Origin of the sequence: Lyngbya confervoides BDU141951, from assembly GCF_000817775.3 — a bacterium.
GTDB lineage: Bacteria > Cyanobacteriota > Cyanobacteriia > Thermosynechococcales > Thermosynechococcaceae > Lyngbya > Lyngbya confervoides.
This window is the reverse complement of record NZ_JTHE03000029.1, coordinates 1-57,671: the sequence shown is the minus strand read 5'-3', so window position 1 is coordinate 57,671 and position 57,671 is coordinate 1. Positions and strand designations below refer to the sequence as shown.

Sequence of the window (57,671 nt, the reverse complement as noted above, 5' to 3'; positions counted from 1 at the left end):
GATCCTGGAGAATGCTGTAGCGAGGCCCGCATTGGGTGCAGTTAATAAAGGGATATCGGTAGCGGCGATTGCGGGGGTCGAATAGTTCCTGTAGACAAGCTGGGCAGGTGGCTAAATCCGGCAGCAGTTCGGCGGAGGGGCGAGGGGAGAATTGTTGCGAGGGGTGAATCTCGAAATGATGGTAGCCCTGGGGAGCAAGGGTTTGGCGCTGCACCTGGGTCAGCGTGGCCTGAGGCGGATGTTCCCCCTCCAGGCGCTGCAGAAAATGCGCCAGGGCGGCCCTGGGACCTTCCACGTCAATCTCGACCCCGCGATCGCTGTTGCAGATCCAGCCGCCGAGTCCTAGCTCCTGAGCCAGGCGATAGACAAAAGGGCGAAAGCCGACGCCTTGGACCTGGCCTTGGACAATGAGATGGAGGCGCTGGAGGCGCGGGGACTGGGCGGCAATCATCGGGGGGTTACCTCCAAAGCGGTCCATTGCTGGAGAAACATCACCCAAGCATCCATGCCCAAGCCAGTTCTCGCCGAGAGTTCAAAGAATGTTGCCTGGGGAGCCATGCGCTGAATATTAGCGATCGCGATCTGGCGGTTAAACCCAACGGCGTCGGCAATGTCGCATTTGGTCAGCACAACAACATCAGCGGATTGAAATGCCGTCGGATATTTCAGCGGCTTATCTTCCCCCTCGGTGACCGAGAGCAGCACGATTCGGAGGGTTTCACCTAAATCGTAGGCGGCGGGGCAAACTAGATTGCCCACGTTTTCAATCACCAGTAATCCTAAAGACGCTAGATCGAGATGGGAGAGGGCATGGCGAACCATGCTGGCGTCCAGATGACAGGCGGTCCCTGTCGTAATCTGTAGCGCCTGCGCTCCCGAGGCCCGCAAGCGCTGGGCGTCGTTGTCGGTGGCCAAATCCCCAACGATCACCCCGATGTCTTCAGGTTGATTCCAGGCCTGAGCCGTTTTTTCAATCAGCGTCGTTTTCCCGGAGCCGGGGGACGACAGCAGATTCAAGACCACCAGGTTAAGGGAACGAAAGCGATCGCGGTTTTGCTGCGCTAGGCGATCATTTTTGGCGAGAAGCTGCGCTTGCACGTCCAGGCGGTGGGGGATGACTTGCTTTGATTTGTGCAGCAGCACGGTATCGACTTGACTGCATCCGCAATCGGTACACATTAGGACACCTCCACAGCGGCTAACTCTAGTTCTTTGCCCTGGACAACGGTGGTTGACCATTGCCGACAGTGGGGACATTCGTACCCCAGATCTAGGGGCTCAAAGTCCTGTTGACAGGTGGAGCAGTAGCAACGGGTTGGACAGGCTTCAATTTCAAGCTGGGCATCAGCGGCAATGGTGTTTTGGGTGATCACCTCAAAGGCAAAGCGCAGCGCCTCTGGATCAACGCTGGATAAGCTACCGATGCGCAACCGCAGGGTGTGAATTCGGCTGGCCTGATCTCGATGGGCGTAGTCCAAGGCGATCGCCAGGGCATTTTCCATCAGGCTAATTTCATGCATGGCGAACCTCCTGTGCTGCTCCAACCGCTAAGGGACTGGGCGGGCCGAATCGGGACTCCAGGGTTTGGATGGCCCATTGCATACCCGCCTGGGCGATCGCTGATTGGGTTTCTCCATAGTCAAACTGCACCGCTGGAATTAACAGGTGATAGCCCAGGGGCTCAGCCCCGTACAGCGTTTTGGTGAGATGCATAAGACTCTCGGGTGTCCAGCCATGATCGGTTGTGGGAGTCGTTGGCGTTGCCGCTAGCTGTTGGAGCTGTGGCTTGGATCCACCCACCCAGGCATCGATAAAGTAGACCTGATCAGCCTGGGCCATATCGGCAGCTAGCTCTGGCAGGAGCTGATGCAGACTGAGCGATCGCACCTGGGGCCAATTCCGCACCGCGATCTGTTCCGCGACCCAAAAGCCAACGCCATCGTCACTGCGGAGGGTATTGCCATAACCGATGACTAGGGTTTGCATCTTATTTACCAGTCCTCACTCACTAGGGTTTTCATCTCCCTTGAATCACTCCCTGCCGTATAGGCTTGATCGCTACGATTCGGCTTGTCCGGGTAGCGTAGCCTCAGGAGTCCATGCTCAACCATAGGCGAGAGGAAACGCGATCTTAACCCATCCGCATTTCTCTCCAGAAGTTGACCCCATTGATTTCGGGTCAACCATCGACCTTGGCAAAGACGGAGGATAATTTTCTCCATCTCCTTAGGTTGAATTCGCTTACGCATCCGAGCGGGAGCAGCAAGCTGGTGCAACGTTGGATCGTGCAGAGGTCCATCACGTTTGTTGCTATGTACGGAGTCATCGGCGCTATGTACGGAGTCACGAGAATCAGGAAGACGATAAGAGGTCCATCGTCCTTGTCCAAGTTGTTGTAAGGCTCCTATCGCCACTAAATGTTGCAGTATTTTAGTGACGTCAGCGGAGTGTGCCCCAGTCATTCGGCACATCCGAGCGTTGTTAACCGGACGATTCAGATATTTGAGGATGACGACTCCACCGATACCTTGATAGTCTGCATGAATAATGGCGTTGACCAAGGCTTCGCGAATAGCTTCGTGAACAATGGTTTCTCCTTTACGAAATAGATCTGAATCAAGCTGAAAGGGAACCGCACTTAGGATTTCACGATAATCAATCTGGTACTGAGGCGCTGCTTCACGAATAGCCTCATCTTTGCCAAACATTAGCAACCCAGCGAACGTTAGTCCTTCTTGGCAAGATCTCCGATCCCGTCTCCAGCCTCCTATAAAAACAGGCCGCTGAGCACGGGTGGCTTTGGGAACTCGCAGAGCAAGAATCGGGCCGTTAGGAGTGTTAACCTCCTGGATGTCGTCATTGTTGAGGATGTTAACGCTGACCTTCCCTTTGTTATTAATCGTATCCCAGAAACTTTTGCGAATTTTAGCAATATCCCCGATTCCACTACTCGTGCCATCGTCTTCCACCCCTAAGAGAATTGTCCCGCCTTGAGTGTTGGCCATTGCGCCATAGGTTTCCCATAGGCTGCGCGGCAATCCACCTTTGGCAGATTTCAGCTCAATATCATGACTTTCAACCCAGTGAAAGCGATCTAGAATATCGATAACGCCGCTCATGACTGCTTGTTTATTGGATGTGAAGGGCTTCGCTTCATCGTTTCACCTCATCAAGCACTTGGCCATTCGTATCGAACAACTGGATATGCAGCGGCATCTGACCCGCTGCATGGGTTGAACAGGACAGACAGGGATCGAAGCAGCGAATTCCGGCTTCGACTCGGTTTAGAAAGCCTTCCGGAATCTCGTTGCCGTGGATATAGTGCTGGGCAATTTGGGTGACGGTCTTATTCATGGCCAGATTGTTTTGCCCGGTGGCAATAATCAGATTCACCTTCTCAATTAAGCCGTTCTCATCCACTTGGTAATGATGAAAGAGGGTGCCGCGCGGCGCCTCGCTAACGCCGATGGCATTGAGTTGATTCACCCCGCCCTGCGCCCGACAGCGTGTAGAGTGAAGGTCTGGATCCTCTAAAAGCTGCTCAATCTTCTCCAGGCAGGCTAAAATTTCAATTAAACGGGCGTAGTGATAGAGAAAGGAAGAGGTGGGAACGCCTCCAGCGCGATCGCGCAGCTCCTGCAACTCTTGATCGGCTCGGGGCACGCCAATATGATCACAAACATTCAGGCGAGCTAGGGGGCCGACCCGATAGATTCCCTCGGGATAGCCTCGGGGCAAGTAGTAGGGAAACTTCAGGTAGGACCAGGGCTCCACCGCCTCTCCCAGGAACTGCAGATAGTCCTCTTCGTTGAGCTGATCGGCAACGATATGACCTTGACTATCCGTGAAGCGCAAATGGCCATCGTAGTGTTCCCAGGCGCCATCCTTGCCCACTAGTCCCATATAGAGGGTGGGAAACTGCCCAAAAACCTCAATTTCAGCCTGGAGTTGATCATCCAGCATTCCCTTAAATAAATCGAGGGCTAGGCGCACCGTGGCAAAGGACTCGGGCAAGCGCTCAGCAATCCACTCGTGGCCCTCCTGGGAAAGGGGCGATCGCACCCCACCGGGCACCGTCCAGGCCGCATGAATCTTGCGTGCTCCTAGCTTTTCAATCACCGTTTGTCCAAACTGGCGCAGGCGAATCCCGGCGCGGGCTAAATCAGGATTGGCCTCAATTAACCCAAACACATTGCGCTTTGCCGGATCGCTGTCCCAGCCCAAGAGAAAATCGGGGCTGCTGAGGTGAAAGAAGGAGAGGGCATGGGATTGGGTGATCTGGGCCAGGTTCATCATCCGCCGCAGCTTATCAGCGGCGGGGGGAATCTTCACGGCTAGGATCTTATCTCCAGTTTTGGCGGAGGCTAAGAGATGACTTACGGGACAAATGCCGCAGATCCTGGCCGTGATCCCCGCCATTTCCGTAAAGGGACGGCCCTCGCAGAATTTTTCAAAGCCGCGATATTCCACCACATGAAAGCGGGCCTCGGTGACCTCTCCTGCCTCGTCTAGGTAGATGGAGATCTTGGCGTGGCCTTCAATTCGGGTAACCGGATCAATGACAAGGGTGCGGGTCATGGGGGGCTCCTAACCAAACTGAATCATCTCGCGTCCGACCATGAGGGGCTGTTCTCCCCGCAGGATCGGCTCCAGGGTGGCGCGAATGCGGTCGGCCGGTGGTGGACACCCCGGCAGGTAGAGATCCACCGGCACCACCTGATGGACCGGAAGCACTTGCTCCAGGAGTTCGGGCACAATACCGGGGGCATGGGGCAGCTGGGGAGTATAGTTCGCCAGTTCGAGATAGCCTCGCTTGAGTACCGGTTCTGCGCTGCCGAGCATGTTGCGCATGGCCGGAACATTGGCGGTAACGGCACAATCGCCAAAGGAAATGAGCAACTGGGTTCGCTGACGCACCTGCAGGATCAGATCCAGATTATCTTCATTGGCCACCCCGCCCTCCACCAGGCAGATATCCACCTGCTCAGGATAGTCCTTGATATCCGATCCCACTGGGCTATAGACCACCTCCACCTGCTGGGCCAGATCTATCAGCCATTCGTCTAGATCCAGAAATGACATGTGGCAACCAGAGCAGCCCGCCAGCCAGACGGTGGCGAATCTTATCTTGTCCATTGGTGTTTCTCCCTTGCCGTTACGAGGAAGGCTAGCTTGGCGCGATCGCCTTCTTTTTCGCCAATATCGCTGCCCTTGCGGAAGATGGCACCAGTGGGGCAGCCATCCACGCATTTGCCGCAGGAGGTACAGGCTTCCACCGCTCCCCAGGGCTGATTCATCCCAGAGGCAATGAAACAATATTCGCCGCGCTGGGCCACATCCCAGACATGTGCCCCTTCAATTTCATCGCAGACTCGCACGCAGCGAGTACAGAGAATGCAGCGGTTATGATCAATGCCAAACTGGGGATGGGAAATATCCACCGCGCGCTTGGGAAAGCGATAGGGAAAGCGCGAATGATCCATCTCCAGGCGCACCGCTAGATCCTGAAGCTCACAATGGCCATTGGCTACGCAAACGGCGCAAACGTGGTTGCCTTCGGCAAAGATGAGTTCGATATTCATGCGGCGGAAGGATTGCAGCTTCGGGGTATTGGTATGGACCTCCATGCCTTCGGCGACTTCAGTGTGACAAGCTGGCTGAAGTTTTGAGCTGCCGACCAACTCCACCAGACACATCCGACAGGCCGCCGCCGGGGAAACGCCCTCCAGGTAGCACAGGGTGGGAATTGAGATTCCGGCATCCTGGGCTGCCTGCAAAATTGTGCTGCCGGCCTCCGCCGCCACGTCCTTGCCGTCAATTTTTAGCGTTTTAACCGACATTACTCCCCCTCTCCTTCTCCACAGCGAGCTAGATATTCTGGGCGAAAGTAGCGCAGCGTACTCAGGACTGGATTGGGCGCAGATTGTCCGAGTCCGCAGAGACTCATTTCCTTAACCATGGCGCACAGCGCTTCAAGCTGATCTAAATCCGCCATTGAACCCTGATGATTCACGATTTTGGTGAGCATCTCGTGAAGCTGCACCGTGCCAGCGCGACAGGGCACGCACTTGCCGCAGCTTTCTCCCCGGCAGAAGTCCATATAAAATTGAGCAATCTCTACCATGCTGGTGTCTTCATCCATGACAATCATGCCGCCGGACCCCATGATGGTGCCCAGCTTTTGCAGGGATTCATAATCCACCGGGGTCTCAAAAAAGGCTGCAGGAACGCAGCCGCCTGAGGGGCCTCCCGTTTGCACGGCCTTAACTTGCCCTTCTACAGCCCCGCCTCCCATCTCCTCGACAATCTGCCGCAGGGTGGTCCCCATCGGCACTTCAATGAGTCCGGTATGTTGAACTTTTCCGGTTAGCGCAAAGACCTTTGTCCCCGCACTGCTGGCCGTCCCAATCCTGCGGAACCAGTCTGCCCCCCGACGAATAATGGGGGCAATGTTGGCGTAGGTTTCCACGTTGTTAATCAGGGTTGGGCAATCCCAGAGTCCTGATTCTGCCGGGTAGGGGGGGCGGGGGCGCGGGTTGCCCCGTCCCCCTTCAATGGAGTGAATCAGTGCGGTTTCTTCGCCACAGACAAATGCCCCGGCGCCAATGCGGATATCCACCTTAAAGTCGAAGCCTGATTCAAAAATTTGACTGCCCAGTAAGCCGTACTTCTTGGCTTGCTGAATGGCCTTGTTGAGGCGTTGAATCGCCAGGGGATATTCGGCGCGCACGTAGATAAACCCGTGGTTGGATCCCAGGGCATAACCGGCGATCGCCATGCCCTCTAACACCCGGTGGGGATCGCTCTCGAGAACGCTGCGATCCATAAATGCACCGGGATCGCCCTCATCGGCATTACAGATCACGTATTTTTGATCTCCCGGCATTTTAGCCACGGTGGCCCATTTAAGTCCCGTGGGATATCCCCCGCCCCCGCGTCCTCGCAGCCCGCTTTGGGTAATCTCGGCCACCACCTCCGCTGGCGTTAGCTCGTAGAGGGCTTGATACAGCGGTTCATAGCCACCTGCCGCAATGTAGTCCTCAATCCGTTCGGGATCAATCTGACCACTGTTTTCCAGCACAATGGGGAACTGCTGAGCAAAAAAGGGTTGTTGATCGTCACAGGGGGTCAGCGCCGTTTCCTCACCCTGGAGGTGTCGCAAAATGTCTGGCGCTTGCGCGGCGCTCACCTGCTCAAATAAAGCCTGATCGGTGGCCACCATGGGACCGTGGCCGCAGAAGCGCAAGCAACCCACGCTGCACAGATCAACCTCCGACTGCAGGTGCTGATGGGCGATCGCCTCCTGGAGTCGTTGCTTCACTGCCACCGCCCCAGAGGACTGACAGCCTGCGGCCATACAGCAGCGAATTCGATGTGGTTTACGGCGATTGCGCTCTTGCTCTGCCAGGTGATATAGCTCAGAAATATCCATCTCATCCCTTCTCAACAGCGGCTTGCCAGGTCCAAGCGGGATTAATCTGCAGACTGACCCCAAAATGGATCTCCCCCCAGCGAGGATTGCTTCAACCCAACTTTTGCTTCAACCCAACTTTGCTTTAGTCCAACTCTGGGTACCGCCTCTATTCTCAAGGGAATTTTTGAAAGAGGGATACACTCTTAAGGCTTACTTAAGAGATGTGAATCGATGGCTGGGGTTTTGAAATAAACAATCAGCCCGTTGTTTATCTTGAAAAGCCAACAAAGCGACGGGATCGACTAGATCTCATTGTGCGCGGGTATTCCCTTAACCCTCGGGAGACCGGGTGTATTAGGACACACCAATTAAATTAGAATCAGCGGCGTTCGGGGGATGCGGGTGGCGCATCTAGGGAACTGCTCTGGCCATGGATTGACCAAGTTTGGACGGCTTGGGCGACACTTTCTGGCGTTTGCTGGCCGGCGATCGCCTCATCTAAGACCACCGCTGGCGCAATCCCACAGGCTCCTAAGCAGCGAGCCGACAGCAGCGAGATTTCTCCATCGGCGGTGGTTTCTCCGACCTTCAATTGCAGATCGCGCTCCAGGCGACTCAGGATCTGGCTGGCGCCTTTGACATAGCAGGCTGTGCCCAGGCAAACCACGCAGCGATGTACGCCGCTGGGACGCAGATTAAACAGATGATAGAAGGAGGCTACCCCATACACCCGACTCAGGGGCAGCTTAAGCTGGCGGGCAATGTAAAGCAGCACTTCGTCTTCCAAGTAACCAAAGGATTCCTGTGCTTTATGCAGGACTTCAATGAGGGCATCGGGCTGATAGTGGTTGCGCTTGAGGGCAATATCCAGGGTTTTATATTGCCGAGTACAGCGATCGGGGGAGACTGTAATGGTAGAAGCTGGACCTTGTCGGGTTGGCATACAAAACTCCCTGGGGCGATCGCGGATCAAGGCAGCGATCGCGTTTCCTGAACCATCATGGGACTCTTAACATCCCAACGCTATTCTCCGATGAGCCGATGGGAAGTCCCAGGACTCTTAAGGCTTATTTAACACGGATAAGATTGATCCGCGAGCTTTGCCTTCTTCAGCCGCAAGTGGTCCGAAAGGCTACGGACCCCTCTCGGGGGCGGGGATCGATCGTCAACTTTCCTGGTGGGCGTGGCGATGGAACAGAAAGTCCAGCGCAAAGTTGCGCAGTTCTGCATAGTGGGGGTCATCCAAAAGCTGGTCGCGATTGCGGGGCCGAGGAAAGGGAATCGATAAATCTTCGCCCAGGGTTGCCATGGGTCCGTTGGTCATCATAATCACCCGGTCGGCTAAAAAGAGGGCTTCGTCAATATCGTGGGTCACCATCAACACGGTACAGCGCTGTTCCCGCCAAATCTCCAGCAATTCGTCCTGCAACTCCTCGCGGGTGATTGCATCTAGGGCACCAAAGGGTTCGTCTAAAATCAGCACCTCGGGTCGAATGGCCAGGGCGCGAGCGATGGCCACTCGCTGCTTCATTCCCCCGGACAACTGCCCAGGGCGACGGTGAGCGGCTTCTGTTAAACCCACCAGGGCCAGGTTCGTCCAAACAATTTCTGCGCGGTCTGTCTGGGAAAGTTGAGGATGAACTGCCCGTACCGCGAGATCAATGTTTTCAAAGGCTGTTTTCCAAGGCAGGAGTGAATAGTTCTGAAACACCACCATGCGATCGGGGCCGGGCTGGGTAATGGGGGTTCCATGCAGAAGAATCTGACCGTGGGTGGGCTGGCTAAAACCGGCCACCATGTTCAAGAGCGTGGACTTTCCGCAGCCGGAATGGCCAATCAGACAGATAAACTCGCCCGCTTGAACCGTAAAATTGACATTTTCAAGGGCGGGATAGGCGCCCTTAGGTGTGGGGAACACCTTGTAGACGCCCTCGAAACTTAAAAAAGTTGCCGGCGCATGGGTTTGCTGATCCAGGAGAGCGGGATTAGGGGAGTAAATCATCGAAGCACACCGAAAGAAGGACAAAGAAACAGGATGTCTAGGCCACCTGGGGCGCAACTGGACGAGTGGGCGGGCGGCGCTGGCGGAGAGACCGCTTCTGCTGATTGAGGAAATCAATCATGGTGTGACGCAGGGGATAGTAGTCGGGATGGTTGACCACCTCCAATCGGTGGCGAGGACGGGGAATATTTACGGACAAAACCTTGCCAATCTCAGCATCAGGACCATTGGTCAACATCACCACCCGATCCGATAGCAGCAGGGCTTCATCAACATCGTGGGTCACCATTAGGGCGGTCACCTGATTTTCTTCGCAAATGCTCATCAGCTGTTCTTGCAGGTGACCGCGCGTTAGCGCATCCAGGGCCCCAAAGGGTTCATCTAGGAGCAGCACCTTGGGCCGCAGGGCCAAAGCCCGTGCGATGGCCACCCGTTGCTTCATTCCCCCAGAGAGTTCCTTGGGGTACTTATGGGCCGCCTGGCTCAGTCCCACCATGCGAATGTGATGATCTACAATGTCCCGACGCTCGGGTCGAGAAAGATGCTTCAGGACCGAATCCACTGCCAGCACAATATTTTGATGCACAGTTTTCCAGGGGAGCAAAGAGTAGTTTTGAAACACCACCATCCGATCCGGGCCGGGAGCTGTAACTTGACGACCCTCTAAAATAATCCCCCCTGAGGAAGCACTCTCCAACCCAGCCACAATGTTGAGCAGTGTTGATTTGCCGCACCCGGAGTGGCCCACCAGGGAAATGAACTCGCCCTGCTGAATGCGGAGGGCAACGGTGTTGAGGGCACGATAGCGATCGCCATTCGGGAGTCTAAATTCTTTATCGATGTGGTCAATTTCTAGAAACGCTGCCATTTCCTAGGCCTCCGCAGATAATATACGACCGATCCAGGCCACCAGCTTGTCGAGAAGTAGGCCCACCAGGCCCACGTAAAGCAGTGCCAAAATAATTTCACTGATCAAAGAGCTGTTCCAGGCATCCCAAATAAAAAAGCCAATCCCCACCCCACCAATCAACATTTCCGCCGCCACGATCGCGAGCCAGGACAGCCCAATGCCAATTCGAAGTCCGGTAAAGACATAGGGAACCGTAGCAGGCAGCAAAATATTGGTAAAGTAGTCAATCTTAGAGAGCTTAAGAACCTTAGAAACGTTCTTATAGTCTTCCGGAACCTGCTGAACCCCCACAGCGGTATTAATCAAAATCGGCCAGATTGCCGTAATGAAAATCACGAAAATTGCCGAGGGTTCATTATCCTTAAGAGCCGCTAGGGAAATCGGCAACCAAGCCAAGGGCGGTACAGTTCTCAGGACTTGAAAGATGGGATCGAGGGCATTGTACAGTAGCCGGCTGGATCCCACTAAAACCCCAACAAAGATGCCGGCAATGGCGGCCAGGCTAAATCCGACCGCCACTCGTTTGAGACTGGCCAGGAGTTGCCAGAAAAGACCCACATCGGTGCCCCCATTATCGAAAAAGGGATCCGTAATTAGCTCCTGGGTCTCGGATAAAACCGTCAGGGGAGCGGGAAGGGGTGGGTTTTCCCCCGAACACAGCAATTGCCAGAGGGCTAAAACCACCAGAATGGCGCCTGTGGAGGTGGCTACTTTCAGAAGGTTTTCGGCGGTGATCCATCGAGAAAAAACTAAGGGAAGACGAGTGCGCGAACTTCGGTAGGAACTGACAGCCATAATCAAACACCAGTAGCGTGAACAAAGGATCACATCAGGGATATCCCACCCGTGATGAAAAGGAAATGGGCAGCTCAGGAGAGTGAAACTGCCCTACCCAAACTCGTTAAGCCTTCTTGATTTTGAGGGTCTTGAGATATTCCGCCGGATTTTCCGGATCAAATTGCACCCCATCGAAGAAGGTCTCTACCCCCCGAGAGGTACTGCTAGGAATCGCTGATTCCTGCCCAATGGCCTGGGCCGCTTCCTTCCAAAGATCCTCCCGGTTCACCTGGTCAATGATTCCCTGGAGATCTTCATCGGGCTTAATTTTGCCCCAGCGTTGGTTTTCCGTCAGGAACCAGAGATCGTGGCTTTTATAGGGATAGGAGGCGTTATCTCGCCAGTACTTCTGCATGAGCTGGGGATTGTCAAATTCCCGTACAGCAAGATTAAACTTGCCTTGGGATCGATCGATAATGTCGTCGTAGGGAACCTTAAACCACTCCCGCTTCGCCAGAATTTTACACATTTCCGCCTTGTTGGCATCATCGTCACACCACACCTGTGCTTCGAGGACCGCAGACAGCAAGGCTTTGGCCGCCTTGGGATGTTTCTCAATCCAGTCGGTTCGCATTGCAAACGCCTTCTCTGGATGATCTTTCCAGAGTTCGCCGGTGGTTAATGCTCCATATCCCACCGTTTGATTGACGGTTTGCAGCGGCCAGGGTTCTCCGACACAGAAGGCTTCCATGCTATTTACCTTCATATTGGCCACCATTTGGGGCGGCGGAACCACAATCATGGAGACATCCTTCTCCGGATCAATGCCGCCAGCCGCCAGCCAGTAGCGCAGCCACAGATCGTGGGTGCCGCCTGGAAAGGTCATGGCACATTTCACTTCCTTGCCGCCTGCTTTAGCCTTAGCAAAAGCTTCCTTTAGAGGACTCGCGTCGGTCTGCACCTTTAAGTCTTTGTAGCTATTCGAGAGCAAGATTCCCTGACCATTCACGTTGAGTCTTGCCAGGATGCTCATGGGGACCTTCTTGCCATCGGTCACTAATCCTAGAGAAAGCAAGTAAGGCATGGGGGTCAGAATATGCGCTCCATCAATGCCACCCCCCCCTGATCCCAGGACGATATTGTCCCGCGTGGCGGCCCAGGAGGCCTGCTTGACCACCTCCACATCCGGCATTCCATACTTGGCAAAAATCCCCTTTTCCTTGGCAATAATCAGCGGTGCCGAATCGGTCAAGGCAATGAAACCGAGTTTTGCCGTAGTCACTTCTGGGGTTTCGGTTGATCCCACTGGAGAAGGGCTGGCCGCAGACCCTGCTGTATCCGTCGATTTCTCGCCCGACGAACAGCTATGGAGCAATAGGGTTGCAGCAGTTGTTGCCCCTGCTGAGATGAGAAACTTACGACGAGAAAGCCTGGACATGGTTGATTTTTTGTCTCCTAAACAAAACTAAGGTCAATGAACTGCAAAAAATACTGCCATTCAACCCTTGCCATCTCAGCCAATCCCCTCCTCACTGGTGATATCAGACCGTGGGCCGGTCAGATCCCATGGCCTCTATCCGGGGGGATTCCTTCAGATCGCAATAAGGAAGATAGCTTCAGGGGTGTGTTGCCTGATCCAGGACAACTCGACAGGTAAATAGCCCTGAAAGGTGGCATGACAATCCCGGCAAAACTCCCAATTAAAAGCACAGATAATCAGGGTTATGGAACTAGAATATGTCAGAGCACTAGAAAAGCCAGCGAAATCAAGCGAAGCGTTACACTAACTTGCCTTTACTCCTTTTTTGAATTACCGAAGATTGCTAATCATCCTAGCCGTAGCGATCGCCGTAATTCGTATTCGTTAATACCAAATTCTAAAAAAATAGGCGGTGGTGCCTCAGAAATATGCAGGATATGCATAGAGATATGAGGATTTTGCAAGATCCTGGAGCCGACTCTTTCACGACTGGGCCTTCATGATTGGGTCTTCACGACTGGGCCAACAGCGATCGCACTTTAATCCAGTCGGTCGCCAGGCTCATCTGGTGCCGATCCAGGATTCCCAGGACTTGGCGAGGACTGTCTGGGTCGACGACGGGTAAGCTATGGAGTCCCCGCGCGTTCATCCGGGCCAGTGCCGCAGACATCGACTCCTGGGGATAGGCGTAGAGCACCTCTGCGCTACAGAGGGTTTCTAGGGTTGGAGGGATCGTGGCGCAGGTGTTGTTGTCCTGATTAAACTGACGCAGAATATCCGTTAAGCTCAGTACGCCTAAGAGCTGCTTCTGATCGCCTAGAATCATGGCGGTATTCACCTTTGCTGCCAGCATTGTCTGAGCCGCCTCCGGCAGAAGCAGGGTCACGGAAAGCGTCACAAACTGCGTTGCCATAAAATCTGCCACCTGCACCTGATCCAGCCAGTCCTGGGGGTTGGTGGTTTGTAAGCCAATGCCCATCTCCGGTAACGCCAGCTTGTCCAGCTTTGGCAAGGTTTGGGCCCGTTCCACCAGCCAAACCGTAACGCCCACGGCAGCCATCAAGGGGAGAATAATTAAATAGTTGCGCGTCAGTTCAAACAAAAGCAAAAGGCTGGTTAGAGGCGCCCGCGCGCTGCCCGCTAGCACTGCGGCCATCCCCACCATGGCATAGGCCGCCGGTGGGGCAATCTCCGCTGCGATCGCTGGGGGGGCCAGCCCATTCAATGCCACACCATAGAGATCCCCCAGACAGGCTCCCAAAAACAGCGCCGGGGCAAAAATGCCGCCCACCAGTCCGCTTCCCAGGCTCAGGGCCGTTGCGATGAGCTTACCGGCCAATAGCAGCAGCAGAAAGGAGACGCTAAAGGCTTGCTGCTGCAAAATGTCGTCGACGGTGCCGTAGCCCACTCCCAGAATTTGCGGCAGTCCCAGGGCCAAAAGCCCCACCCCGGCTCCGCCAATGATCGGTGTCCAGGGCGAGGGCAGGAGGGGGAAAGCCTGGCGGGGCCAAATTTTGCCTTGAAAAAGCTGCTGGAAAAATTGAATGGCCTGGACATAGGTCAGGGACACCAGACTGGCTAAAATTCCTAAGCCCAGATAGCAGACCCATTCCCAGTTGCTTAAGACCTGATAGGCCGGTAGATCAAATTCGGGCTCCACCCCAAATACGGCCCGAGCAATGAGTGAAGCTGTGACGGCCGAGATCAGCAGCACACTGGCACCTTGAGCATTAAAGGACTGCGGCAGGACCAATTCCAAGGCAAAGAAAACCCCGGCAATGGGCGCATTAAACCCCGCCGCCAGACCCGCGGCGGCCCCCGCTCCCAAGAGTAAACGATAGCGTTCCTTCGACACCTGAAAGGCCTGTCCTAACAGGGCACCCACGTTAGCACCAATTTCCGCACTCGGACCTTCGGTTCCCAGGGAGGCCCCTGTCCCAATCGAGGTGGCCGCAGCCAGGAGTTTCAGCAACGGACGAAGGATGGAGGCAGACTGCTCGCGGTTGTCGCTCAGGAGCGTTTGCAGACTTTGACCCAGCAGAATGGGCTGTTGCCAGCGCATGAGACTGACCAATCCACCCCCTAGCAGGGGGAGAACGGGCAACCACCAGTGAGGGTGCTCTGGAGAGATGGCCCATAGGCCGTGTAGCCCCGTCAGTTGAATCAGGGCAATGAGGGTCCGCAGTCCAGCGATCGCAACGCCGGTGCCAGCGCCAATTAAGCAGGCCGTCAGCAGCAGCAGGGCTTCGGGTGTAATCCGAATCCGGTTGATAAAAGCCGTCAGACGGTAGATTAGAGCTAGTCGGACCCCATCGTTCCACGAAGGAGCCCTTTGGGGAAATTCAGGGGGGAGGATCTGCGGCGGTGGGACAGACATCAAGGGCAGCTGCAATGGGGTACGACTGATCATAGCGCCGCTGATGAGTCGCGGCTCTCCTGCTTGATCGCCCAATTCGTCCAGCCTAAAATTGCCGCCTGATCGCGGGTAGATTCAGCGGGCAAAGCAGGGGCATGCCTCTCTCCGTGGTCTAGGGTAAACTGCTTGGAGTTAAGGGTGAGGCACACTGGTGGAATTAAAACGACACACCCTCTCACGGGTGGATGGACCGCTATCCTACCTAGACGGTGGAGCCGGAAAGCCAGTTGTGATGCTCCATGGTTTGGCAGATCATGGCCTTGTTTGGGCGGATCTGGCTCAAACCTTAATGCCTCGATATCGATGCTTTGCGCCAGACTTACGGGGCCATGGTCTGAGTCTCAAGCCAGAGATCCCCTCCGCCTACCTGGCTTCAGAGTTTGTCAAGGATTTAGACGCCCTTGCAGAGATCCACCAATGGTCTGACCTGCAGGTGATTGCTCATTCATGGGCTGCCAAGGTGGCGCTGCTGTGGGCGAAAACGCGGCCAACTCTCATTCAGCAACTGATTCTTGTGGATCCATTTTTTGTAAATCAGCTGCCGAAAATTCTCCGTCCGACCTTACCACTGATCTATGGCACCTTGCCCTTCTTGAAGGTTCTTGGTCCCTTTCCCAGTGCCCTAGCGGCAGAACAGGTCGCCCGCAGCTTGAAGCAATATCGAGGCTGGAGTCCCCTGCAGCAAGAGGTCTTTCGGGCCAACCTGGAACAAAAGGCAGATGGTCGCTGGGGAAGTCGATTTGTGCTTGCAGCGCGCAACGGCATCTTTGCAGACTGTTTTCAAACATCAGGCTTAACGGAGCCGTTAGATGTTGCTACGGAGATCTTCCTTCCTGCGGCCGGGTTGAATCGCCTATCATGGCAAATCCAGCCTTACCGGGATTATCTATCCTGCTTAAGCATTCGCAGAATCTCTGGAAATCACTGGCCCCATTTGGTGACCCCGAAGGCTTTCAATCTGGTCGTCCAACAGAGTCTGAATCCCGGATAGGTCTGGAGAAATTTCGCCAGGAGAACTGGTCTCGATGACGTCTCATCCCAGGGAAGATGAGCCCAGATCCTGGTGAACTGAAGAATTCCTTCGCGCCGCGGCGCAAACGGATCTCATCCGTGGACAGCCCCGCGACTCGTCAGCCCTTAGGGATCGACTGTTGTGGTAAACCGAATAAAGCCATAGGAATCAGTGGGGGTACCCGGTCCAGTCGAGGGGGGCAGGTTAGGCTGGTTGGGGGTGCCGACGGTCCCCGTAACGTCAATAACCAGGGTGCCATGATCGTTGCTGCCCTGCAGGTTACAGTTACTGGGAGTAATACCAGGAGGAACAAGCTCGGCGCGATCGCCAGGATCATTCATTGCGCTCAGGTTGTAGGTGGTTCCCGTTGCGAGGTCGCCAAAATGAAGTTGCAGATCAACGCTGCCGGAGTTGTAGCTCCCGCGCTGGAAGCTTTGGCCCGCTTGGAGGCGATCGCAAATGCGCACCCCCTCCGCCGGAGTATTCCCCGCGCTCAGGAAGTAAACGGTATATTCAATCGTGTCACCGGGCTTAATTGGACCGGCATTGATCGCCCCCTTCAGATAGCCAGGCGGCCACCCGGAGGCATTATCATCGGCCTGATAAGCGGAGACTGTATCGTCCACAAACTGATCCAAGGGAGTGTTTTGATCGTTGGGGTTGAGGGGGTCGCCTTGAATGGCAGTAATTCTTTTGACGATTAATATATTGGGCACCGGCGGGGCGGCCGCCACCGACATGCTGTCCTCCTTGCTGTTATTACCCGCGCCTGTCCGATTCACATCGTTGGGGTCGGTAATATCAACGGGGCGCAATATAGTTGCGGAATTGATGATAGTCCCAGAGCTTGCGGCAGTTCCTCGAACGGTATAGGTTGCCGTGGCGCCATTTAATAAACTCACAGTAGTGTCAATATTGTTGCCCGACCCACTCGCGGCTCCACAACTGTTGCCTGCCACTGCTGAAGAAACCGCACAGGTCCAGGTCACTCCCGTTAAAGAAGCTGGCACCATATCGATCAACTGAGCATTCACCACATCGCTAGGACCATTATTTCTAACCACGATGGTATAGGTAACGAGGTTACCGACATTCACACCCGTGGGAGCGTGGGTCTTACTCACCACTTCCAGATCGGCTTCCCGAATCTCAATGCCACCACTCAGGGGAACTCTATTGGATGGATAGTAGGCCCAGGTATCTAAACCCTTATTGTTTCCAAAGTTGCTGGTCCAGGAATGGACCCCAGCACTGCTATTGACGCCATTTCTGGCCTCGGCCCCTCCCACCGCACTGTCATCAAAATAGACAAAAAACGGATCCGGGGTGGGAGTTGTGGGGGGAACAGGATTATTTAAGCGTTCGATGGTTAAACCACTGGGGTTTTGCTCTGCATCTAAGAGCGGGAAATGGATTTCTCCTGCATTGAGAACGATTTGTCCTCCATAGGTGCCACTCGTTGCGGGAACCGGTGTGCCCGTATTATCTCTTCCATCCCAATAGATGGTGTTACTTCCAACGGTGGCAAATCCGATCAGAGCCCGATCAATTCCATTTCCAAAGATTCCATCCCGATTCAGGTCCAAAATAATCTGAAATTGCCCCGTTACATTACTATCAAAGCTAAAACTGCCTCCCAAAGGACTGGTTCCGGCTTTCCCGATGGTGCCCTCAATGCCCGAAAATCTGAAATTGCTCGGGATTGGTGGCGTGGGATTTTGGTATAGCCATGTTTCACCACTGGGGCTGGCGGCGGTGGCCCCCATGGTGGAATCAGGGGGATTAAAAAAAACTTTGTGGGTCACGTCATTGCCACTATCCGGAGTGGTGGGGTCGTGAACAGAAACTCCAGTTTCAAGCCCGGTGCCCCCCGGAAACAGAACCGATCGATATAAGGGTTGGTTCGTACTGGAGTTTTTAAAGCCAGCATTGTTGGCAAAAAACACAAATGTGTACGGGTCTAAGTTTCTGGGATTCACCCGATATTGATAGCCTTCCTTGGTTTGCACATAGAGCAGTGGCCTAAAACTGGCTCCACTGGGAGGCATGCGCAGGGCCAGGCTATTTGAAAAAACGCGGCCTGTTAAGGAAACGCCTGAACTATTTCTGACCGTTGCATCCCAAGCAGCCACCCATCCCACATTATTGGCTTGGGTCCAGTTTCCATCGGCACTAATGCCTGTGGGATTATTATCGGTGGTGGGACTCGGACTGACAAAGTCGATTTCCCAGATGCCCTCGTCACCTGGGTTTACAGAAATGACGCAAGGGGTATAGCCGTTCGTATTGGGCGCTGGACCGGCCAGTTCCTGCGTCCGCGAGAGAATGATGCCAATATTTGTGGGACAACTTCCGGCTGTCCCGGCGGGAGAGCGATAGTTAATGACGCCAGACCCAAGGCCGTTAGCGCTCGATCCCAAATTGATCGTCTCGCCCGACCTTGCATAGACCTTAATAATCGTTTTGAGGGGAATGCTCCCAATGGTGGGGCGGCTATTGCTACTGGAGTGAAAGAGCAAAAAGGCCCGGTTTCCTCCTTGCGTGGTCAACTCTCTGCTTCCCTCTGCAAGGGCAGATTTTGTTGCACAAGCCCAAAGGACGAGGATCAGGAAAACAAGACGACCCTGCCATTTCTTCGTCCATGAACCTGGGGGTTTGTACTCCATTGCTGACCATGACCAATACCTTCCTTTCCAGAATTCCCAGAACGCTGAGATTCAGTGCAGCGATCGCGCTGTCCCCGTTCAGACCCGATTATAAGTTGCGGTTATCACAGGATTTAGCAAGTTTAAGGCAATATTTTCCAAACAATGCTGTTTGTTAGTCAGGTATTGCATAAACTTAAGGATATGGTGATCGCTTAAAGTATAGGCTTATATCTATGAATTTTGCGAAGGCAGCTCAACGACCCAACCTCTGCTCTCAGGTTGCTATCCCCATCCCCCAGGTGAATTTTCGGCAGGCGTTCCATGCAGTGTGTCACAGCCAAGCGGCCTGTAAGCGATATACACAATCCGCAGGGCGTCAAAAACCATGAAGAGCTTTGAATCGAGGCAGTCACAGCCAAAACTGGAGGCGGATCAAGGATGGGTTGTGCAGGTCTATGGCCCTAATCGCCGCTTGCTCTGTGTTTTAGAATCCTCCCACGGCTGGATCTTCTTGATCGGTTGCGCAGTGGGGTTACTGCTTTCAGTCCTTTGGATCAACGCTGCTCGCTACCGTCCTCCCTTAGCGCCGACCCCACCTCAGAAATCAACCGTGGAGTCACCCAAGGAATTACTCCTTGAGACACCTGCGCTGCAAGTGGATTAATACCGCCCCTCATGCAATCAGGTTCATGCTAAGCGATAGCCAGGTGCTGGGGACAATCCGGCCCGTGGGCGTTAGTTCCAATGAATCTAGCCTTCAATGCTTCTGGCCTGCAATGACTCTGGCCTTTAACGACTTTGGCCTGCAATGGATCATCTGGCACCAGAGTGTTTTTCTAGGCAGGTAAAGTAATATCACGACTCAGGAGGTGGTCAACCCCCCAACAGAGACAATGAAGGGCATTGGGCTCCGGACCCCAGAGCCTGTGCCTGGATTGCCCCTGCGATTGCCATTAATGAGAAGGAGGGGTGGGAATCGCCAAACAAAAGAAAAACTTATGATTTGAATTTGACATTAGGTTCCAAATCCATGTTGGTGAGCGAAAAAATTGGTGCACTTCAGGATAGACTTAAGCATATAAAGATTTAAGTCTTGATAGACAAAAATCTATGAAAAGTGGTGCCAAACTCTTAAGCATTCATTTATTGCGCTACTCCTCGTTAGAGAACCCCCAAGGAGGTATCAGTGGATTTTGTATCCCTTTTTATAACGGACTTCATTAAGCAGTTGCAGTCCCCAACACTCGCTTTTTTGATTGGTGGGATGATCATTGCTGCGCTCGGGAGCGAATTGATTATTCCTGAGTCGATTTGTACAATCATCGTCTTCATGCTGCTCACCAAAATTGGTTTGACAGGTGGGATTGCCATCCGTAATTCCAACTTGGCAGACATGGTATTGCCCATGCTCTGTGCGGTTGCTGTCGGGATTGTGGTTGTCTTCATCGCGCGCTACACTTTGGCCAAACTGCCCAAGGTCAAAGTTGTTGATGCGATCGCGACTGGGGGACTGTTTGGAGCCGTGAGTGGCTCCACGATGGCTGCAGGATTGACGGTTCTGGAAGAACAAAACATGTCATATGAGGCATGGGCTGGCGCGCTCTATCCCTTCATGGATATCCCTGCCCTCGTGACTGCAATTGTTATAGCCAACATTTATCTCAATAAGAAGAAGCTTAGAGAAGCAGCTTACTCGACTGAGCAACCGGTTGCAGCTGGCAATTATCCAAATCAAGAAGCTTACCCCCGTAGTCGGCAGGAGTATCTCAGTCAGCAGCAGGGGGGCGAGAATAATCGGGTCAAGATCTGGCCGATCATTGAGGAAAGCCTTCGGGGTCCTGCCTTATCGGCGATGCTGTTAGGTCTGGCCCTTGGCATCTTCACCCAGCCGGAAAGTGTCTATGAAAGCTTCTACGATCCCCTCTTTCGCGGCTTGCTCTCGATCTTGATGCTGGTCATGGGGATGGAGGCTTGGTCCAGGATTGGCGAACTGCGCAAGGTGGCCCAGTGGTATGTCGTGTACAGTGTGGTAGCACCGTTTGTGCATGGGCTGATCGCCTTTGGTCTTGGCATGATTGCCCACCAAACCGTGGGATTCAGCCTGGGCGGCGTTGTGATTCTGGCTGTTATTGCCGCCTCTAGTTCAGATATCTCCGGTCCACCCACGTTGCGAGCGGGTATCCCGTCAGCCAATCCTTCCGCTTATATTGGGGCCTCCACCGCCATCGGTACGCCGATTGCGATTGGCTTGTGTATCCCGTTTTTCCTCGGTCTTGCCCAAGCGCTCGGCGGCTAATTCCAAACGGGTCGTGGTCTGTCGGCGCTCTCGCGGCTCGGCAGACCTAGTAGATTAATGTACAGATGTCAAAAAGGTAACCAACATGGCCAAGCCAGCCAAAAAACTTGTCATTATCACAGAAAAGATTCTGCTGAAAAAGATCGCCAAAATCATTGAAGAATCTGGGGCGAGTGGTTATACGGTCTTAGAGACTGGCGGTAAGGGCAGTCGCAACGTGCGCTCGTCGGGACAACCTAACGTTTCTGATACCACGGCGAATATCAAGTTTGAGGTGCTTACCCCCGATCGAATTATGGCCCAGACTATTTCGAATCAGATCGCAGCGAAGTTTTTCTCCGATTATGCGGGCATGATCTATCTCTGTGACGCGGAGGTCCTGTACGGGGAAAGTTTCTGCGGACCAGAGGGCTGTGGAATCTAGATGCCGCAGCTCCAAAAAGCCGGGTCATGACCCGGCTTTTTTAATGACCAAATTTGTCTGACAGCCCTGAGTCCGTCGGCTTTTCAAGGTACATTGAACAAAGCCTAATAACGTAACACCCTTGCTTGCTTGGCCCAATGGACACCTTTGCTGCTGGCCACAATGAGTATCTTACTCATATCATCAAGGCCTGTGTAGCGGATTAACACTTTAGTGGTTAGTGGGACCAGAAGCGGATGATCGGACTCGAACCGACGACATTCAGCTTGGGAAGCTGACGTTCTACCACTGAACTACACCCGCACAATGGAATCAATCATCCATATCGCAATGCAATCTTACACGTTTCGCGGTTCGTCGCCAACCCCACTCATGGTTTGATCGGTGGTCAAAAGTCTTCGGGACTCGATTTCTCACCGCCGTCATCTCATCGCTCTCCGGTCAGAACTGATGGGGTCTCCCGCCGAAAAAACTAAATCTTATGGATAGAACCCAACGCAGCCGCCCCTTTCAGCACAGTGATGAAAGGAGGCTTCTGTTTTGGAGACTTCTTTTCAGAACCTTCGAGCAATCCCTCGACGAAATTCAGGAAAACTGCTAGTTTGGTTGAAAAATTAGCGAATTATCTCTAGATAAATCTTAAAAGCGCTTTTAAAAGTTGGCAGGTTCCCGTTTCAGTCGCCGTTTCAGCTCCTGGGCCAATCATCGGAACTATAGGGGGAGGGGCCCTGACCCTCTGACGATGCTCTTGTTCTTGCTCCTCCGGTGGCGTTCGGGTGGAGGAGCAGATCCCGGTGAGCCTTAAGATGTTAAGGAATGTAACGCATCTCCGTAGATCTACGTACGTATCTCTCCGTGGAGCCGTAACCGGTTGGTTGGTAAAAAAGCCGTATTGTTGCGGATTTTTGAAAATCCTGAAAGCCTTACTATATATTCAGTTGGGCTTATATCCCCCCCCACAGTAGCCCAACGTTAGTCTCCGATAAAGGCAAATTGTCTCGAAAGAGCAAGGCGCAAATTAGCAGACCTAAGCCAGTGATATTACGGTATGGATGCTGCTGATACCGAAGAGACTTTTTCTTTTTCTCTCCTTGGGTAAGATCTACCCGTGTTCCTCAAAAGCACTGCGATGTTTTGCAGTGCTTTTTCATACCTGCCTTTTCTGGAGAGCCCCCTGCCCCTATCAGAGGCCTATTCTTCAGCTAAAAATGCTTGATAGGCTGCGCTTGTTTCTGCAACGGCAACCTGATAGAAGCGCTTTCCATGCTCCGGATTGGCCAAGGCCGGATTGGACCCCATGCGCCCGTCAGGATGGCGTCGCCGGAAATCGGCGGCCCCATAAATTCGACCTGAATTTACTGCTTCACTTAAAGGGGCTGTTTTGATCGCCTCCGGATAAATAAACTGGGTGAGGGCCACCTCACTGGGGGTGGCGTGAGATCCTTCGTCATCCCCGTAGAGTTCCTTGGCCAGTTGGTAGACTCCGCGCCCCATGAACCAATTGCTCAGGCGACACTGTACGCGATCCGTGCCGTCAACGGGCAGTTCAGCTAGCGTTGCATAGGTTTCAGAAAAAGCCGCTTTCAGGGTGGCGATATTCCCCCCATGTCCGTTAATAAAGAAGAATTTGCGAAATCCAGATCGGCTGAGGCTCACCAAGTAATCTCGAATCACGAGAATCAGCGTTGTTGGGCGTAAGCTGATGCTGCCAGGGAAACTGGTGTGGTGGAGCGCCATGCCCACCGGAATGGTTGGTCCAACCATGGCTCCTGTTTCCTCTCCTACCCCCTGGGCGATCGCCTCTGCACAAATGGCATCTGTGCCAATGAGCCCCGTTGGACCATGCTGCTCCGTTGATCCGATGGGCAAAATAATGCCTGGGCAGGTTTGGAGATATTGTTCAACCTCCGGCCAGGTTTGGAGATGGAGAAGCATAATGGACGCGCATTGAATGGGTGGCGAACTCCTGGGTTTAGCCACCCAGGCAACATAAAAATTAACGATGCGCCGAGTGAAGCACATCGTTAAGCATCTTCCTTGCAAAGAATTTTCCTTGCAGGGCGTCATTGTCCTGCAGGTTTAAATATATTTAGCCAAGGTATTGGCTAGCGTCGTCTTAGGAACAGCACCCACGACCATGTCAACCCGTTGACCATCTTTAAAAATCATCAGGGTAGGGATGCTGCGAATTCCGTACTGGCTCGCCACGCTTGGATTTTCGTCCGTATTTACTTTGACAACCTTAACCTGACCGTCGTACTCCTCAGAGATCTCATCAACGACGGGAGAGACCATTCGACAAGGGCCACACCAGGGTGCCCAAAAATCAACTAGGACAGGAGTGTCACTTTCAATGACTTCCTCTTTGAAAGATGCATCCGTGACTGCCGTTGCTGCCATGCCTGCACAACCTTACATATCGTTTACTTGATCCCACCATAGCAGGAACTAACCCGGTTGAGAATAAGCTCTTACGTAAAGTACAGCAACAATTTTCGTAGTTTCATTAAAATAAGAAGCCGCCCGAACATTTGTCCAGGCGGAGTGTGGTGTGAGGAGTGAGCGGAAACAAATGTCTCCGCTAATTCTATTTTAAGCAAGGACTTCCGCTTTGCCATGCAGATTGCTCAAAGTTCTCGATCTTTCCCGATAAAGAATAGCAAAGCGATATCAATATATGTGAATCGCCGGACCGTCTTTCAAAAGCTTTAGCCCTGAGGTCAGAAGAACTGCTATGGGTCTAAACAGCTCCTGGTGGGGACAACTCCGGCAGAATCAGTTGTCTACTTTCCCATTCCTAGCTTCTGGGCTTTTTGATAAACCTTGCCCTCGGTAAGCAGCGAGGGCGCAATCACAACTTCGACCTGCTGCATTTCACGAATGGTCTGGGCGCCGAGGGTTCCCATACTGGTTTGCAGGGCGCCGAGAAAATTGTGGGTGCCGTCGTCAAGCTGGGCCGGGCCGCGCAAGATCTGCTCCAGGGTTCCCGTGGTTCCCACCTTGATGCGTGTCCCCCGCGGCAATACGGGGCTGGGGGTGGCCATTCCCCAATGAAATCCCCGCCCTGGGGCTTCTTGCGCACGAGCAAAGGGGGATCCCATCATGACGGCGTCAGCGCCGCAGGCAATGCACTTGCAAACGTCCCCACCCGTGACTAGCCCGCCGTCGGCGATGACGGGAATATACCGTCCGCTCTCCCGCTCAAAATCGTCTCGGGCGGCGGCGGCATCGGCGATCGCCGTGGCCTGGGGCACTCCTACCCCTAAGACACCCCGTGAGGTGCAAGCTGCTCCGGGACCAATCCCAATTAAAATTCCGGCGGCGCCTGCTCGCATCAGCTCTAAGGTCACCTCATAGGTGACGCAATTCCCCAACACCACCGGCATCGGCATTTGCTCACAAAATTGCTTGAGATTGAGAGGGATGACCCCTGCCGGTGCCCCATGGTCCGTGGACACAACCGTACCCTGGACAAAGTACAAATCCACACCCGCTTCAGCGGCAATTGGCCCAAATTTTTCGGCAGTGATGGGGGTGGAGCTGACCGCGGCGATCCCCCCCTGGGACTTGATCTCTTGAATCCGCTGGGTGATCAGCTCAGGCTTAATCGGCTCTTGGTAGAGCTTTTGCATCAGGGTCACAAACCCATCCACATCCACCGCGGCAATCTGATCCAGAATCGGATTGGGATCTTCGTAGCGCGTTTGAATTCCGTCCAGATTCAAGACGCCAAGGGCCCCCATCTGAGAGAGATGGACCGCCATTTTGACATCCACCACGCCATCCATGGCGCTGGCAATGATCGGAATTTCGCGCTTGAGAGACCCAATTTGCCACTGCGTATCCGCCAATTGCGGATCGATGGTGCGGCAACCAGGGACCAAAGCAATTTCATCCATGCCATAGGCTCGCCGCGCCGTTTTTCCACGACCAATTTGAATATCCACGCTAAACCCCAAAGACCATTTTAGCTAGACTAGCAAAGCGTGAAATCCCCTGTCAAAATCCTGGTTTAGACGCTAGACCTTCCTAAGGTCTGTCCGAGGCGGATGGAGGGGAACCACGTCTTGCCTGGAGCAACCAGAGTGCGATAGGTCAACATTTAATCTTGTTTCCGTTTTTGGATCGGTATATCACAGGTTAATTTGCGATGATGGAGCTAAGGCGCTTCATGAATACTGTGGTGGCCCGCAATTTTATTGTAAAATTCTGGCCATTTTTAGGGATATCCTCCCAGGGATGATCCCCCCCGTCTATTCAAGAATCGCTGGATCTGTCTCATTGCAATGGAGGAGGAGGTTGAGGATGGGAATTGCCACGATCAACCCTGCCACCGGTCAACTTGAACAATCGTTTAACGCTCTAACCGCTGAGCAGGTTGCCCGCAAAATTGATCTCTCGGCGGCGGCCTTTGACCAATACCAGCGCATTCCACTGCACCAGCGTCGCGTGTGGATGAATCAAGCCGCTGCAATTCTTGAAGATGACGGTCGATCCACGGCCATGGCTCAGCTAATGACCCGTGAAATGGGAAAGCCGATTCAAGAAGCGATCGCAGAGGTAAAAAAATGCGCCTGGGTCTGCCACTACTATGCCGATCATGCTGCGGAGTTTCTGCAAGATCAGCCAGTCCAGAGTGATGGCAGTCGCGCCTGGATTTCCTTTCAACCCCTGGGGACTATTTTGGCGGTAATGCCCTGGAACTTCCCGTTCTGGCAGGTGTTTCGCTTTGCTGCCCCGGCCTTGATGGCAGGGAATGTGGCCCTGCTCAAGCATGCCTCCAACGTTCCCCAATGTGCTCTGCAAATTGAGGCCATCTTTAAAGAGGCGGGCTTTCCCTCGGGCGTCTTCCAAACTCTACTCATCCAGTCCGATCGCGTTGAGCAAATTCTCAAGCATCCCCAGGTTCAAGGGGTGGCCCTGACTGGAAGTGAACCCGCAGGGGCAAGCGTGGCGGCCTTAGCTGGTTCCCAGATCAAGCCCTCCGTTTTGGAGTTGGGGGGGAGTGATCCCTTTATTGTGATGCCCAGTGCCAACCTGGAGGCGGCGGTAAAAACGGCGGTCAAGGCTCGTATCTTAAACTCGGGGCAGTCCTGTATTGCTGCCAAGCGCTTTATTCTGGCTGAACCCATTGCCGAGGCCTTTCTCGATTCGTTTGTGGCGGCCTTTCAAGACCTGAAGGTGGGAGATCCCCAAGATCCTCAAACTCAGGTCGGCCCGCTGGCCACAGCAGACATCCTGGATACGCTGGAAGATCAGGTGGCGCGCGCGCAGCAGCAGGGAGCAAAGGCCTTGGTGGGAGGAATCCGCGATCCCCACCAATCGGGCAATTTTTATCCCCCCACCATTCTGGTAGATCTTCCCGTGGAGAGCGATGTCGCTCAGGAAGAGTTTTTTGGCCCGGTGGCCCTGGTATTTCGCGTTTCGGATATTGAATCGGCCATCCAGCTGGCGAACTGGACCGAATTTGGGCTCGGCGCGAGCGCCTGGACCCAGGATGCGGCAGAGCGCGATCGCTTTGTGCGGGAACTGGTGGCCGGATCCGTGTTCATCAATGGCATGGTGAAATCTGATCCGCGTCTGCCCTTTGGGGGAATCAAAAAATCAGGCTATGGTCGAGAACTCAGTCAGAGGGGAATTTACGAGTTTGTTAATGTCAAAACCGTGTGGATACAGTGAGGGGTGGCCCTAGGGAGGCAACGATGAATACCGCAGAATTGCTGGTGAAATGCTTGGAAAATGAAGGTGTAGAATACATTTTTGGACTGCCGGGAGAAGAGAACTTAGCGGTTCTAGAGGCTCTCCGATCCTCTTCTATCCAGTTCGTCACCACACGCCACGAACAGGGCGCTGCCTTTATGGCTGATGTGTATGGGCGGCTCACTGGGCGAGCTGGAGTCTGCCTGTCCACCCTGGGCCCAGGGGCCACCAACCTGATGACGGGGGTGGCCGACGCCAATTTAGATGGCGCACCTTTGGTGGCAATTACGGGACAGGTGGGCACCGACCGAATGCACATCGAGTCCCACCAATATCTAGATCTGGTGGCGATGTTTGCGCCTGTAACCAAATGGAACCGTCAAATTGTGCGGCCCAGTACCACCTCAGAAATCGTGCGAAAGGCCTTTAAGCAGGCCCAAGCTGAAAAACCTGGTGCGGTTCACATTGATCTGCCGGAAAATATTGCCGCTATGGACGCCACCGGTCATCCCCTGCAGGTGGATGTGAATCACAAGACCTATGCGGCCCTGGCCATTATCGAGGAGGCTGCTAGGGCGATTTCTGAGGCTAAGAATCCGCTCATCCTGGTGGGCAATGGCGTGATCCGCAGTCGAGCGAGCGAAACCTTGACCCACTTTGCCCGAACCTTAAACATTCCCGTGGCCAATACGTTTATGGGCAAAGGGGGAATCCCCTACACCGATCCTTTGGCGTTGTTAACGGTGGGTTTGCAGCAGCGAGACTACATTAGCTGCGGGTTTGACCGATCCGATTTGGTGATTGCTGTGGGCTATGACTTGATTGAATATTCGCCCAAGAAATGGAACCCCGATGCCGCCATTCCGATTATTCACGTCGGCGCAAGGCCCGCGGAGATTGACAGCAGCTATATTCCCTTTGCCGAAGTGGTGGGCGATATTTCAGACTCATTGACGGAAATTCTCCAGCGCTGCGATCGCTCCCATGCCCCTCCGCCCTACGGCCTGAGCTTGCGATCCCAAATTGTCGCGGACCATGAAGAGTATGCCCACGACACAGGCTTTCCCCTCAGGCCCCAGAAGCTCATCTATGATCTGCGCAAGGTATTAGCGGCCGATGACATTGTGATCTCCGATGTGGGCGCGCATAAAATGTGGATGGCACGGCACTACCACTGTGAGCGTCCGAATACCTGTCTAATTTCCAATGGATTTGCTGCCATGGGAATTTCGATTCCCGGTGCCATTGCAGCCAAACTGGTGGCCCCAAACCGCCGCGTGGTTGCGGTCACTGGAGATGGCGGATTTATGATGAACATGCAAGAGCTTGAAACTGCCCTGCGCATCGGTACTGCCTTCACAACCGTGATTTTCAACGATGGTGGGTATGGTTTAATTGAATGGAAACAGCAGCAGCGATATGGACAGTCCGCCTTTACGGCCTTCAGCAATCCGGACTTTGTTAAGCTTGCGGAGAGCATGGGCCTCAAGGGCTATGACGTCAAATCCGTCGAGGCCTTTCTCCCAACCCTCCAAGAGGCGCTGGTTCAACCCGTGCCCTCAGTCGTGAACTGTCCGGTGGACTACCAAGAAAATCTGCGGTTCAGTAAAAAGGCTGGAGAGCTCACCTGCCTCACCTGAAAGGTAAATATTCTTTCGGAGTTGCATTCCTGCCAGCTTCTCAGTATTTTAATCTCAGAAATTGCAGCGTTGCTCACTTCGTTTAGGAGCCTCTTGGCAATTCACTAGTTGTGCAGGAATGACCATTGTGCAGGAACATCTATATATATGAAATTCCCAATGCTCTCGATTAGGATAGAGTTCTTGCCTCTCAGTCTCGGCAGCTGAGCCTCTTAATTTAACGCGGTTGGTTTCCATCACATCGGTCTATGAGTTCTTCGAAGAAAAAAGCAACGTCCAAGCCTGCCTCCTCCCCCCCGGCACCGTCGCCGGATTCAGAGGCCGATAGGGTGGTGGGCCAAGGGTCTGATGGGGAGCTTGATCAATCGCTGACAACGCCTCAGATCAATCCGCCCGATGGAGAAGACCTTGGGCGCTCAGCGGAGGAGGATAGTGGGACGGCATCCACCTTGTTACAGCAGCCCATCCCGCCCCCGAGTGAGCCCCTGCAGTTTCGGGCAATCGGTCTGTTGCAAGGGATTTATCAGCCCTCTGAGGATCAGTTTAATCGGGGTGAATTGATGACCCGCGAAGGGTTGCACCTCGATGCGGTACTTTTGGGGCAGGTTATGAGTCTGGTTAAAAAATACCTCGACCTGGCTCTGCCGCATGTTTGGGTCGTTTATCCGCGTACGCGCGACCATGAGGCCATGCACGTGCAGATTGTTGGTGTTTGGTCGCCCAGTGGATTTGAAACGCCAGATCGCGACGATGCCTCAGAAGAGGCAGTGGAAGAGGTTGTGCAGGCCAGCCTCGATCCTCTGGAGCAGCTACAGCCTCCGCTGCAGGACGGGTTTTTCTCGATTCGTGGGCAGGTAATTCAGCAGTCGGTCGACGATCACTGGCTAGCGGTAAAAATTCAGCAAACCTCTCGCTCTAAGCCTAAAACCCCGAAGGTTTTCAAAGTTAAATTAATGGGCGATATTCCCCAAAAGCCCATGGGGTACTTTTGGGACTTTGAAGTGCTTCGTGACGGTGAGCATCTCAGGATTCAAAAGGCGACGCCGGTGGCGTTCATGCCAATGAAAAAGAAAAAAAAGAGTTTCAAGAAGCGCGCTCCTTTGGATGGGGAAGGTAAGCCTGGCCGTCCAGTGCAGAGAGAGGCCGACCCCCGTTCGGCTCGGCCTGGTTCGGTGCCGAAAAATGCTGGTGGAGATAAGCCTGTGGATAAAAAGCCTAGCGTTCCGTCTCGGCCCCTGCCAAAGTATATTCAGCCCCATTCATCCGAAGACTAGGAAATAACGGGGATCGTAAGGAGGGGATATTCCCTGCCCCAAAAGCAACAACCATTCCTGGGTATGACGGCGGTTCTTGCTTTTGGACAGGTTCCCTCGGACCCTAGACTGGGCCCAGACCCTTAGCGGCCAGCCCCGCTTGGCTTAGGCTTCTTTCATCCAGCTAAACATGGCCCGCAGATCCTTGCCGACCACCTCAATGGGGTGTTCTGCTTCTCGGCGGCGCATCGCGGTAAAGCCGGCCCCCCCCGCCAGGTTTTCCAGGACAAATTCCTTGGCAAACTGTCCCGTTTGAATTTCTTTCAGAATGGTTGCCATCTCTGCTTTACAGGCATCCGTGATCACCCGCGGGCCTCTAGTGTAGTCTCCATATTCCGCAGTGGTGGAGATGCTATCGCGCATCTTTGCTAGTCCTCCTTCGACCACCAAATCCACGATGAGCTTTACCTCATGTAAGCATTCAAAATAGGCCAGTTCAGGCTGATAGCCTGCCTCAACCAGGGTTTCAAAGCCCGCTTTAATGAGCGCAGACAGGCCCCCGCACAGCACAGCCTGTTCTCCAAAGAGATCGGTTTCGGTTTCTTCCCGGAAGGTGGTTTCCAAGATGCCAGCTCGGGTACCCCCTACTCCCTTGGCGTAAGCCATGGCGCGATCGCGGGCTTGTCCGGAACCGTCTTGATAAACGGCAAAGAGGCAGGGCACGCCTTCCCCTTGAGTATAGGTGCGACGGACCAGATGGCCAGGTCCCTTGGGGGCTACCATAATCACGTCCACGTCGTTCGGGGGCACAATCTGCCCAAAATGAATATTAAATCCATGGGCAAAGGCCAGGATTTTGCCCGCGCCTAGGTGAGGGGCAATCGACTCGGTATAGACCGCCTTTTGCACATCATCAGGGAGCAAAATCATGATTAAATCTGCGCGCTCAGCTGCCGCGGCTACGGGGTAAACCGTCAACCCGTCTGCCTTAGCCTGATGGGCAGAGCGACTGCCTTCGTATAAACCCACAATGACCTCGACGCCGCTGTCTTTGAGGTTCAAGGCATGAGCGTGACCTTGGGAACCATAACCAATAATGGCAACGGTCTTATTGGCCAAAATGTCCAAATTGGCATCCGAATCGTAGTACATCCGCGCCATAGTGGATTGTCTCCTTCCCAACTTAAATTAAACTGCAAACTCTTAATCTTACCGCCAACCTAATCCTCTTCATCCTCAAATTCATCGGCATCTAGCTGGTCGTCGTCCATGTCGTCTAGATATTCGCCCAGCATGTCAAACTCATCATCTTCAAACTCGTCGTCTTCAAACTCGTCGTCTTCAAAGCTCTCATCGAGCTCATCCTCAAACTCATCTTCTAGGTCATCTTCTAGGTCCTCATCGAGATCATCAAGGTCATCGACTAGGTCCTCCTCAAGGTCGAGCGGATCGTCCACAGCCTCCGGCGACAAATCCGCCTCGTCGCCAAGATCATCCTCGGTGAGTTCGCTGCCGCCACCCACCACGGCGAGATCAATTTGCTGACGATAATAATCAACGCTTTTCACCTCAACTTCAACGGAATCTCCGAGGCGATACTGGCGTCGGTTTTTACGGCCAATTAAGGTTTGTTGCCGTGATCGATATTCATACCAGTCATCCTTGAGAGAGCTGACATGGACCAGCCCTTCCACGCTTAGCACCTCGAGGCGAACGAAGAATCCGTAGGACTGAATGCCCGTGATCACGCCTTGGAACACCTGGCCAATATGGCCCTGCATGGTTTTGGTTTTTTGGAGACCTTGCAGGTCTTTTTCCGCTTGAAGAATGAGCTGCAGGCGCTCATTGAGCCGTGGGAGAGAGTCCTCAATTGCCGTTTCCAGATCTCGGCGAATACTGGGGGGCAGCACATTCCAGTTGATGGTTTCAGGGGAGGTGCTATGGCCTAGATGAACGCCTTCCTTGGCCTGGGAGTTCCGGCGATCGCGGCCCTTATTGAAAATCGCATGGAGAATGTGATGATTAATAAAGTCGCTGTATCGATGGCTAGGGGCTACAAACTGACCGTAATGCTGGGCGATCGCTTGGGCAAAATGCGGTCCTGGCGCGCTGCTCAGAACCGTTGGCTCTAGGGTTTGCCCCAACAGATCAAACAGCATTGAGGCGTGGTTGGCCTCCCGGAACTGGGCCGTCAGCTCCTGAAAATGATTCGGCTGCACCGTCGCATTGGGATTGAGATTGCAGGTGAAACCAAGATTTTCACTGAGCTTGATAATGTCCTGCAATGCCGCTGCATCCGGTGCGGCCTGGTGCTGATAGATGGCGGGAACGCCCAAGCGATGCATATGCTCTAGAACGAGCTGATTGGCCAACAGCAGCAGTTCTGCCACCACAGCCCGCGCGGGTAGCGTTGCTGGCTCGGTGAAGGTCCCCGATAAGCCAGTATCCCCAAAGAGATCCGGATCCGCAGAACTGCTCCAGAGGTCAAAGCTGCCCCGCTCATAACGCTGCTGGCGCAATAGCGCTGTCAGCTCCCCCAGCTGTTCAAGCATCTCGTGGTAGGGAGCAAGGGCCTTAAGATCTTTCTTGGGGCTATCCTTGCTTTTGGGATTCAAGATAGCTGAGGCTTGGGCTTCATCAATGTTGCAGTCCACCTGAATGACGCTGGGGAGCAGTTCAAAGCTTTGCACCCCCCCCGCCTCATCACACAGAACCTTCAGGGTAAAGGCCAACCGCTCACTTTTTTCTGGCAGGCTACCGACTCGCTCCATGAGCGCCTCGGGAAACAAGGGCACCAGTTTATCGCTTAGAGTAATGCAGGCTGCGCGAGCGCGGGCCTCTTGATCAAGGGTGGAATTAAGCGGCACAAAGGGCGTAAAGTCCACAATATGGATCCCCAGATCCCACTGTCCCTGCTTGTTTTTACTGATTGAAAAGGCGTGATCAAGACCGTAGGGGGCTTGCTGATTGTTCTCAAGGGTAATGGTTGGGAGCTTCTGTAGGAGCTCCCGCTTTTTTTGATCTGCTTTTCGAAGCTTCTTCGGTAGGGACTCGGCTGCCTCTAAGACTGCATCAGAAAAGCTGCGTGGCAGGTCATACTTGCAAAAAACAAGCTCCGTATCCGGTGCCGATTGAGCATCGCTGCCCAAAATTTGAGAGATTCTCCCGATCGGAGCCTTAGGGCCAAGAGGATAGCGCAAAATCTCCACGTGGACCAGCTGGTCAATGGCCTCTTGCACCTTGGCGCTGTTGTTGTCCTCGGTTAAGGCCAGCTCAAACAGCAGCCGATCATCTAGGGGAATGGCCTTCGGCTCACCGGCCTCATCTGTGCGAACGTGGGCGAGCACCGAGGGATTGGCCCGCTCCAGGATGAGCCTCACTTCTCCTTCTGGACTCCGCCTTCGTCGCCCTTCCTTGGTGACCTTGACCAGCACGCGATCGCCATTCCAGGCTGAGTTTAATTGACTCTCGCGAATATAAATGTCTTCCGTTCCTTCTCCATCCTGAATCGCAAAACAAAAGCCCTTACTGGAGCAACGCAGCTTTCCTTCAACAACGCCCTCTTCATTCACCCGTCGATATTTGCCGCGCTCTTTCGCTAAGATGCCGACTTTTTCAAGGGCATCCAGCGTGATTTGGAGATGTTGGAGCTTCTGCTCATCATCACACTCTAATTTTTTCTCTAACAGCTTTGGTGCAATGAGTTTATCTTCCCCAAAGCTATCGAGCAGGCTACTAATTGAAAATTCCATGCACGTTTGCATCCTAAAATCTGCTGATGGAGGGTGTGAATGCGTCCTGTCACTCTGCTGCGCTCGTGATGGAGGAAGGTCCCCTCACGGTCCCCCATTCTCCAGCCCTTATCTTTCCCGCTCGCCCTAGCTGGTGGGTGCGAAACAAAGGCCGCAGCCTGACCCAGCAGGAGAAGGATTGGACAGATCCCTGATGTAATGGCGGACCTAGGGCCAGGACAAGCACTCACGGAAATAGGCTTCGAGTTCATGCACTGTGCACCCGAAGCGCTAAAAATAGGGTGTTCCTGATTATCTCTGTTGTATCACCCTGCTCAGAACTTAAAAAACAACTCAGCACGAAATATCGCCCAGAGCCTACAGGTCACCATTGTTATCCTTCCTTAGTGAGGCGTCCGCTGTCAATATTCTGATCTGATTCTGATTGAGGGGGACACTAGATCGCCTGCGCCATGGACCTTGGCCCGGTCAAAGAGAATCACTAGGGGATAACGCGTGCCAACCACGCCGCTTCTTCAGCGTTGACCTGTAACGATGTAAGCCACGCGGCGACCAATGTTAGTGGCATGGTCTGCCATGCGCTCAATGGATCGGATGGTCAACATCATCAGGAGCAGCGGCTCAACCGATCCCTGCACAGTTTGCACCTGGGAGAGTTTTTGATAAACCTGCTGATAGCCGCTATCTACCTCATCGTCTCGCTGCTTAATGTTTAGCCCCTGTTCAGCGTCTAGCTCTGTTAAGGAAGCCAGGCCCATTGCCAACATGGACTGGGTTGCCAGGAGCATATTCTCAATGGTGGCGCTATATTGCGTGATGTCGTAGGGAAGAAGCTTGACGGCAAATTCCGTCAAATCTTCGGCATAGTCCCCAATTCTCTCCAAGTCTCGGACCATCTGCATGAGAGTGCCAATTAAGCGCAGATCGGTTGCCACGGGCGATTGCAAGGCCATAAACTGAAGGCAGTCGGTCTCAATCTGGCGATAGAGCCGGTCAATTTTCTGCTCTTGATGTTTCAGCTCATCGATGACTGCTAGATTGTGCTTAAATAGCGCCTGATGCGCTAGGCAGCAAGATTGTTCCACGAGAGCGCCCATCCTCAAGACGTCGTTTTGAATGGACGTCAACTTTTGATCAAATTGTTTGCGGATCGGTTTCATGGTTTGGGTTGGATGCGCTGCACCAACCATCATTGTGGAGACTCTCATCTTAAACTCTGCTTGTTAAACCTTGCTGGATCTATATGGGGGGGAGAAAAGTGATTGAATTGGCCTGGTTAGATTGGCCTCAGTCAAAGGATTGGGGAACAGGAGCCAGAAAATGGGGCCGGGGATTCTCATGGTCGAGAATCTGGCCAAAGGGACCGGAAGAAAAGGGGGCCTAAGCTGTGAAGTTCGGGGTGAATTTAAAATGGACAGTCCAGGTAATTCTTAAGTCTGAATCAATATAGAATTTGCACACATTATAGAAATTTTTCAAACTCTGCAGTGTTCTACGCAACGATCGCGCCGTTAATCTGGGGCCAGGTTGGGCTTAACTCCTTCACCCAGACCCCCGGCCAGCCCCAGTGGTTTTAACGGTAAATTCCGCTCCGCCTTGATGCCATCTCCGTCTATGACCCTTTACTCCCAGTTTCGCGCCCAGTATCCCACCGCTAGTTTGACGGCGGATCTCCTTGTGTCTGAGCCTGGACACTATGTGGTTCAGGCCGTGGTCAAAATTGGCGATGTTCCCCTGGCCAGCGGTTTGTCAGCGGCCTCTGCGGTAGAGGTGGCAGAGGATCAAGCGCGTGCCCGCGCCTTGGTGGTGCTGGGGTTCGAAGATTTGGCCCCTAGCCCCTCGGTGCAAGTGACGGATCGCCGATCCCATGAGCTGCCGCCTGGGGCCCCTGCCCAATTGTCTCCTGCTGCCACCTCGCGGCTGGAGGATACCGACTTATCGGACCTATCCCATCGCGATCTAAGCGCACCGCAGGATGCTGGCTGGACCGACTCCTGGAATTGGGAAGAAGAGGAGGAATCCAACGCGCCGGATTCCATGGATGCAGGCTTGCCGGCCCCCCAATTGTGGGATCGGGTGCCGCCCGGTCTAGAGGATGGGCCATCCTCGCCCCCTCAGCGGATACCCACCCAGGGTCGGCGATCTCCCCGGGTGGGGCGCAAGCCATCTCCCAAAATGACGAAAGCGGCGGCTTCGCGATCGCCGATTGATTTGTCAGATATTATTGCCCAAACCGATATTGAGCTGAAGCGCCTGGGATGGACTCACACCGAGGGGCGTCAATTTTTGGAGCGATCCTACAACAAACGTTCACGGCAGCAGTTGACGGATTCTGAACTGATGGAGTTTTTAGAATATTTAAAAACTCAGACCGTTTCCCAAGAACCTCCGTTTTAGCGCTAGTATGGTTGACACTTAAACAACTTCATGGAGAGGCTGCGATGGCGCCTCTTACTGTTCATCTAAACTGACCGGCTGATTTGAGGTCTAAACGCCTATGGAAGACAAGCGCATGAGCGAGCAGACGCCTTATCAAAAGCTTGAAGTGTCTGAAGATGCTTCCTTTGAAGAGATTCAATCAGCCCGCGATCGCCTCATTGAGCTCCAGGGCGACGAGCAAGCGCGTCAGTCGGTGGAAGCAGCCTACGACGCTGTTCTGATGGATCGACTGCGCAGACGGCAGACCGGAGCGATCCAGGTTCCTGAGCGGATTCGCTTTGCCGAAAAATTGGCTAAAGATAAACCGAGTGTCACCTTGCCAACCCTCAGTTCCTCGCCTGACTGGCTGGTCCGACTTTTAGATCGCCCCTCTGGCAGGGAATTGGCAACCGCATCCGGGGTTTGGGTCGCCCTCGGAAGTCTGGTGTACCTGGGGCGTGATAGCCAAGACTCCCTTGCCCTGCTCATTGCTTTAGGAGTGGGCTTCAACATTTATTGGCTCAATCGGAAAGAACTTAAGCTGGGACGGGCTGTTTTAATTACCATTGTCACTCTGGTCCTGGGGGGGGCCTTGGGAGTGGGACTGCTACAGTTTGGATTGCCGTTGACGCTTTTTTCCCCAGATTTGGTGGTTGCCCTGGTGGTCTTTATTTTGTTTTGGGGGGCGAGTAACTTTCTACGCTAGGATAATTTCTTGTGCTGGACCGATACACGAGAAAGTGAGGAATTATGGGGCGTGCAAAGAAAGTTGTTTTAGCCTATTCCGGTGGTGTAGATACGTCGGTTTGCATACCTTATCTCAAGAATGAATGGGGTGTGGAGAGTGTCATTACCCTGGCGGCAGACTTGGGCCAAGGAGAAGAGCTAGGGCCAATTCAGCAGAAGGCCTTGGACTCTGGTGCTGAGCAGTCTTTGGTGGTAGATGCAACCGCGTCCTTTATCCAAGACTATGCATTTTCGGCTCTCAAGGCCAATGCCCTGTACGAAGGCCGTTACCCCTTGTCCACCGCCTTGGCCCGTCCCTTGATCGCCAAGCTGCTGGTGGAGGCCGCGCGTGAATATGGTGCGGATGCTGTGGCCCACGGCTGCACCGGAAAAGGAAATGACCAGGTGCGCTTCGATGTGTCCATTGCGGCGCTCAATCCTGACTTGACGGTGCTAGCGCCCGCCCGGGAGTGGGGCATGAGCCGGGAGCAAACCATTGCCTATGGGGAACGCTTTGGGATTCCTTCCCCGGTCAAGAAGTCTTCCCCCTATAGCATTGACAAAAACTTGCTCGGTCGCAGTATTGAAGCTGGACCCTTGGAAGATCCCTGGGTGGAGCCCCTTGAGGAAGTCTTCGAACTGACCCAGTCCATTGCGCAAACCCCGCAGAGTCCGGAGTATGTTGAGATCACCTTTGAGAAAGGGGTGCCTGTGGCCCTCGATGGAGTCAAGCAAGATCCCATTGCCCTGGTGACGGCCCTAAATACCGCCGCGGGTCGCCATGGCATTGGCCGAATTGATATGGTGGAAAATCGACTGGTGGGGATTAAATCCCGCGAAATCTATGAGGTTCCGGCCCTATCGATCTTGATTCAAGCCCATCAGGATTTAGAAAGTTTAACGTTGACCGCAGATGTGACGCACTACAAGCGTGGGATTGAAGCAACCTATGCCCAAATGGTTTACAACGGCCTTTGGTATAGTCCCTTAAAGGCGGCCCTCGATGCCTTTATTGAGCAAACCCAGGCGGTGGTGACGGGCACTGTGCGCCTCAAACTTTTTAAGGGGAATGCCACGGTGGTGGGTCGTCAATCCAGCTATTCCCTCTACACGGACGATCTGGCCACCTATGGTGCGGATGATCGCTTTGACCATAAGGCGGCTGAAGGCTTTATCTACATTTGGGGACTGCCGACGCGAGTTTGGTCGCAGCGTAATGCCTAGAGTTTTGTGAAAAAAGCCTTTCCTGCTTTTTCAGGGAACAAATGGAGTCGTCGCCTGCTGCGGGCCATGTTGCTGGGGGGACAGGTGCTACTCCATTTGCTCATGGGTAAAATTCATTGGCGTAACACCCGTGAACAAATGGCGGTGGTGGGGCCGGAATCCCTTCTGGTGGTTCTACTCACGGCAACGTTTGTGGGCATGGTGTTCACCATTCAGGTCTCTCGAGAGTTTATTACCTTTGGTTTGGTGCAAGCTGTGGGAGGGGTTTTGGCCATCGCCCTAACGCGGGAGCTAGGCCCGGTCTTGACTGCTGTCATTGTAACCGGTCGGGTTTGCTCGGCCTTTGCTGCAGAAATTGGGACCATGCGAGTCACTGAGCAAATCGATGCCCTGCAAATGCTCGATACTGATCCCGTGGACTATCTGGTTGTCCCTCGGGTCATCGCCTGTGGAGTAATGTTGCCAGTTCTCACGATTTTTGCCTTGGTGGCTGGGATTGGCGGGGGCATGATCGTGGCCCAAACTCTCTACAGTCTGCCCAATAAAATTTTTCTCGATTCGGTCCAAAATTTTCTGTCTCTTTGGGATCTCTACAGCACCTTGGTCAAAGCCTTTGTGTTTGGCATCTTAATCGCCATTATCGGCTCAAGCTGGGGGCTAACCACGACGGGGGGGGCTAAGGGTGTGGGTCAGTCCACCACCGCTGCGGTTGTCACCTCCCTGCTGGCTATTTTTGTCTCTAACTTTTTCCTTTCATGGCTCATGTTTCAGGGGGTTGGCAGCACTGCATTACAAAATTTATAGTAAGCAGGGCGGATAGCGGTATGGTTGAGGAAAGTCCTCTCGTGCAGGTGCCTGTTGTGAAGTCCCCCTCACCCACGCAGACTATCGTTCTGGCCCCTAGTTATTGGGTGCCCGCTGGAATTGGGGCGATCGCCCTTGGATTGGGGAGTCTCAACCCTTGGGTCGGCCTTGTGGCTGGCTTATTTGCCCTATTCCTGTTCATTCAAGCGACCATTTTACGTCTCCACTTTACCGATACGGCCCTGGAGGTCTATCGCGGCCAGACGCAAATCCGGTACTTCCCCTACGACCAGTGGCTTCACTGGCAGATCTTCTGGGAACCTGTGCCCATCCTGTTTTACTTTAAGGAAATCCGCAGTATCCATTTTTTGCCCATTCTGTTTAACGCCAAGCAGCTCAAGGCGGCTCTACTGCAACATTGTTCCTCTACCCGCTCCATCGGGGAGGCTTCAACTTCAGTGCAGAACGATTAAGTGAGACCGTGACCAACGCCGATCAATCCCCTATCAATCGTGACAATAGCCTGGGGTCGCCCTCAGCCAATCTTCCCAGTGCGCTGCAGTCGGAGGTGGAAACCTTACGGACAGAAATAGAAAGCCTGAAGGCCGAAAAGTCCCAGCTACTGGCCCAACAGTTGCGATCCCTAGAAACGGTCTGTGAGCGCTTAGCCCAGGCCAACATCACAGATCTAGAGGAGCGACAACGAGCCCTCCAGATGTCTGTCGAACAGTTAGAGCGTCGCCAAGAGCGGGTTCAAGCTGAAATGAAAAGAAGCTTTGCTGGTGTTTCGCAGGATATTGCCATTCGTGTACAGGGTTTTAAAGACTATCTGGTCGCGAGTCTTCAGGATCTGGTCACCACGGCGGAACAGCTTGATCTGCCCATGACCTCACCAGACGGTGTCGGTTCTCCAGGCTTCAGGGCAGATCCGCAGGAGCCCTCGCCGCGCAGTCGGACGGCAGAGCCTATGGCAGCACCGGAGCCGCAGTTTTCTCAGCAGAGTTTCCAGTCAGAAACGCGCCAGATTCGTAAGCTGATCAACCAGTTTACGCAGGAGCCAGACTACTACGGCCCTCCTTGGAAGCTACGGCGTACCTTTGAGGCGATCCATGCGGAGCGCGTCGAACAGTGGTTTTTGAAGTTTGGCGGTAGAGGAGCGCTGCCCTCGCTGCCCAGTCGCCTGCAAAATATTTTGGTGGCCTCCGCGATTATCTCCATCTTGCGCAATCTTTATGGGCATCGCGTCCGCACCCTAATTTTAGCCAACACTCCGGAACGGTTGGGAGATTGGCGGCGGGGGTTGCAAGACTGTCTGGGGGTAGGACGTGGCGATTTTGGCCCCGAGCGGGGTGTCATGCTGTTTGAGTCAGCGGATTCCTTGTCTCAAAAAGCGGAGCGTCTGATCTCAGAGGACTGCTTGCCCTTTATCTTGATGGATGATGTGGAGGGCGGCGTGAGCCTGGCGCTATTGCAATATCCGTTTTGGCTCGTGTTTGCGCCAGAAAATCAGCCCCGGCGCGATCGCGGTGGCTTTGACTGGTTTGAGTAGAGAAGGTGTTGAGATGATGCCTGGACTCATTTGGGGCGCGGTGACCTTAGTATTTTTGGGGGCTGCCTATTTACTGGGGTCTTTCCCCACGGGCTATCTGGTGGCCAAGCGCTTGCAGGGGATTGATATCCGGGAACATGGGTCTGGGTCAACTGGAGCTACCAATGTGTTGCGTGTTCTGGGCAAGGGGCCAGGACTGGTGGTGTTTGCTGCGGATGTGGCCAAGGGGGCGATCGCCATTGCCTTGGTTCCTCTGTTCTTTCAGGGGATCGCCGCAGTGCTTCCAACCTCGTTCTGTTGGCTCGATTGTCCCTCTTGGTTTAGCGCTCATCAAGACGGGTTGTACTGGGTGCGGATGCTAGCCGGGTTTGCGGCTTTACTGGGCCACAGCAAGTCTATTTTTTTGAGGTTTACGGGTGGAAAATCTGTGGCAACCAGCCTGGGGATCTTGCTGGTTTTACATTGGCCTGTGGCGATCGCGACCTTTGCCTCCTTTGGGATGATGCTGGCGCTGTCTAGAATTGTGTCGCTGAGTTCTATCACTGGAGCGATCGCCCTGCCAATCTGGATGCTGGTATTCAATCAGCCGCTGCCCTATTTGGTGTTCGCCATCGCGGGCAGTATTTATGTGGTGCTGCGGCATTCGTCTAATATTCAGCGATTGCTTAAGGGCACTGAGCCCAAGTTAGGACAAGGTTAGGGTTGAGGCCCGTGGGCTAAAAATCAGGCAGTCATTGGTGATGTGAATCCGTGACCGCGATCGCCTTAAACTTATCTCTGATTATGCAGCTTATCCATAAGCCGTTCTATGAATTGTTTTGACTGAGGAAGAACGAAAAATTTCCACCAATTTGTCCAGATTTTGTAACTGAGTTGCGCTCTAAACGCGATCGGCGCAAGGTCCTCCAAGACAAAATGCAGGAATATTTGGCAAGTGGTTTGCGGCTGGGCTAGTTGATTAATCCCCAAGATCAACAGGTCGAGGTCTATCGGCTTGGTCAGTCGGTTGAAGTTGCGGCTTATCCAGTGGAGCTGGATGGAGAGGATGTTTTGCCGGGGTTTGGTTGCCTGTTTTTTTGGGCTACAGATTAATTCGTTTTCTCCTGGTCTTTGCTCTTTGCCTCCCTTTCGCTATCTTCGAAGTCCGAGGGGCATCAATGTTTAGACTATGAGATTCCAAATCTGATCGGGGCTCAAAGTCATTTTTGACCTGATTTTGAGAGTTACGTGAAAATATGGATGCTAAAGTACCTATATTCATGTTTTCTGTGGGCTAGGGTTGGCTATGCGTGCTGCTGAAGTTCTTAATCGCTACGCTGAAGGTGAACGCAATTTCCAGGGTGCCAACCTCTGCGGTCAAAGCTTTTGTGACAAAGATTTGAGTGGAGCTGATTTCACTAATGCTGATCTTCGTGGTGTGAATTTTTCTAATTCTACTTTAAAAGAATCAGACTTCTCTGGAGCAAATCTGAAAGGTGTTAATTTTACCCATGCAAATTTGCGAGGTGCAAATTTGTCGCGCGTTCAGTGCGGTATACGAAAACGTTGGCTGGTTATTTTTTGGCTAGTCGCTCTGTTGTCATCGGCTTTTGTTGGATTTAGTGCTCATGCATTTACTCCAGTAGTTACAGGAGAATCCAGTTTTCGAAAGGAGGTAATCCATTTATGGAGCTGCTTCGTTTTGATCTTTTCAATCACGCTTCTACTACTACTCCCGCTTTCAAAACGCCGATATTGGGTGAATCCTCTGTTTTCGGCTGGAATACTAGCGCTTTGGCTGGGTTTTCTAGCCTTCTTAGGCTTGGGAACACTTATAGTTCCACTCTTGGGCTCATTCTTGGTCGGGACTTTGCTTTGTCCTCTTCGCATAGAGTTGAGTACAAAAATGTACCGTGGGATTGCATTTTCTACAATATCTCTTGTGATTGTTGCTGCAGTTCTAGTGCATTATTATGAGATAGCTCAGGGGGCTCAAAATTGGTTGACCTATACTTTTCCGACTTTGTTCTTTGGATTTCTAATCAATGGAATAAGAATTGGGAATTTTGCAAACTATGTTGATTTTTTAAAAGAAAAATCATTTTTGTTTTCGATGCATCCTGGAATTGTAACGACCTTCGGGGATGCCGATCTGTCTGAGGCAAATTTGACTGGGGCAAAACTGAAGCACTCTGATTTAAGAGGGAAAATCAGCAAAACTTGCTTTTTTGGGGCAAAAGATCTTTCATGCTCAAAGTCGAATTCTCCGCTTTTGAATGATATGCAGTTGTGTAGATTAGTAGTCTCAGGTGATGGTCATAATCAAAACTTTGACCAGAAAAATTTAGGAGGTGCTTACTTAGAGGGTGCGAACTTAGACAGTGCAAGTTTCAAGGGTTCTGATCTGAGTAAAGTTAATCTGGTTAATTCTGATTTAAAAAACACGATTTTTTACCAAGCAAATCTGAGTGACGCGGACTTGAGACAGGCGAATTTGACGGGAGCACAGCTAGTGCAAGCACAACTGGCTAATGCAAATCTGACTGGGGCTACTTTGACTGCTGCCTGTATTGAAGATTGGAATATTACAACCCATACGCTTTTAGAGGGAGTGTTCTGTCGCTTTGTGTTTATGCGGCAGGTAAAGGATCGAACCTACGAAAACCCGCATAGGAAACCTGATGACTGGGAACAAGAATTTGAAGAGGGTGATTTTGCTGATTTTATCAAGCCTCTCACCGATACCCTGGATCTCTACCACAACCGCAATATAGACCCCAGGGCGATCGCGATCGCCTTTAAGCACCTGTCTGATGATAATCCAGATGCAGGACTTAGAATTGTAGCGATGGAATCTCGTGGCGACGATCAATTTATGCTGCGGGCTAAAACTGAAGAACAGGCCAATAAATCGGAGCTACACCACCAATATTTCCAAACCTACGATCAAGTGCGTGACCTGCCAGCGGATGAACAGTTCAAGCTCTTGCTCGCGGAAAAAGACAGCCGGATTCGAAGCTTGGAAGAAATGCTAAAACAAGCCATTACTCGCCCGAATTTTTTAACTATTGAGCAAAAGCAAGGAGATTTTATGTCCGGAGGTCAAGGAAATCTCATCAATGCAAAGGGCAACGTTAGTGGTGTAAATCAGGGCGATCGCGATGTCAGCGTGCAGGGCGATATGGTGGGCAGTGTCATTGGCGACCAAAATACAGCCGACATCAAAATTCAGCGTGCCAACTTACCGCAACCCCAGTCTGTAGATATCCATCAAGAACTGCTGGAGCTCCAGCAAATTCTGACCCAGCTTGTATCCGCAGACCAGCGCAAAATCCAAAATGCGCTCTCAGACGCTGAAGACGAGCTTAACAAGCCCCAACCTGACAAAGACGAAGTGGGTCAGGCCCTGGGCCGTGCCCTCGACTACGCTAAAAAGGCCGAAGGTTTTGCTGAATCCATGGATAAACTTCAGCCTCATATGGTGGAAGTAGCTGGCTGGCTTGGCCAGAACTGGCACAAATTGCTGACTATCGTTGGATTGTCGGTTTAAGCACGCCTGAGAGAAAATTCCCTATGCATTAACTTCGGACCCAGTTCCACCCAGTCCACCTTTGACACAGCCTCGACCACGTCCTACTTTCCCTGCTAGTGGCCCTTCATGGCATTGTGCGCGGATTGCCGACTACGTTGGTAGATGCTACCTATTCCAAAGCTGGCCACCAAGATTGCTAACCTGATTGATCCGGCACAGGAGCGATCGCGTTGGCGTAGGGCTTCAAAAAACCAATGTTGACGCCGCAGGAGTTACCCGGATTGCTGCAAAAACTGCTGTAACCACTCGGTAGCCCCATCGCTGTCCAGGGGCGGGGCAAAATAATATCCCTGGGCACTGTCACAGTGAATTGATTGCAGATACTGAAGCTGTTCCTGGTTTTCTACCCCCTCCGCAACGACCTGCAAGCCTAGATTAGCGGCCAGATTTGCGATCGCCCGCACAATTTCAGTTTGTTCAGAGGGCCGCGTTTGCCCTTCCCAGGATTCACGGGAATGGGTGTCCAGTAAGGCGACAAAGGAGCGATCAATCTTAAGCTGGTTCACCGGAAAACGATTTAAATAGCTGAGAGAGGAATAGCCTGTGCCAAAATCGTCCAAGCACACCTGGATATTGCGCTCCTGTAGCTCACTCAGGAGAACAGCCACCCCCTGCGGGTTTTCAATTAAGACGGTTTCGGTAATTTCCAACTTTACACAGGATCCTGGGATGCCCGTGTTTTGTAACACCTGATCAACTCGATCGAGAAGGTCGGGTCGGGTAAACTGTCGGCCCGATAGATTGACATTCATGGTGAGGGGTTGTCCTAGGGGAAAGGCTGCTTGCCAGGCCTGTAGCTGTTTGCAGGCTGTTTCTAAGACCCAAAAATCCATCTCCAGGATCAATCCTGTATCTTCGGCTAGGGGAATAAAGACGGCGGGCGAGAGCAAGCCCAAGGTGGGATGTTGCCAACGGACCAAGGCTTCAAACCCCTGCACCCCCTGATGATCCAGAGCAACGATGGGCTGAAAGTAAACGCAAAGTTCCCCGCGCTCTAGGGCATGGCGTAGATCGGTTTCAATCTGGAGCTGTTGGAGGGCTTGCTGATGCATCGGCTCATCAAAGATGGCATAGCCGCCACACCCCTGACGTTTAGCCCGATACATGGCAAGATCGGCATCTCTAAGCATCTGGGTGGGATCTCTGTAGGCCGGGGAGCTAATGGCAATCCCAACACTGGTGCTGACAAAAACTTCCTGTCCCTCTAGAGAAATTGAGGGGATAAAAGCCTGGTGAACGCGCTTGGCCACTTCGATGGCATCGGTGGCATCGTTAATCTCTTCTAACAGTAGGACAAACTCGTCTCCTCCCAGGCGAGCCACCATGTCGCCCATGCGCAGGCAAGACTTTAAAATCGTTGAAACTTGCCTGAGTAGGGCATCTCCGACGTTATGTCCCAGGCTATCGTTGATCACCTTAAAGCGGTCTAGATCCAGAAACAGCACGGCAAATTTCAATGGGCTGCTGTTGTCGCTGCCTTTGTTTTCACTGCGGCGGGATCGCCGCTGCTGCATCTGCAAGGCATGCTCCAATCGCTCCAGCAGCAAGGCTCGGTTGGGCAACCCCGTCAAGGTATCGTGGAAAGCATCATGGCGGAGCTGTGCCTCGATCCGCTTGCGCTGAGCTAGCTCCCGTTGAGCCTGTTCATAAAGCTGCGCTTGATGAATGGCAATCGCACATTGATTGGCCACCGCTTCCAGGAGTTCCACCTCCACCGGTGTCCAGGTCCGTTGCCGATCGCATTGCTGTAGACAAATGCCTCCCCAGTAGGTTTGTTGATAGATGAGCGGTACGAGCACCAGCGACTGGATCTCAAAGGACTGAGCCTCCGCCTGCAGCGCTTCAGAATAGTTCTCTGCCAGGTTATGGATGACTACCGTCTCATCCTGCATCAACAAAGATTCATGGGAGCTGTACAGGGCGCAGGGCTGGCCGATGAGCTGTTCGCGGTTCACCGTTGCAGAGCTCAGGTAGCAGGGGGCTGATGCTCTTTCTGCGGTTGATGCAGGTTTGAAAATTAAGCAGCGGCTGACTTGCAGAGAGGTATGGAGCTGATCAACGGTTTTCTGAAGGATTTCGTCGAGAACAAGCGTTTTACGCACCGACTGAATAATGTGATTGACGATGGAATCACGCCAGGCTTGCTGCTGAATTTGGGCGATCGCCGCCTTTTGCTGTTGGCGCAGGTCAAACTCCTTTAAAGCGCGGTCTAGAACGGTCGGCAGCCGAAATAAACGCTCCTTGAGAACATAATCTGTCATCCCGGCCTTGATGCACTCCACGGCAGCTTCTTCCCCAAGACTCCCCGTCACCAAAATAAACGGTATCTCCTGTGGCGACGCTTGCAGCAGATCAAACGCCTGGCGACCGTTGAAAAGGGGCAATCGGTAATCTGAGAGCACAATATCGTACTCCCGAGTTTGCAGAAAATTTCGACATTGCTCAGCAGAGAGAGCCGTATCGTAGGTGAAATTAAACCCAGCGGATTCTAGCGTCAGGACGATCAGCTCAATATCCTCGGGCGCATCCTCGATCAGGAGTAATTTTAACGAGGTAGACAAAACCTCTGGCCGAATTGCAGCGTTTTCCCGTTGCAGAATAGTCATGAGGATGAATTGACGGCAATTTACCCTTAGCTTACCCTACGAATTAGGCTGGCAGGTTCCCTCCTTCCAGATTGAAGCCTGAAGAGTCCTGCGGCCGACCTCAACCCTAGGACACCAAAACAGGTTGATTGAGCTGCATCCAGTAGACCCCCACTTGCCGCGAGACATCCTGAAACTCCTGAAATTCCAGGGGCTTGACAATATAGCTGTTCGCACCGAGAGCATAGCAGGCTTCAATATCTCTGGGTTCTGCGGAGGAGGTCATTACGACCACGGGCAAATGTCGGGTCCGGGGTCGGACTCTGATCTGCTCTAGAACCTGCCGTCCATCAATTTTGGGAAGTTTAAGATCCAGCAATACCAGGCGGGGCAGCGGGGAGGCCATGGACGCCTCTGGAGGGCCATATAAATAGTGCAGCGCTTGCTCTCCGTCATTGGCAACATCAATGTGTCCCGAAAATGGACAATCGTCTAATGCTAAACAGATTAGCTCCAAATCATTAGGATCGTCTTCGACAATCAATAATCGTGAGGCATGGCTCATGGGTTTGAGAAGATAGATGTTCACAGGGTGCAGGCACGCACCTGGGGTAGTTTTGCTGCGATACTCCGGTCCCGATGTATTTGCCCTAAATTTTACTCGTACAAGAAATAATCATAGTTCGTTCAGTCTCAATCCGGAATGCCTCTGTGCCAGTCCAATGAGCTGGATCTTCGCGCTGCGTTGGCAAGACGGTCTCTCTCCCAGAACATTGCCTCGCCCCGCTGTTTTTCTCTCTAATCTGCTTGGATCCTACCTGACGGGACAAGGGGCAAATTGAAGTAGAAGGTGGCTCCCTGGTTGGGTTGACTTTCAGCCCAAATCTCGCCGCCGTGTCGATGAATAATCCGCTGTACGATGGCAAGGCCAATCCCAGTTCCGGGAAATTGCGTTTGAGTGTGTAAACGCTGGAATGCCCCAAACAGTTTGTCTGCATAGTCCATTTGGAATCCGACCCCATTGTCGCGGACAAAAACAGTCCCGTTGGGAAGACTATTGATTTCCACCTGGGGGGCTGGGTGATGCTGACTGAATTTAACGGCGTTGCTGATCAGATTCACCAGAACCTGTTGCAGCAGAGTGGTATCTCCTTGCACGGTGGGCAACTCTCCCACCACAAAATGAACCGATGTCTGGGAATCAGCAAGGGTTTGGGTGAGTTGAATGGCCTCATTGACTAGTGAACACAGCGGTACCGCTGTCAGAATCATGGTTTTTCGCCCCAGTCGTGACAGGGTGAGCAGCCCATCAATTAAGGCAGACATTTTATGACTGCTGCTCTCGATTACCTTCAGGTAATGGGCGACCTTCGGATCGGATAAGGCCTCGTAATGTTGCAGGTGAAGCTGTAAAGCCTGGACAAATCCGCCAATATGACGCAGGGGAGCGCGCAGGTCATGGGAAACCGAGTAGGAAAACGATTCTAATTCTTGATTGATGGTCTCTAATTGCCGGCTGCGCTCCAATAGAGTCCGCCGGGCCACCACCAGTTCTGTGACGTCTCGGGACGAGCCAATCAGTGCATACACCTCTCCCTTGGCGCTTTTTAAGGGGATTTTGTAGGTGTCCAGATGCAGCTCTTGCTGCTGCAGCGTGAACGATTCTTGAATATGGAGCGTTTCCCCAGACTCGAACACCTGACGATTCTGGGTTGCAAAGTAAGCCGATCTATCCGCTGGAAAACTCTCAAAAATGGTTTTCCCCTCCGTCTGACTTCTTGTTTCCCAAAAACTTGTTGAGGCTAGGAGATCGTTACAGAAACGAATGGTCATCTCAGGGTTTTCAATGACGTAGATATAGTCAGGTAAGGCATTGATGAAGGTGATCAGCTCAGCAGTGCGTTGTTCCACCAGAAATTCTAAATTTTGGTTTTGCTCTGCCAGGGCGCCGTTAAGCTGGCGAATTTCAATCTCGCTTTCCTTGCGATCGCTGATATCAAGGTGCGTTCCCACCACCTTGACCGGCTGGCCGGTACTGTCAAAAATCAAGGTGGCGTTACTATAAATCCAGCGATAACTGCCGTCTCGATGGCGAAGGCGAAAGTCCAGGCTGTAGGGTTTCTCCTGGCGTAAAAAGGCGCGAAAGGCTGCTATAGAGTCTTCTTTGTCCTCTGGATGCAGGCGATCTTTCCAATCTGCTGGGGAGGCTTGGGGATCCTCCGGTAGATAGCCCAGCTGCTCCTTATAGGCAGGGGAAACAAAGGAGCTTTGAGTGCGTAGATCCATCACATAGAAGCCCACCTGGGACGCTTGCACCACTAAGTCCAGCTGGGCTTGCTGCTCCTGGGCGATTTCTGCCGCCCGCCTGCGATCGCTGATGTCCACGAGCAGGCCATCCCAAAGAACGCTCCCGTCTGCCTGTCGGTTCGGGCACGAGTCTCCCTGCACCCATTTTTCCTGACCTGAGGCCGTGATAAACCGGCCCTCCCAATGCCAGGGGGCCATCGTTTCAACGCTTTGGGCTATGGATCGCCGCATGGAAATCTCATCCTCAGGGGGCAACACAGCCCAGGCCTGGGCTGCATCTGCAAGAATTGCCTCGGGATCTAGTTCAAACAGCTCGCGGCACCGAGGACTAATGTAGGTGAAGGCATCGGTGCCATCGGGACGCAGAACATACTGATAAATCACGCCTGGGATATTGGCTGCCAACGCCTGCAACCGCTGTTGGCTTTGTCGGAGTGCCTGTTCTGCATTCCAACGTTCTAAGGCCTGGGCAAATAATTCTCCCGCAAACTTTAATCGCTGCACCACATCCTCAGTCCAGGATTGAGGGCGGCCAACCGTCGAAAAGCCAATATAGCCGATCAGCTGATGATCACAGACCAGGGGAACAGCCAGCAGCGATCGCGTGCCCACGGATTCCAAGGCCAAACGTTCTGCTTCGGCCGCCGCTGGCAGCAGCCCAGCATCAGGAATCTGGATCGCTTCTAATCGGGTAAGATGCCCCATCCACCAGGCGAAAGGTTCCGCTGGGATCTGCTGCCATTCCGGTGGAAAGGGATCGATTCCGGGGGCGCTCCACTGATAGGCCATGGTTCCTAAGCTTTGATCCGCCGATAGCAGAACCAGATAGCTCCGATCAAACCCTGCATGCTGGGTAATTTGACCCAGTGAGTCAGACATGACCGTCTTCAACTCATCCAACGATAGCTCCACAAGCCGTTGAGAAATGGTGCTGAGGATCTGCTCAAAGGCCAGTCGGTCCCGCAGTGCCGCTTCGGACTCCTTCTGTCGAGTGATGTCGAGGCCAATGGATTGAAAACTCACCGGGCGGCCCTGATCATCAAAGAAAGCACGGTCGATCCATTGATGCCACCCTTGACTCCCATCAGGACGGGATACAGGGTGCTCATAGTTGGCGCTGGGGCATTCAGGGGTCAGCGATAGATATTGGGCTTGAGCTGCCTGGCGCTCGCGCGGATCCTCCGGTAACAAATCTAAAAACTGCCGACCCAGCAATTCCTGGGGAGACTTTTGAAAGTAATCACAGTAGGCCGTGTTGACGTAGGTCAAGGTACTGTCGGGCAAAAATCGACAGATTAAGGCTGGCATTTCCTCCGCCAGCTGCTGGTAGGAGGGCTCATCGTACGGCGGTAGATAGGGAGATGGGTTAGCCTCTCCTCCTCCCCGCAATAGGGCCAACAATTGCGGAAACCCTTTTCTCCCCTCGAGCAGCAGCAGACTCATTCCCCAAAGGCCCAGAGCAATGGCAAAGGCGTAGACCCAGATCTGGAGAGAGTTTGGCGCAGGGCAGAGGGCCATGGCGGAGGATTGATCCCCCAGCATGGTCGGAACCAGCAGCCCCGCTGTCATCCCGCTGCATTCCCTCACCAGCCCCGTTCTATGGGGGAAGTGGCGCGGATTCAATCCTGTTTTGAATTTCATCGGAGAAAAAACGAATGAACAGCCGACAATTCACTCTATCGCACAACTTAAGGCCTACATCAGCTAAATCTTAGCTGATGTGTCGTTTCATCTGACCTTAACGTAGAGTTGCTATCCATAGGGCCGCCGATCCTCTCACTTCTAGATCGCCTAAATTTAATTCTTGCCTTGCTGGCGGCCCTGCACGCAGCATCTTGCTAGAACCGCGTGAGGCGTCATTAAAATCGATGCTACGGCGGAACCGGACCGGATCAATCTGGGCCTCCCATTAATTTGAGCCTCCCGTTAAGACTGGACCTCCGCTCGGGCCATTTCAGTCTAAGCAGAGTCGCCCACCGCCTCTTCAATGGAAATCGAACGCAGCTTGAGGGGACCGTAAAAGTCTTCTTGGTACAGCTCCACCTTAGATTGGGCGCAGAGCAGCAGCAGTGCCCAAAATACCCCGACGCGGTCGTTTTTGATGCGCAGTAAATCCTCCACATCCATCCATCCCGACGAAAGATACTGCTCCAGCAGCTTTTCTACCTCTGCTGCCACCTCGGTGGGGTTTTCCTCATGGGACAAATTGGCGATCGCCCGCGCTGACTGTAGCTTGCTGGGACGAACCACCTTATGCGTCTGTCGTCGCAGGCTTTGACGTTCGACGGTGACTGCCATCAGCTCTAGCTGCTCGATCAGCTCCTCTAAGGTCACCCGCCGTCGCTGCACAGGATGGGCAACCGGCCGGCGATGCAGATGGTTTTCCAAATTCAGGGGTAGCTGGGTGCGATCAAAGGCCGAATCGTCTAAAAATAGAAATTCCTCAGCCTCTAGAGTCAATTCCTCTGGATCTGGCTCCATGGCAGCCAAGGTTTCAGCCTTGAGCAGCACCAGCATGGAGGCATATAAAAAGGTTTGTCCTGAGGTGGATAATTCCTGGGGATCTTCATAGGTGAGGGCATTGAGCACCTGATCCACCACCTCAATGACCGCTACGTCCCACGGATCAACCTCGCCCCGCTGGGCCAGATCCGTCAGCACGTCAATCGCAGTATGGGCAAGCGAACGGCTCATTGATTCAGGCAGATCCCCCCTTATAAAAACGTTGTCTCAACGCAGAACATCTGTTATTTGGCAAGTACTACATTTGGCAAGCACTATAGCAATAAATAGCTAACAGTCTGCATGTATCACCCTGAGTCAAGTTATATCAATTAATTTGAAGATCCGCTGCTGGCGCTGGGCAATAGACGCTGCTGTTCCTCCAGCTCTGCTTTGTACCGCTCAATATCCGCCTGCAATTCCTCAATTTGCTCTTCCTGCTCCTCAATGGCCTCCCGAGTGCTCAGCGTTGACTGCACCTGAACCCAAACGCTAAAAACCCAAGCAAAAACAGCGCCAACCCCCGCAGCTAAAATCAGTTCAATGGAAAGGGGTGCCTTGATTTCCAAGCCCTCAATAATTTTGATGCTGACAATTTCAGTGTTCTCAATCCCGAACAGGACTAGGGCCAAACAAATGACGAAAATTAAAACGAAATTAACCTGACGCATTAACTCACTCCTAAGCTGTCTGTTTTGGGGGAATCAGCACATTCTCGAAACCCATGGGATCAGAACTCCTCCAGGGAACATCATTGGACAGAATTTTCCGAGGAATGCAATGATAAAGCCATGCGATTAACGGGTCGATCCTTGTCAAACAAAGCTTAGCAGGTCTGATTTGCTTTCGGATCACTCCGCAACATTCTTCCTTCAACCTATGCTTCCCCGCAACGATTTACTCCAGGGTACCGAGCATCCAAAAATGCTGACGCGCATTTTGGACCAAGCAGAACAGGCCTTAAAGACCTGGGAAGTGGTGCAGACCGATTTTCTGTCGCCGCCTGAGGTGGTGGAGGTGCAAGCGCGTTTGGCTCGCCTCACCGAGCTGCAGGGGGTTGCCTGGGGCGGATATCCTCAGGCCGAGCGCCAGCGATTTGCCCTCGCCCGTGCCGAGCTTCCCCTTGCCCCTGATCCAGTGGATTTAACCCTGTTGGCGATCTCTGGGAATTTTCTCTTTGATCCGGCGACCCATCGAGATTTCTTAGGCGCTATTTTAGGCACTGGCATTGTGCGTGAAAAAGTGGGTGATATTTTGGTGATGGGCGAACGAGGCGCTCAGGCCATTGTTATCCCGGCGATCGCGGAGTTTTTGCAGCAATCCCTGACCCAGGTGCGAACGGTGCCTGTGAAAACCGAAATTTTACCCTGGGCGGAACTGAGGGTTCGAGAGCCGCGCACCAAGGAGATAACCACCGTGGAAGCGTCTATGCGCCTGGATGCAGTGGCTTCAGCAGGATTTGGGATGTCGCGCAGTAAAATGGGTGCGCTCATCGGCACCGGGGATGTGCGCGTAAATTGGAAAACCGTTACCCAGGCAAGCTATGTGGTCAAACCTGGCGATCTGGTAGCCATCCGGGGTAAAGGACGCCTAACCATTGGCGAAGTCACTCTGACAAAAAAGGATCGATATCGAATGCAACTCACGCGCTACTATTAATCCTTCTATACAATCCCTCAACTTGATTTGAGGGAACCCGCATCTGTCTGACTCGAGGATTGGGATGTCAACGGGGCGGCGAATCAATTCCCTTTAAGTTCAGATATCCTATGATTAAACTCGATCAATTTTTGAAGCTGCAAGGATGGGTGTCAACGGGAGGACAGGCAAAGCACCTCATCCAAAACGGTGAGGTCAGCGTCAATGGCCAAGTTGAAACCCGTCGGGGACGGAAGCTCAATGCTGGAGACGTTGTGGAACTCGATGACCAGGCTCAACAAGTTTCACCTGCGGCCATGACTCCCCCCGTGACGCCTGAGGGTCAGGACTCCTAATCCTTCTACCCCTGTATGAGGCCCTTTTTTCCCTGTCCCCAGCAAATTGACCCCTGGGTGAGCTCAAATCCGTCTTACTGATTAATGCGTTGAGCTGTTTGAGGAACAGCCGGCGGCAGCGAGGCTGACGAGGAATATTCAACCGTAACGTAAAGGGGCACGAACAGAGTCACAAACGTAATGAACCCCCCACACAGGTGAATGAAGAGTTGCCTTGGGCTACTATGCCCAGGAGGGTCTTCGGCTTGGCTAAACGCATCCATGATAAAACTGTCAACAGCTATATTGCTTGGGCAGAGCTAAATTCAAGACTGCCCCTGACCCTAAGGTAGCATTTTCACCTTAGAGTTTAGGGAAATCTTGGCCCTGAAACAGTATTGTCCGAGACGATCCGCGATGGTTTCGACACCAGGCCCAAATTTCATGCTTTCGATAGAACTTGGGGTCTGGCCTTAGACGGATCGCTTAACCCGCGGGCACTGTTTACGTTACGAATCAGAAGCTTGACGGGCATCCTAGAGTTCAGGTTGTTCATGATGTCTGGGTGTGAAGAGTGTGCCGCAATCCGATTATGAGTTCGGAGGTTCGGGGATTGCCGATTTATTGAGCATGCGCACGCTGCAAGATCTCAGTACGGCTCAGCTCATTGAGCTGGTGCTTCACCAAGAAAGAGTGATTGGTCATCTGAGCCGTAAGAACCAAGAGCTGATGAAGCAAATACAGGGTCAAGGTGGCAGTGAAGCTTCGGTGGCCTATCCACGGGATCAGGACAAAACGGCTCCCCGACTGTTTCTTCAGACCGATTCGACGTCGCGGCCTATTGTGCTAAATGGAGGACCATCCTGGACCTTGGGGCGAGGGGACGAAAATACCATTACGCTGGATGACCACTGTATGTCCCGTAATCACGCCATGATCCAAGAAATTGATCGGCGGGAGTATTATCTCATTGACCTCGGCAGTCGGAATGGATCCTTTGTGAACCATCGCCGTGTCAGCGTTCCCACCGCCTTGAAGCATGGGGATCAAATCACCCTTGGACAAACCAATTTTCTCTTTTCCTGTCCCCAGCAGGTGGTGGCAAGCAAAATGACCATTCCGTCAGAACTTGTCCAGGATCCAGTGGCCATGGCCACCAATGTTCTGCATGTACGACGGTTGATTTCGGTGTTAGTCGTGGACATCCGCAGCTTTACGCGACTTACGCGCCAACTCGATGAACATGTGCTATCGGAAGTTGTGGGAGCCTGGTTTAACGCTGTCGGAAAAATTATTCGTCACTATGGCAGCTGGGTGGATAAGTACATTGGTGATGCTGTAATGGCCGTCTGGATTCACGGTAGTCATGATGTGAGTCAGGAAGAAATATTGCGGCCGTTCCAAGCGCTTAAGGCCCTCTACGAGATGACCCGTCAAATGCATTGTCACTACCCCTTGCCCTTTCCGCTTCAGATTGGCGCCGGGTTGAATACGGGGCTGGCCATGGTGGGGAATACAGGCAGCGGTGATCGCCCTGATTACACCGCCCTAGGAGATACGGTGAACGCAGCATTTCGCCTTGAAACCAGTACCAAGCAGCTTCAGGTTGATATTGCTCTGGGGGCTAAAACCTATGAATACCTGCAGCGCCATTGTCGTAGCTCGCTGCCCTTTCAACAACAGGCGTTATCCCTCAAAGGGTATGACCGGCCCACTGTGGTTTACACACTCCATTTTTCAGACTTGGCTGGCTTTCTCGATCCATGACGCAGATCTCGATCACAGTTCCCGGTGAACCACTGATAAAATTGTGCCGCAGGATGTCACAATGATCTCAACCTTGTAGCAAGTGCGGCGTGACTGTGCGGGGGTGCTCTGTTCCCTGGCAAGAAGCCATAAATCAAGAACTGCTGTGTCCTAATCTCTGAATCGAGGAGGTTCTTAAAAATATGCGACCTTTAATTCGTCGTTTTAGTTTGTTGGCGGTCGGATTGACTGTTTTTCTGTCATTGTTTAGCTGGATGCAGCCTGTCCAGGCGCAAGCCCTCAGATCATCTGCTCCAATCCTATTTGCAGAAGCATCCTACCGGAATGAAGCGGATGCGAAGTTGGCAGAGATTGGCCAAAAAATTGATCTAAATAACACCAATATTTTTGCCTTTACAAAGTATCGGGGTCTATATCCTACGATTGCCAGCAAAGTCGTGGCAAATGCTCCCTACGAGTCGGTTGAGGATGTTTTGAGTATCGCTGGACTCTCTGAGAATCAAAAGCAACTGCTGGAAGCAAACCTGGAAAACTTCACCGTGACTGATCCGGCTGATGCATTGGTCAGCGGAGCAGACCGCTATAACAACGGTGCATATAAGTAGCATCCGTTGAGTATCTGTTTAATTTTCTAAGGTGATTCTTACCTCAGGGACAGCACAATGGTGATTGTCCCTTTTTTGTAGCAAAAATCTGTCCGGTGAGGATCGCCGTTCTGTATGCTAAGGGCATCCATACGAAATACAGGCTATGCCCGAAGCTGAGAGCTTTCCTTGCTATGACGTCGTGGTCATTGGCGCTGGAGCCGCTGGACTTTACACTGCCCTTTCCTTGCCGAAAGCGCTACGGATTGCTCTGATGACGAAGGATACGCTCAAACAGTCTGCGAGCGACTGGGCACAGGGAGGAATTGCTGCAGCTGTTCGGGCTGATGATTCCCCGACTCTCCATGCGAGCGACACCTTGGCAGCAGGGGCGGGACTGTGTGACCGAGAGGCGGTTGATTTGCTGGTCAGGAATGCCGATCGCCAAATCCGTCGCTTGCTCGACATGGGGGTGGCCTTTGATCGTCAACAGCAAACGCTTGCCCTCACCTTAGAGGCTGCACATTCTCGCCCGCGCGTTCTCCATGCTGCCGATGCCACGGGCAAGGCTCTGATCAAGACGCTAACGCAACAAGTTTTAATTCAGTCCAATATTCAGGTTTTGTCCAACTTTTTTACCTTAGACTTGATGCTTCACCCGGTCAGTCAGATCTGTCAGGGGGTATGGGGGTTTTCGGAGGGAAAGCTAACGCCGATCTTCGCCCATGCTGTCGTGCTAGCCACGGGCGGAGGTGGACAGGTTTTTTCCCAGACCACTAATCCGGCCCTCAGTACTGGAGACGGGGTAGCTATGGCCTGGCGAGCAGGGGCCAAGCTACGAGATCTAGAATTTTTTCAGTTTCATCCCACGGCGCTTAAGGTTCCGAATGCCCCCCGGTTTCTCATCAGCGAAGCGGTTCGAGGGGAGGGGGCGCAGCTGATGGATCACCAGGGGTATCGCTTCATGTTTGACTATCATCCTTTAGGAGAACTCGCGCCCCGCGATGTGGTCAGCCGCGGCATCTTCCATCGCCTTGAGCAAACCCATCAATCCCATGTTTGGTTGGATCTGCGAGTGATTGAGGCAGAGCGCATTCAGCGTCGATTTCCAAAGATCATTCGCTTCTGTCGAACCTGGGGGATAGACGTCTTTCAAGATCCTATTCCTGTCTCTCCTGCTGCGCACTATTGGATGGGGGGCGTTCAAGCTAACCTGCAGGCGCGCACCTCTATTCCAGGACTATATGCAGTGGGGGAAGTAGCCAGTACCGGTGTTCACGGGGCAAATCGGCTGGCCAGTAATTCCCTCCTAGAGTGCCTGGTTTTTGGGGCAACCCTGGCTGAGGCCATCACCGAGGAAAGCCAGAGTTTCTCTCACTGCCTCTCGACAATCAAACCTGCTCAATTTTCTCTGCGATCGCAAAGTTTGCAGACAGATGCCTGGAACTTAATCACTCAAATTCGCCAGAATTTACCGGATCTCATGTGGCGAAGCGCAGGGATTAACCGCGATGCTCAGACCTTGGGCCAGGCGATCGAGCAAGTCTCCCAATGGCGTCAGGCCATTGAGTCCGTAGCCCCCAATTATCAACAGCTGCTCGATCAAAAACAGCGATTGCAGCTTCCGCTGGATCAGCTACGGGTCTGGGGAGAGACTCGGAACCTGGCAGATATCGCCTACCTAATCCTCAAAAGTGCTCTTTTTCGCACGGAAAGCCGTGGAGGACATTACCGATCTGACTTTCCTGATTCCCAGTCAAACTGGGCGACCCACACCTCCATCCAGGATCACACTTGGGTTCAGGCTCCTGTCAAAACTGCCTAAATAGGGGGCTTCAGCATCTTCTTCAAAATTCTCCGAAGAAGTAGTTGACAAGAGTGGCTGTAGTTGTTAGGTTAGTAAAGCGCTCAAGAGAGGGAGACCTCAAAAAGAGACG

47 protein-coding genes, 1 tRNA gene, 2 pseudogenes and 1 riboswitch (1 of these 51 running past the window's edge) are annotated in these 57,671 nt (G+C 53.0%); of the genes and pseudogenes, 22 read left to right on the top strand and 28 right to left on the bottom strand.

Annotated features, from left to right (window positions below):
• The 15 genes and pseudogenes from hypF to QQ91_RS04655 all read right to left on the bottom strand — a co-directional run.
• Window positions 1-451 carry the beginning of a carbamoyltransferase HypF gene (gene hypF, locus QQ91_RS04725; protein ID WP_166280627.1) on the bottom strand. Its footprint begins 1,850 nt before the window's first position, so only the first 451 of its 2,301 coding nucleotides appear in the window; its start codon is at window positions 449-451; its stop codon lies beyond the left edge, outside the window.
• Window positions 448-1,179: a hydrogenase nickel incorporation protein HypB gene (gene hypB / locus QQ91_RS04720; RefSeq protein ID WP_166280625.1), complete on the bottom strand. Its 732-nt coding sequence runs from the start codon at window positions 1,177-1,179 to the stop codon at window positions 448-450. Before hypB ends, hypF begins: the two co-directional genes overlap by 4 nt.
• Window positions 1,179-1,520 carry a hydrogenase maturation nickel metallochaperone HypA gene (gene hypA / locus QQ91_RS04715; RefSeq protein WP_166280623.1) on the bottom strand — a complete coding sequence of 114 codons (342 nt, stop codon included), beginning with the start codon at window positions 1,518-1,520 and terminating at the stop codon, window positions 1,179-1,181. The genes hypB and hypA overlap by 1 nt, the downstream gene beginning before the upstream one ends.
• On the bottom strand, window positions 1,513-1,986 hold the full coding sequence (locus QQ91_RS04710; protein WP_166280621.1) for a hydrogenase maturation protease: 474 nt from the start codon (window positions 1,984-1,986) through the stop codon (window positions 1,513-1,515). Before QQ91_RS04710 ends, hypA begins: the two co-directional genes overlap by 8 nt.
• 5 nt (window positions 1,987-1,991) lie before the next feature.
• Window positions 1,992-3,119: an AlbA family DNA-binding domain-containing protein gene (locus QQ91_RS04705; protein WP_166280619.1), complete on the bottom strand. Its 1,128-nt coding sequence runs from the start codon at window positions 3,117-3,119 to the stop codon at window positions 1,992-1,994.
• A gap of 34 nt (window positions 3,120-3,153) precedes the next feature.
• Window positions 3,154-4,578, bottom strand: a complete 1,425-nt coding sequence (locus QQ91_RS04700) for a Ni/Fe hydrogenase subunit alpha (protein ID WP_166280617.1) — start codon at window positions 4,576-4,578, stop codon at window positions 3,154-3,156.
• 9 nt (window positions 4,579-4,587) lie between these two features.
• Entirely contained in the window at window positions 4,588-5,136 is a 549-nt protein-coding gene (locus QQ91_RS04695; RefSeq protein ID WP_166280615.1) for an NADH-quinone oxidoreductase subunit B family protein, read from the bottom strand.
• Window positions 5,124-5,840 carry a bidirectional hydrogenase complex protein HoxU gene (gene hoxU / locus QQ91_RS04690; protein ID WP_166280613.1) on the bottom strand — a complete coding sequence of 239 codons (717 nt, stop codon included), beginning with the start codon at window positions 5,838-5,840 and terminating at the stop codon, window positions 5,124-5,126. The genes QQ91_RS04695 and hoxU overlap by 13 nt, the downstream gene beginning before the upstream one ends.
• A complete protein-coding gene (locus QQ91_RS04685) occupies window positions 5,840-7,432 on the bottom strand; it encodes a NuoF family protein (RefSeq protein ID WP_166280611.1) in 1,593 nt (530 codons plus the stop codon). Before QQ91_RS04685 ends, hoxU begins: the two co-directional genes overlap by 1 nt.
• A 361-nt stretch (window positions 7,433-7,793) precedes the next feature.
• Window positions 7,794-8,357 (bottom strand): bidirectional hydrogenase complex protein HoxE, encoded by a 564-nt coding sequence (hoxE, locus tag QQ91_RS04680; RefSeq protein WP_166280609.1) that lies wholly within the window; start codon window positions 8,355-8,357, stop codon window positions 7,794-7,796.
• Window positions 8,358-8,579: 222 nt separating this feature from the next.
• On the bottom strand, window positions 8,580-9,416 hold the full coding sequence (locus tag QQ91_RS04675; RefSeq protein ID WP_166280607.1) for an ABC transporter ATP-binding protein: 837 nt from the start codon (window positions 9,414-9,416) through the stop codon (window positions 8,580-8,582).
• Window positions 9,417-9,483: 67 nt separating this feature from the next.
• Window positions 9,484-10,284, bottom strand: a pseudogene (locus QQ91_RS04670) (nitrate ABC transporter ATP-binding protein); the annotation flags it as partial.
• A gap of 3 nt (window positions 10,285-10,287) precedes the next feature.
• Window positions 10,288-11,121: a nitrate ABC transporter permease gene (gene ntrB / locus QQ91_RS04665; RefSeq protein ID WP_166280603.1), complete on the bottom strand. Its 834-nt coding sequence runs from the start codon at window positions 11,119-11,121 to the stop codon at window positions 10,288-10,290.
• 106 nt (window positions 11,122-11,227) lie between these two features.
• The gene (locus QQ91_RS04660) at window positions 11,228-12,541 is read right to left on the bottom strand and encodes a CmpA/NrtA family ABC transporter substrate-binding protein (protein WP_166280601.1); all 1,314 of its coding nucleotides are present in this window, start codon (window positions 12,539-12,541) and stop codon (window positions 11,228-11,230) included.
• A gap of 553 nt (window positions 12,542-13,094) precedes the next feature.
• Window positions 13,095-14,993 (bottom strand): chloride channel protein, encoded by a 1,899-nt coding sequence (locus tag QQ91_RS04655; protein ID WP_166280599.1) that lies wholly within the window; start codon window positions 14,991-14,993, stop codon window positions 13,095-13,097.
• A gap of 157 nt (window positions 14,994-15,150) precedes the next feature.
• Between QQ91_RS04655 and QQ91_RS04650 the strand changes: the two genes are divergently transcribed.
• Window positions 15,151-15,990, top strand: a complete 840-nt coding sequence (locus QQ91_RS04650; protein WP_250833260.1) for an alpha/beta fold hydrolase — start codon at window positions 15,151-15,153, stop codon at window positions 15,988-15,990.
• Between the two features lie 146 nt (window positions 15,991-16,136).
• Here QQ91_RS04650 and QQ91_RS04645 read toward each other — a convergent pair whose 3' ends face one another.
• The gene (locus tag QQ91_RS04645; RefSeq protein WP_166280597.1) at window positions 16,137-18,560 is read right to left on the bottom strand and encodes a DUF11 domain-containing protein; all 2,424 of its coding nucleotides are present in this window, start codon (window positions 18,558-18,560) and stop codon (window positions 16,137-16,139) included.
• 484 nt (window positions 18,561-19,044) lie between these two features.
• On the opposite strand from QQ91_RS04645, the gene QQ91_RS04640 reads away from it, so the two are divergent.
• The 3 genes from QQ91_RS04640 (at window position 19,045) to QQ91_RS04630 (ending at window position 21,379) form a co-directional block, all read left to right on the top strand.
• Complete coding sequence (locus tag QQ91_RS04640; RefSeq protein WP_166280595.1) at window positions 19,045-19,323, top strand: hypothetical protein; 279 nt, start codon at window positions 19,045-19,047, stop codon at window positions 19,321-19,323.
• 522 nt (window positions 19,324-19,845) lie between these two features.
• Window positions 19,846-20,955, top strand: coding sequence for a sodium-dependent bicarbonate transport family permease (locus tag QQ91_RS04635; protein ID WP_166280593.1), 1,110 nt, complete (start codon window positions 19,846-19,848; stop codon window positions 20,953-20,955).
• A gap of 85 nt (window positions 20,956-21,040) precedes the next feature.
• Window positions 21,041-21,379, top strand: coding sequence for a P-II family nitrogen regulator (locus QQ91_RS04630; RefSeq protein WP_166280591.1), 339 nt, complete (start codon window positions 21,041-21,043; stop codon window positions 21,377-21,379).
• Between the two features lie 231 nt (window positions 21,380-21,610).
• On the opposite strand, the gene QQ91_RS04625 is transcribed toward QQ91_RS04630, so the two are convergent.
• The 4 genes from QQ91_RS04625 to QQ91_RS04610 all read right to left on the bottom strand — a co-directional run bounded on the left by QQ91_RS04625 (window position 21,611) and on the right by QQ91_RS04610 (window position 25,326).
• A tRNA-Gly gene (locus tag QQ91_RS04625) sits at window positions 21,611-21,682 on the bottom strand.
• Window positions 21,683-22,356: 674 nt separating this feature from the next.
• Window positions 22,357-22,448: riboswitch (cyclic di-GMP riboswitch) on the top strand.
• Between the two features lie 122 nt (window positions 22,449-22,570).
• Complete coding sequence (locus tag QQ91_RS04620; RefSeq protein WP_166280589.1) at window positions 22,571-23,314, bottom strand: creatininase family protein; 744 nt, start codon at window positions 23,312-23,314, stop codon at window positions 22,571-22,573.
• Window positions 23,315-23,458: 144 nt separating this feature from the next.
• On the bottom strand, window positions 23,459-23,779 hold the full coding sequence (gene trxA / locus QQ91_RS04615; protein ID WP_166280587.1) for a thioredoxin: 321 nt from the start codon (window positions 23,777-23,779) through the stop codon (window positions 23,459-23,461).
• Between the two features lie 383 nt (window positions 23,780-24,162).
• Complete coding sequence (locus tag QQ91_RS04610; protein WP_166280585.1) at window positions 24,163-25,326, bottom strand: GuaB3 family IMP dehydrogenase-related protein; 1,164 nt, start codon at window positions 25,324-25,326, stop codon at window positions 24,163-24,165.
• A gap of 358 nt (window positions 25,327-25,684) precedes the next feature.
• Between QQ91_RS04610 and QQ91_RS04605 the strand changes: the two genes are divergently transcribed.
• The 3 genes from QQ91_RS04605 to patR all read left to right on the top strand — a co-directional run bounded on the left by QQ91_RS04605 (window position 25,685) and on the right by patR (window position 29,993).
• Window positions 25,685-27,058 (top strand): NAD-dependent succinate-semialdehyde dehydrogenase, encoded by a 1,374-nt coding sequence (locus QQ91_RS04605; RefSeq protein WP_166280583.1) that lies wholly within the window; start codon window positions 25,685-25,687, stop codon window positions 27,056-27,058.
• A gap of 23 nt (window positions 27,059-27,081) precedes the next feature.
• On the top strand, window positions 27,082-28,719 hold the full coding sequence (locus tag QQ91_RS04600; RefSeq protein WP_166280581.1) for an acetolactate synthase large subunit: 1,638 nt from the start codon (window positions 27,082-27,084) through the stop codon (window positions 28,717-28,719).
• 248 nt (window positions 28,720-28,967) lie between these two features.
• Window positions 28,968-29,993, top strand: a complete 1,026-nt coding sequence (gene patR, locus QQ91_RS04595) for a heterocyst master regulator PatR (protein WP_166280579.1) — start codon at window positions 28,968-28,970, stop codon at window positions 29,991-29,993.
• A 144-nt stretch (window positions 29,994-30,137) separates the two neighbouring features.
• Here patR and ilvC read toward each other — a convergent pair whose 3' ends face one another.
• Together ilvC and QQ91_RS04585 are read right to left on the bottom strand one after the other, a co-directional pair.
• Window positions 30,138-31,133, bottom strand: a complete 996-nt coding sequence (ilvC, locus tag QQ91_RS04590; protein ID WP_166280577.1) for a ketol-acid reductoisomerase — start codon at window positions 31,131-31,133, stop codon at window positions 30,138-30,140.
• 59 nt (window positions 31,134-31,192) lie between these two features.
• A complete protein-coding gene (locus QQ91_RS04585; RefSeq protein ID WP_166280575.1) occupies window positions 31,193-33,724 on the bottom strand; it encodes a ribonuclease R family protein in 2,532 nt (843 codons plus the stop codon).
• Between the two features lie 35 nt (window positions 33,725-33,759).
• Here QQ91_RS04585 and QQ91_RS04580 point away from each other — a divergent pair, with 35 nt between their 5' ends.
• Complete coding sequence (locus tag QQ91_RS04580; RefSeq protein ID WP_166280573.1) at window positions 33,760-33,918, top strand: hypothetical protein; 159 nt, start codon at window positions 33,760-33,762, stop codon at window positions 33,916-33,918.
• A 321-nt stretch (window positions 33,919-34,239) separates the two neighbouring features.
• On the opposite strand, the gene phoU is transcribed toward QQ91_RS04580, so the two are convergent.
• The gene (phoU, locus tag QQ91_RS04575) at window positions 34,240-34,884 is read right to left on the bottom strand and encodes a phosphate signaling complex protein PhoU (protein WP_236096073.1); all 645 of its coding nucleotides are present in this window, start codon (window positions 34,882-34,884) and stop codon (window positions 34,240-34,242) included.
• Between the two features lie 454 nt (window positions 34,885-35,338).
• Between phoU and QQ91_RS04570 the strand changes: the two genes are divergently transcribed.
• From QQ91_RS04570 to QQ91_RS04530, 9 genes and pseudogenes are all read left to right on the top strand, one after another.
• Window positions 35,339-36,121, top strand: a complete 783-nt coding sequence (locus tag QQ91_RS04570) for a slr1353 family protein (protein ID WP_166280571.1) — start codon at window positions 35,339-35,341, stop codon at window positions 36,119-36,121.
• Window positions 36,122-36,236: 115 nt separating this feature from the next.
• A complete protein-coding gene (locus QQ91_RS04565; RefSeq protein WP_166280569.1) occupies window positions 36,237-36,848 on the top strand; it encodes a CPP1-like family protein in 612 nt (203 codons plus the stop codon).
• Window positions 36,849-36,892: 44 nt separating this feature from the next.
• Entirely contained in the window at window positions 36,893-38,092 is a 1,200-nt protein-coding gene (locus tag QQ91_RS04560; protein ID WP_166280567.1) for an argininosuccinate synthase, read from the top strand.
• 6 nt (window positions 38,093-38,098) lie between these two features.
• A complete protein-coding gene (locus QQ91_RS04555; protein WP_166280565.1) occupies window positions 38,099-38,896 on the top strand; it encodes an MlaE family lipid ABC transporter permease subunit in 798 nt (265 codons plus the stop codon).
• A 20-nt stretch (window positions 38,897-38,916) separates the two neighbouring features.
• Complete coding sequence (locus QQ91_RS04550) at window positions 38,917-39,369, top strand: DUF3119 family protein (RefSeq protein WP_166280563.1); 453 nt, start codon at window positions 38,917-38,919, stop codon at window positions 39,367-39,369.
• 8 nt (window positions 39,370-39,377) lie between these two features.
• Window positions 39,378-40,445 carry a DUF3086 domain-containing protein gene (locus tag QQ91_RS04545; RefSeq protein WP_250833258.1) on the top strand — a complete coding sequence of 356 codons (1,068 nt, stop codon included), beginning with the start codon at window positions 39,378-39,380 and terminating at the stop codon, window positions 40,443-40,445.
• A gap of 13 nt (window positions 40,446-40,458) precedes the next feature.
• A complete protein-coding gene (gene plsY / locus QQ91_RS04540) occupies window positions 40,459-41,145 on the top strand; it encodes a glycerol-3-phosphate 1-O-acyltransferase PlsY (RefSeq protein ID WP_201277324.1) in 687 nt (228 codons plus the stop codon).
• 128 nt (window positions 41,146-41,273) lie between these two features.
• Window positions 41,274-41,537, top strand: a pseudogene (locus QQ91_RS04535) (Uma2 family endonuclease); the annotation flags it as partial.
• Between the two features lie 193 nt (window positions 41,538-41,730).
• A complete protein-coding gene (locus tag QQ91_RS04530) occupies window positions 41,731-43,974 on the top strand; it encodes a pentapeptide repeat-containing protein (protein WP_166280561.1) in 2,244 nt (747 codons plus the stop codon).
• Between the two features lie 254 nt (window positions 43,975-44,228).
• Here the strand turns inward: QQ91_RS04530 and QQ91_RS04525 are convergent, their stop codons facing one another.
• The 5 genes from QQ91_RS04525 to QQ91_RS04505 all read right to left on the bottom strand — a co-directional run bounded on the left by QQ91_RS04525 (window position 44,229) and on the right by QQ91_RS04505 (window position 52,081).
• On the bottom strand, window positions 44,229-46,622 hold the full coding sequence (locus tag QQ91_RS04525) for an EAL domain-containing protein (RefSeq protein WP_166280559.1): 2,394 nt from the start codon (window positions 46,620-46,622) through the stop codon (window positions 44,229-44,231).
• A gap of 106 nt (window positions 46,623-46,728) precedes the next feature.
• Window positions 46,729-47,190 carry a response regulator gene (locus tag QQ91_RS04520; protein ID WP_250833257.1) on the bottom strand — a complete coding sequence of 154 codons (462 nt, stop codon included), beginning with the start codon at window positions 47,188-47,190 and terminating at the stop codon, window positions 46,729-46,731.
• A 209-nt stretch (window positions 47,191-47,399) separates the two neighbouring features.
• On the bottom strand, window positions 47,400-50,477 hold the full coding sequence (locus tag QQ91_RS04515) for a PAS domain-containing protein (RefSeq protein WP_166280555.1): 3,078 nt from the start codon (window positions 50,475-50,477) through the stop codon (window positions 47,400-47,402).
• 390 nt (window positions 50,478-50,867) lie between these two features.
• Window positions 50,868-51,602, bottom strand: a complete 735-nt coding sequence (locus QQ91_RS04510; protein WP_166280553.1) for a segregation/condensation protein A — start codon at window positions 51,600-51,602, stop codon at window positions 50,868-50,870.
• A gap of 140 nt (window positions 51,603-51,742) precedes the next feature.
• Entirely contained in the window at window positions 51,743-52,081 is a 339-nt protein-coding gene (locus QQ91_RS04505) for a lipopolysaccharide assembly protein LapA domain-containing protein (RefSeq protein WP_166280551.1), read from the bottom strand.
• A 208-nt stretch (window positions 52,082-52,289) separates the two neighbouring features.
• Between QQ91_RS04505 and QQ91_RS04500 the strand changes: the two genes are divergently transcribed.
• The 5 genes from QQ91_RS04500 (at window position 52,290) to nadB (ending at window position 57,559) form a co-directional block, all read left to right on the top strand.
• Window positions 52,290-53,069 (top strand): photosystem II electron transport protein, Sll1252 family, encoded by a 780-nt coding sequence (locus QQ91_RS04500; protein ID WP_166280549.1) that lies wholly within the window; start codon window positions 52,290-52,292, stop codon window positions 53,067-53,069.
• A 59-nt stretch (window positions 53,070-53,128) separates the two neighbouring features.
• Complete coding sequence (locus tag QQ91_RS04495) at window positions 53,129-53,404, top strand: RNA-binding S4 domain-containing protein (protein WP_445974540.1); 276 nt, start codon at window positions 53,129-53,131, stop codon at window positions 53,402-53,404.
• A 546-nt stretch (window positions 53,405-53,950) separates the two neighbouring features.
• Window positions 53,951-55,150: an adenylate/guanylate cyclase domain-containing protein gene (locus tag QQ91_RS04490; RefSeq protein WP_250833256.1), complete on the top strand. Its 1,200-nt coding sequence runs from the start codon at window positions 53,951-53,953 to the stop codon at window positions 55,148-55,150.
• A gap of 182 nt (window positions 55,151-55,332) precedes the next feature.
• Window positions 55,333-55,755, top strand: a complete 423-nt coding sequence (gene psbU, locus QQ91_RS04485) for a photosystem II complex extrinsic protein PsbU (RefSeq protein ID WP_166280545.1) — start codon at window positions 55,333-55,335, stop codon at window positions 55,753-55,755.
• 145 nt (window positions 55,756-55,900) lie between these two features.
• Complete coding sequence (gene nadB, locus QQ91_RS04480) at window positions 55,901-57,559, top strand: L-aspartate oxidase (protein WP_166280543.1); 1,659 nt, start codon at window positions 55,901-55,903, stop codon at window positions 57,557-57,559.
• Window positions 57,560-57,671: the final 112 nt, after the last annotated feature.

Excerpts from the sequence above, each read along its gene's own strand:
- patR (WP_166280579.1), top strand. The coding sequence starts at position 28,968 with ATGAGTTCTTCGAAGAAAAAAGCAACGTCCAAGCCTGCCTCCTCCCCC.
- QQ91_RS04660 (WP_166280601.1), bottom strand. The coding sequence starts at position 12,541 with ATGTCCAGGCTTTCTCGTCGTAAGTTTCTCATCTCAGCAGGGGCAACA.
- QQ91_RS04530 (WP_166280561.1), top strand. The coding sequence starts at position 41,731 with ATGCGTGCTGCTGAAGTTCTTAATCGCTACGCTGAAGGTGAACGCAAT.
- psbU (WP_166280545.1), top strand. The coding sequence starts at position 55,333 with ATGCGACCTTTAATTCGTCGTTTTAGTTTGTTGGCGGTCGGATTGACT.
- QQ91_RS04620 (WP_166280589.1), bottom strand. The coding sequence starts at position 23,314 with ATGCTTCTCCATCTCCAAACCTGGCCGGAGGTTGAACAATATCTCCAA.
- QQ91_RS04675 (WP_166280607.1), bottom strand. The coding sequence starts at position 9,416 with ATGATTTACTCCCCTAATCCCGCTCTCCTGGATCAGCAAACCCATGCG.
- QQ91_RS04570 (WP_166280571.1), top strand. The coding sequence starts at position 35,339 with ATGACCCTTTACTCCCAGTTTCGCGCCCAGTATCCCACCGCTAGTTTG.
- QQ91_RS04695 (WP_166280615.1), bottom strand. The coding sequence starts at position 5,136 with ATGGACAAGATAAGATTCGCCACCGTCTGGCTGGCGGGCTGCTCTGGT.
- trxA (WP_166280587.1), bottom strand. The coding sequence starts at position 23,779 with ATGGCAGCAACGGCAGTCACGGATGCATCTTTCAAAGAGGAAGTCATT.
- hypA (WP_166280623.1), bottom strand. The coding sequence starts at position 1,520 with ATGCATGAAATTAGCCTGATGGAAAATGCCCTGGCGATCGCCTTGGAC.
- QQ91_RS04585 (WP_166280575.1), bottom strand. The coding sequence starts at position 33,724 with ATGGAATTTTCAATTAGTAGCCTGCTCGATAGCTTTGGGGAAGATAAA.
- QQ91_RS04560 (WP_166280567.1), top strand. The coding sequence starts at position 36,893 with ATGGGGCGTGCAAAGAAAGTTGTTTTAGCCTATTCCGGTGGTGTAGAT.
- QQ91_RS04565 (WP_166280569.1), top strand. The coding sequence starts at position 36,237 with ATGAGCGAGCAGACGCCTTATCAAAAGCTTGAAGTGTCTGAAGATGCT.
- QQ91_RS04515 (WP_166280555.1), bottom strand. The coding sequence starts at position 50,477 with ATGACAGCGGGGCTGCTGGTTCCGACCATGCTGGGGGATCAATCCTCC.
- hypB (WP_166280625.1), bottom strand. The coding sequence starts at position 1,179 with ATGTGTACCGATTGCGGATGCAGTCAAGTCGATACCGTGCTGCTGCAC.
- QQ91_RS04605 (WP_166280583.1), top strand. The coding sequence starts at position 25,685 with ATGGGAATTGCCACGATCAACCCTGCCACCGGTCAACTTGAACAATCG.
- QQ91_RS04700 (WP_166280617.1), bottom strand. The coding sequence starts at position 4,578 with ATGACCCGCACCCTTGTCATTGATCCGGTTACCCGAATTGAAGGCCAC.
- QQ91_RS04640 (WP_166280595.1), top strand. The coding sequence starts at position 19,045 with ATGAAGAGCTTTGAATCGAGGCAGTCACAGCCAAAACTGGAGGCGGAT.
- hoxU (WP_166280613.1), bottom strand. The coding sequence starts at position 5,840 with ATGTCGGTTAAAACGCTAAAAATTGACGGCAAGGACGTGGCGGCGGAG.
- QQ91_RS04655 (WP_166280599.1), bottom strand. The coding sequence starts at position 14,993 with ATGATCAGTCGTACCCCATTGCAGCTGCCCTTGATGTCTGTCCCACCG.
- QQ91_RS04705 (WP_166280619.1), bottom strand. The coding sequence starts at position 3,119 with ATGAGCGGCGTTATCGATATTCTAGATCGCTTTCACTGGGTTGAAAGT.
- QQ91_RS04710 (WP_166280621.1), bottom strand. The coding sequence starts at position 1,986 with ATGCAAACCCTAGTCATCGGTTATGGCAATACCCTCCGCAGTGACGAT.
- QQ91_RS04550 (WP_166280563.1), top strand. The coding sequence starts at position 38,917 with ATGGTTGAGGAAAGTCCTCTCGTGCAGGTGCCTGTTGTGAAGTCCCCC.
- ilvC (WP_166280577.1), bottom strand. The coding sequence starts at position 31,133 with ATGGCGCGGATGTACTACGATTCGGATGCCAATTTGGACATTTTGGCC.
- QQ91_RS04510 (WP_166280553.1), bottom strand. The coding sequence starts at position 51,602 with ATGAGCCGTTCGCTTGCCCATACTGCGATTGACGTGCTGACGGATCTG.
- QQ91_RS04500 (WP_166280549.1), top strand. The coding sequence starts at position 52,290 with ATGCTTCCCCGCAACGATTTACTCCAGGGTACCGAGCATCCAAAAATG.
- QQ91_RS04505 (WP_166280551.1), bottom strand. The coding sequence starts at position 52,081 with ATGCGTCAGGTTAATTTCGTTTTAATTTTCGTCATTTGTTTGGCCCTA.
- plsY (WP_201277324.1), top strand. The coding sequence starts at position 40,459 with ATGATGCCTGGACTCATTTGGGGCGCGGTGACCTTAGTATTTTTGGGG.
- hoxE (WP_166280609.1), bottom strand. The coding sequence starts at position 8,357 with ATGCCAACCCGACAAGGTCCAGCTTCTACCATTACAGTCTCCCCCGAT.
- QQ91_RS04600 (WP_166280581.1), top strand. The coding sequence starts at position 27,082 with ATGAATACCGCAGAATTGCTGGTGAAATGCTTGGAAAATGAAGGTGTA.
- QQ91_RS04525 (WP_166280559.1), bottom strand. The coding sequence starts at position 46,622 with ATGACTATTCTGCAACGGGAAAACGCTGCAATTCGGCCAGAGGTTTTG.
- ntrB (WP_166280603.1), bottom strand. The coding sequence starts at position 11,121 with ATGGCTGTCAGTTCCTACCGAAGTTCGCGCACTCGTCTTCCCTTAGTT.
- QQ91_RS04630 (WP_166280591.1), top strand. The coding sequence starts at position 21,041 with ATGGCCAAGCCAGCCAAAAAACTTGTCATTATCACAGAAAAGATTCTG.
- nadB (WP_166280543.1), top strand. The coding sequence starts at position 55,901 with ATGCCCGAAGCTGAGAGCTTTCCTTGCTATGACGTCGTGGTCATTGGC.
- QQ91_RS04685 (WP_166280611.1), bottom strand. The coding sequence starts at position 7,432 with ATGGATATTTCTGAGCTATATCACCTGGCAGAGCAAGAGCGCAATCGC.
- phoU (WP_236096073.1), bottom strand. The coding sequence starts at position 34,884 with ATGAAACCGATCCGCAAACAATTTGATCAAAAGTTGACGTCCATTCAA.